General features: G+C 54.0%; 20 protein-coding genes, 2 tRNA genes and 1 pseudogene (2 of these 23 cut by a window edge). 14 read left to right on the top strand and 9 right to left on the bottom strand.

The window, feature by feature from the left end; all coding sequences use genetic code 11:
* The 7 genes and pseudogenes from A5320_RS19575 to A5320_RS19605 all read left to right on the top strand — a co-directional run.
* Nucleotides 1-14,060: the 3' portion of a non-ribosomal peptide synthetase gene (locus A5320_RS19575; protein ID WP_082971925.1), read on the top strand. It extends 7,990 nt beyond the left edge of the window; 14,060 of the gene's 22,050 nt are visible here — the last part of the coding sequence; its start codon lies beyond the left edge, outside the window; the stop codon is at nt 14,058-14,060.
* 1 nt (nt 14,061) lies between these two features.
* Nucleotides 14,062-21,540 carry a non-ribosomal peptide synthetase gene (locus A5320_RS19580; RefSeq protein WP_068069238.1) on the top strand — a complete coding sequence of 2,493 codons (7,479 nt, stop codon included), beginning with the start codon at nt 14,062-14,064 and terminating at the stop codon, nt 21,538-21,540.
* 7 nt (nt 21,541-21,547) lie between these two features.
* Entirely contained in the window at nt 21,548-24,703 is a 3,156-nt protein-coding gene (locus A5320_RS19585) for a non-ribosomal peptide synthetase (protein WP_068069243.1), read from the top strand.
* Nucleotides 24,704-24,759: 56 nt separating this feature from the next.
* Nucleotides 24,760-41,667 carry a non-ribosomal peptide synthetase gene (locus tag A5320_RS19590; protein ID WP_068069246.1) on the top strand — a complete coding sequence of 5,636 codons (16,908 nt, stop codon included), beginning with the start codon at nt 24,760-24,762 and terminating at the stop codon, nt 41,665-41,667.
* 837 nt (nt 41,668-42,504) lie between these two features.
* On the top strand, nt 42,505-42,663 hold the full coding sequence (locus A5320_RS22055) for a hypothetical protein (RefSeq protein WP_157606123.1): 159 nt from the start codon (nt 42,505-42,507) through the stop codon (nt 42,661-42,663).
* A 1,221-nt stretch (nt 42,664-43,884) separates the two neighbouring features.
* Nucleotides 43,885-44,073 (top strand): annotated as a pseudogene (locus tag A5320_RS21820) (IS3 family transposase); the annotation flags it as partial.
* Between the two features lie 273 nt (nt 44,074-44,346).
* Nucleotides 44,347-45,156 (top strand): 4'-phosphopantetheinyl transferase family protein, encoded by an 810-nt coding sequence (locus A5320_RS19605; protein WP_068069254.1) that lies wholly within the window; start codon nt 44,347-44,349, stop codon nt 45,154-45,156.
* Nucleotides 45,157-45,856: 700 nt separating this feature from the next.
* On the opposite strand, the gene A5320_RS19610 is transcribed toward A5320_RS19605, so the two are convergent.
* From A5320_RS19610 to A5320_RS19625, 4 genes are all read right to left on the bottom strand, one after another.
* Nucleotides 45,857-45,933: transfer RNA gene (locus A5320_RS19610), tRNA-Val, on the bottom strand.
* A 66-nt stretch (nt 45,934-45,999) separates the two neighbouring features.
* A tRNA-Val gene (locus A5320_RS19615) sits at nt 46,000-46,076 on the bottom strand.
* Nucleotides 46,077-46,224: 148 nt separating this feature from the next.
* Nucleotides 46,225-47,310, bottom strand: a complete 1,086-nt coding sequence (locus A5320_RS19620) for a DUF3080 family protein (protein ID WP_082971927.1) — start codon at nt 47,308-47,310, stop codon at nt 46,225-46,227.
* On the bottom strand, nt 47,282-48,655 hold the full coding sequence (locus tag A5320_RS19625) for an MATE family efflux transporter (RefSeq protein WP_068069257.1): 1,374 nt from the start codon (nt 48,653-48,655) through the stop codon (nt 47,282-47,284). Before A5320_RS19625 ends, A5320_RS19620 begins: the two co-directional genes overlap by 29 nt.
* A 102-nt stretch (nt 48,656-48,757) precedes the next feature.
* Between A5320_RS19625 and A5320_RS19630 the strand changes: the two genes are divergently transcribed.
* Entirely contained in the window at nt 48,758-49,393 is a 636-nt protein-coding gene (locus A5320_RS19630; protein ID WP_068069260.1) for a riboflavin synthase, read from the top strand.
* 15 nt (nt 49,394-49,408) lie between these two features.
* Here A5320_RS19630 and A5320_RS19635 read toward each other — a convergent pair whose 3' ends face one another.
* From A5320_RS19635 to A5320_RS19650, 4 genes are all read right to left on the bottom strand, one after another.
* On the bottom strand, nt 49,409-49,609 hold the full coding sequence (locus A5320_RS19635; protein WP_068069263.1) for a CPXCG motif-containing cysteine-rich protein: 201 nt from the start codon (nt 49,607-49,609) through the stop codon (nt 49,409-49,411).
* A 63-nt stretch (nt 49,610-49,672) separates the two neighbouring features.
* Nucleotides 49,673-50,476, bottom strand: coding sequence for a pteridine reductase (locus A5320_RS19640; protein ID WP_068069266.1), 804 nt, complete (start codon nt 50,474-50,476; stop codon nt 49,673-49,675).
* Complete coding sequence (hxpB, locus tag A5320_RS19645; RefSeq protein WP_068069267.1) at nt 50,473-51,123, bottom strand: hexitol phosphatase HxpB; 651 nt, start codon at nt 51,121-51,123, stop codon at nt 50,473-50,475. The genes A5320_RS19640 and hxpB overlap by 4 nt, the downstream gene beginning before the upstream one ends.
* 29 nt (nt 51,124-51,152) lie before the next feature.
* Nucleotides 51,153-52,013, bottom strand: coding sequence for a fructosamine kinase family protein (locus A5320_RS19650; protein WP_068069270.1), 861 nt, complete (start codon nt 52,011-52,013; stop codon nt 51,153-51,155).
* 313 nt (nt 52,014-52,326) lie between these two features.
* On the opposite strand from A5320_RS19650, the gene thrS reads away from it, so the two are divergent.
* From thrS to A5320_RS19680, 6 genes are all read left to right on the top strand, one after another.
* Complete coding sequence (thrS, locus tag A5320_RS19655; protein WP_068069273.1) at nt 52,327-54,237, top strand: threonine--tRNA ligase; 1,911 nt, start codon at nt 52,327-52,329, stop codon at nt 54,235-54,237.
* Nucleotides 54,238-54,249: 12 nt separating this feature from the next.
* The gene (infC, locus tag A5320_RS19660; protein ID WP_269454662.1) at nt 54,250-54,807 is read left to right on the top strand and encodes a translation initiation factor IF-3; all 558 of its coding nucleotides are present in this window, start codon (nt 54,250-54,252) and stop codon (nt 54,805-54,807) included.
* A gap of 104 nt (nt 54,808-54,911) precedes the next feature.
* Nucleotides 54,912-55,109, top strand: a complete 198-nt coding sequence (gene rpmI, locus A5320_RS19665) for a 50S ribosomal protein L35 (RefSeq protein ID WP_068069322.1) — start codon at nt 54,912-54,914, stop codon at nt 55,107-55,109.
* 16 nt (nt 55,110-55,125) lie between these two features.
* Complete coding sequence (rplT, locus tag A5320_RS19670) at nt 55,126-55,485, top strand: 50S ribosomal protein L20 (RefSeq protein ID WP_068069276.1); 360 nt, start codon at nt 55,126-55,128, stop codon at nt 55,483-55,485.
* Between the two features lie 230 nt (nt 55,486-55,715).
* Nucleotides 55,716-56,537, top strand: a complete 822-nt coding sequence (locus A5320_RS19675) for a substrate-binding periplasmic protein (protein WP_197490209.1) — start codon at nt 55,716-55,718, stop codon at nt 56,535-56,537.
* A 142-nt stretch (nt 56,538-56,679) separates the two neighbouring features.
* The gene (locus tag A5320_RS19680) at nt 56,680-57,288 is read left to right on the top strand and encodes a LysE family translocator (protein ID WP_068069281.1); all 609 of its coding nucleotides are present in this window, start codon (nt 56,680-56,682) and stop codon (nt 57,286-57,288) included.
* Nucleotides 57,289-57,369: 81 nt separating this feature from the next.
* Here the strand turns inward: A5320_RS19680 and A5320_RS19685 are convergent, their stop codons facing one another.
* On the bottom strand, nt 57,370-57,671 hold the 3' portion of the coding sequence (locus A5320_RS19685) for a YfiR family protein (RefSeq protein ID WP_068069284.1). It continues 211 nt past the right edge of the window; only the last 302 of its 513 coding nucleotides appear in the window; its start codon lies beyond the right edge, outside the window; the stop codon is at nt 57,370-57,372.

Below are 57,671 nucleotides of genomic sequence, written 5' to 3' on the forward strand. Positions count from 1 at the left end.
ATCAGCAGGCAAATCGGCTGGCACAGGCACTGCGTCAACATGGTGTTGGCCTGTTGTCGCCGGTCGGCGTCTATCTGCCGCGCAATGAGCAATTGCCGGTTGCGCTATTGGCGATCTTAAAAGCCGGCGCCTGTTATGTACCGCTGGATATGGCTTTCCCAGAGGAAAGGTTGCGTTATGTCGCGCAAAACTGCGGAATGACGCATGTGATTGTTGCGCCCGGTGGCGACACTTCGCTGGCCATCTTGCCCGACTTGGGCCCTGCGATACGGTCGGTTTCGGTGGATGTTGCGGTCGATATGACCGGTTCAGCCGTAGTGGAAACTCTGCCGCTACCGTCCGAGCTCTGTCCTGCTTACCTGATTTATACTTCGGGCAGCACCGGTTTGCCCAAAGGGGTGGTGGTTTCCCATGCCAATGCAGTCAATCTGGCGTCGGCGTTGGGCAACAAGTTGCAACTGCGTCCTGGACATCGGCTGTTGTCAGCGACATCGCTGACTTTCGACGCTTCTGTTGCCGAGCTTTTTGTGCCGCTGGCCTGCGGCGCTTGTGTAGATTTGGTAGACAGTGCGCTGCTGGCAGATGGCGTCGCTTTAAGTACGCTGCTGCACGAACGTGGCATTAGCCATTTCCAAACCACTCCGGTCAGTTGGAAAGCAATGTTGAAAGCAGGCTGGCAGGGGGATACCGCGTTGACGGCCTTGAGCTGCGGCGAACATTTTTCCAGCAGCCTGCTGCAAGCCTTGACGACCAAAGTGAAGACATTGTGGAATGTGTACGGACCGACCGAAACCACAGTCTATTCGACGGCAGCTTTACTGACGGCTGATGCCGATACCGTGCTGGCGGGCACTCCGCTTGACAACACCAGTTGCTACATACTGGATAGTGCTGGGCAGCTTTGTCCCGTCGGGGTGGCTGGTGAGCTGTACATCGGCGGCGATGGAGTGTCGCAGGGGTATGTCGGCAAAGGCGCTTTGACAGCCGAACGGTTTGTACCTGATCCCTACGGCAGACAAAGTGGCAGACGGCTGTATCGCACCGGCGATCTGGTGCGTTACCGCGCGGATGGCAATATAGAATATCTGAGTCGGCTGGACCATCAGGTGAAAGTGCGGGGCTTTCGTATTGAGCCGGGTGAAATCGAAGCAGTGCTGAATCGCCACCCGCAGGTGCGCGATGCGGTGGTCAAAATCCGGCCGGATCAGCAGGGCGAAGCGCGGCTGGTGGCCTGGGTTGTCGCCAACGGGCTTGACGGCGAAACTCTGCAGCGATTTGCGGCTGAGCTGTTGCCGGAATATATGGTGCCGGCTGCTATCGTTTTGCTGGAGCAATTACCGCTGACAGTCAGCGGCAAGGTCGACAGCAAAGCTTTGCCTGCCGTCGATTTGGCTGCATTGCGGCGTGAATATGTGGCGCCGCAGACTGAGCTTGAGCTGGCATTGGTTGAGATCTGGGCTCTGCTGCTGGCGGTGACGCCTGGGCAGCTGGGTATTAAAGCCAATTTCTTTGAGATGGGCGGGCATTCGCTGCAGAGCGTCCGTCTGGAGGCTCTGGTGCGCGAACGGCTTGGTCTGAACATGTCGGTACGGGATGTGTTCGATTGGCCGGTATTGCAAGATCAAGCCCGCTATCTGGCGCAAACCGGCAATGTGTCACAACGTCAACCGCTGTTGAAGGCGCTGCGCGGCAACACCTTGCTGCCTTTGTCTTTTGCCCAGCAACGACTGTGGTTTATTGACCGCCTGCAAGGGCAAAGTGCCGAGTACCATATGTTGCTGGCGCTGGATATCAGTGGGCCTTTTGCACCGGCAGTGGCGGAGCAGGCATTTGCCGCCGTGATTGAGCGGCATGAAGTGCTGCGTACTGTTTATGTTGAACAGCAGGGCCAGGTGTGGCAACAAGTGCTGGCTGTCGCCGGATTTACGCTGGAACAGCACGATTTGCAGGATTTACGACCGCAACAGGCGGCCCAGACTCTGGCTGATTTATGTCAGGAGTTCAGGCAGCGGCCGTTCCGGCTGGACAGCCAGCTGATGTTGCGGGCTGCCTGTATTCGCCTGCCGGCAATTACCCCGACTGAGCCTCGTCATATCTTGTTGTGCAATCTGCATCATATCGCAGCAGATGGCGGTTCTTTATCGCTGCTTGATCAGGAATTCTTTCATTGTTATCGGGCGCTGTCGGCAGGCGAAGCGCCCAGTTTGGCAGCGCTGGCGTTGCAGTATGCGGACTACGCCTGCTGGCAGCGCGACTGGCTGCAAGGCGACGCTTTGCAGCAACAGCTACAGTACTGGCAGACCAGGCTGGCAGATGCTCCGCTGACGCATCAATTGCGTCTGAAACAGCAACGCCCGGCCCAAAAGCAGCACGAAGGCGGTGCATGGCGTAGTAGGCTGGATGCGGCCTGTCTGCGACAGTTGGATCAGCTGGCACAGCGCAGCCAGCTAACGCCTTTTATGCTGCTGCATAGTATTTTCGCCTTAGTGCTGGCCCGACACCAAGGCACGACGGACGTCCTGATAGGGACTCCGGTGGCCAACCGCCAACAGACTGCCTTGCAGGCGCTGGTCGGGTTGTTTGTCAACACCTTGGTGCTTAGGGTTGAAACCGCTAAGCCTAGTCTTGCCGATTATTTTAGCCATGTGCGGGATGTGCACCTGGGCGCGTTGCAGCATCAGGACTTGCCTTTTGAACGGTTGGTTGATGCGCTGCAGCTAAATCGCAGTAGTGCTTACACGCCGCTGTTTCAAATTCTGTTCAGCGTCGACAGCCAGAGCACTGCTGCAGACCGGGACTACAACAAAGTCGAAGGCCTTGGTATTACAGCCTTTGACGATGGAGCAGTGGCCGCGAAATTCGATTTGCATCTGAATATAGTACGGGATGCTGCTGGCGCCGAGCTGATTTGGATTTACGATTGTGTGCTGTTTGAACGCGATTATCTGCAGCAGTTGGATAGCCACCTGCATCAAATGTTGCAGGCACTGATTGCTGCCGATACGCTGGAGTTGCCGCCCGCTCAGTTGGCGATGCTGACGCCTGCGGAACTGCGATGCCTGCATACCGGCCAGCAGGATTGGCTGGTTGATGCTGAAATTTTGTGCCTTCATCAGCTGTTCGAGCAACAGGCTGCCGCCAATCCGACGGCTCCTGCTCTGGAAGTGGCCGGTCGGCAGTTCAGTTATGCCGAATTGAACCGCAGCGCAAACCAGTTGGCCCGTCAGTTGATTGCTGCCGGCGTTACGACCGATTCATTAGTTGGCATTTGCCTGTCGCGTCATGCCGGTATGATTGTGGCGTTATTGGCCGTACTGAAAGCCGGTGGCGCCTATCTGCCGCTGGACCCGGCTTATCCGCGTGAGCGGCTCGCCTATATGTTGAGCCACAGTGGCGCAGCCGTACTTTTAAGCGAAGCAGCGTTGCAGCAGCATTTTGAACTGCAGGCACCGCATATTATCTGCCTGAATACGTTAGGTGTTCCGACGAAGGGGCAACTGCCGGCGGACGCGACAAATCCGCAGATTGCAGGGCTGACAGCCAATCAGCTGGCCTATTTGATTTATACCTCCGGTTCGACTGGGGTTCCCAAAGGGGTTGCGATAGAACATCGCAATACTGTGGCAATGCTGCGCTGGGCCGCCAGCGTGTTTACCGCCGAAGAACTGCAGAGGGTGCTCGCTTCGACTTCGCTCAGTTTTGATTTATCGGTGTTTGAAATCTTTGTGCCGCTGTCCTTTGGCCATTGCTGCGTATTGGTGCCTGATGTGTTGCAACTGCTAGAGCAGCCTGTGGCCGTGTCGTTGCTGAACACTGTGCCTTCCGCGGCGCTGACTTTATTGGAGCATGGCGCGATTCCGGCCGGGATTCGCACCGTCAATCTGGCTGGCGAGCCGTTGCCGCAGGCGACTGTCAACCTGTTGTTAACCGGGACGGACTGCCGACGGGTCTGCAACCTCTATGGGCCTTCTGAAGATACGACTTATTCCACCTGGGCTGAGTTTACCGAACCGTTGACTGTCGCACCTGATATCGGTGTGCCGCTCGATCAGACTGCTGCCCTGATTGTCGGGCCGGATCTAAGCCTGTTGCCACCGGGGGTGTTGGGAGAGTTGCTGCTGGGCGGACCCGGCGTTGCGCGCGGCTACTACCGCAACGCCGAACTGACTGCCGAGCGCTTTATCGCAAATCCGCACCAATGTGTTGGGCCGCAGCGCTTATACCGCACGGGCGACCTGGTCCGGCAGTTGCCGGACGGCCGTCTGCAGTATGCGGGGCGGATTGACAATCAGGTGAAGATCCGCGGCTTTCGAATTGAACCGGATGAAATTGCTGCGGTATTGCTTAAGCTGCCGGACGTGCTGCAGGTATTGGTGGTGGCGGTCGCGGACTCGTTATCGCAGCAGCAGCTGGTCGCTTATTATAGGGCGCACTCACAGCTGGAGCCGGCTGCATTGAGGCAGTCGGTAGCCGACAAGCTGCCTGCTTACATGCTGCCAGCCGATTTTGTGCAACTGAGTGCTTTCCCATTGACACCGAACGGTAAAATAGACCGTTCGGCACTGCCGCGGCCGGACTTTACCGCTTTGCAGACGGTTTATCAGGCGCCGCAGGGTGAATTGCAATGCTCGCTGGCGGATATCTGGGCGACTTTGTTGCAGCTTCCGGTTGACAGAATTGGCGCCAATGCAAATTTCTACGCCCTTGGCGGCCATTCGCTGCTGTTAGTGCGATTGGCGTCTGCAATACGAAGCCGCTATGGCCGTGGGCCAGAACTGCGGCAACTGTTCGAACAGCCTGTGCTGTCCGGGCAAGCGGCGTTACTCCAGGCTTTTGATGACGCATCGCCAAGCCAACTGCCTGCGATACCGGTGCTATCGCCATCACAGCGGCAACAGCCCTGGCCGTTGTCTTATGCTCAGCAGCGTTTGTGGTTCTTACACCGTTATCTGGGGCCTAATGCGGTTTACAACATTGTGCTGGCGCTGCGCCTGCGCAGCTCTGTGGACGAACAAGCCTTGCTGCTTGCACTGCAAGGGTTGCTGTGGCGTCATGAAGCGTTGCGCACCTGGTTCATCAGTGATGGCGATAGCGCGCTGCAACAGGTTCAGGCTGAAATACCGCCGCTTGCCATTGAAACTATCGATTTTGCCCGGCAATTGACAGCTTGCTATAACGGCGAGCGGTTACATCCGTTTGAGCTGGAGCAGCAGCCGCTTTGCCGGGTCCGTTTGCTGAAAGATCAAGGCAAAGACGGTTATGCGTTATTGTTGAACATCCATCACAGTGTCTGCGATGGTTGGTCTGCCGATGTGTTGTATCAGGACCTGCATCGGCTTTATAGCGCAGCCTGCCGGGGAGACACCGCACAGTTCGCACCTGCACCGCTGCAATACATCGACTATGCACATTGGCAGCGGCAATATCTGCAAGGCGATGTGTTGACGGCGCAATTGCAATTTTGGCGGACAGAACTGGATGGTTTGCCACCGTTACTGGCGTTGCCGCTTGATTATCCAAGGCCGGAGCAGCCCGACTATCAAGGCGCCGTTTATCCGCTACAGTTGCCGGCTGAGTTGGCGGCTGACGTCCAGCACTTTGCTGCCCTTCACCAGGCTACCCCTTATATGGTGTTGCTGGCAGCTTTCAGCGCTGTGCTGGCCAGCTATAGCGATTCGGTCGATATTGCCGTTGGCACACCGGTGGCCAACCGCAGCAGGCAAGAGCTGGAACCTGTTGTCGGGTTTTTCGTCAATATGCTGGTGGTTCGCAGCCAACTGGCCGACAATCCGGATTTTCATACCTTGCTGGCTCGTACCAAAGCCGCGGTGATTCGGGCGCAGGCCCATCAGGATATTCCTTTTGAATTCCTGGTAGACGCTTTGTGCCCTGGCCGCACTCAGGCGCATCATCCGTTGTTTCAAGTGGCATTTTCATTGCAAAGCTACCGCGATACTGCTGATGCAGAGCGCTGGTTGGATGCGTCGCCATGGCAGCCGGCAGAACCAGAATCGGCGGCCGGCGTGGCTCGTTTTGACCTGACGATTAATTTGCTGCAAAACGCTGCAGGGATCAGTGGCGTCATCGAATATGCCACCTCACTGTTCAGTGTCACAACCATCGCCGGTATGGCCGATGCTTTGCTGCAATTGCTCGAAGCCTCGTTACGCCAGCCTGAGATGGCGGTGCTGGGCCACTTTGCAAATCAGTGTCGCCCAGCGGAGGATAAGGTGATTGCGGTGTGGCAGCCGCCGAAGTCCGTGCCTGCGGCTTATCAGAGCCGGTGTGATGCGTTGCTGGCCAGACTGGCTGCGGCGGGGGTTTGTGCTGGTGATGTCGTGGCGCTTTGCTGTGAAGATAGCGAGGACAAACTGGTGGCCTGGCTGGCGTTGCAGCAAGCCGGGGTCAGCTGTGCGCTGGTGGCGAGCGAGTATCCGGCGTTGCGACAGGCGTTTGTGACGGCAGACAGCGGTGCAAAGTTGCTACTGACTGGCAAGGGGCATGGCGAATTTAACTGGACAATTATCGCTGCCGGAGCTTGCCGCCGGTCGCCGCCGACGCCGGTTTGTTTATTGTACCCGGTATCAGGTCCCGTTTTGCTGTTGGAACAATGGCAACTGGCGGTACTGCTGGACAGCGAGCTGGATTTTGCCGCAGCGAAGGAGCTATCGGGGGTTCCGCTGGCATGTGAAGCCTGGTTGTTCAATGCGTTACGTGCTTTGCAACGGGGCCTGACAGTCCTTTTGTCGACCCGGACAGCTAATAGCTATCTACAGGCGACCCAAGTGCAGTCTGCTACAGTCTCTGCAACTGTCGCCACACCGCTTCGCAGTGTGCTGTTGAATCGTTTCGGTCAGGCTGTGCCGGTTGGGGCATATGGTCGGTTGCATTTGAGTGGCGGCCACTTGCCGGTGGCTGTCTGGCGTGATGGAGAGAGTTGCAAACCTGCAGCTGTGATGGTGCAGGGAAAACCTTGGTACGCCACGGCGATACGGGCACGGCTTGGGGCAGATGGTCAGTTGCAGAGTCGGGCTGTCAATGCAGCGGCCACATTCTTACCTGCGCAGTTGACCGCTCGTCTGCAGGACTTGGCAGGGGTTGCCAAAGCCGCGGTATTTGTCCGGCCGGGCGCAGAAGGCGTCAGGTATGAGGCTTATGTCCAGCCGATAGCAGCTACCTCGGTTGGCGACCAGGTGTGGTGCTGGCAGTTGGCCGCAGCACTGCGCAACGTCAGACTGCCGTTGCCGCATCGCATCGTGGCAGTGGCACAGTTGCCGGTGGATGCATTGGGCCGGCTGGATCCGCGTTTGCTGCCGGATCAGGCTGCGGCAACAGATACGACATTGCCGGAAAGTGCAGTTCCGGCTGAGGGGCTTGAAACCCAATTGGCGGCGGTCTGGTGTCGGAAGTTGGAGCTGCGCCGACTGAGCCGTTTTGACAACTATTTTGCGTTGGGAGGCGATTCAATCCGGGCTATAGGCCTGGTCGCCGATGCTGGTGCACAAGGACTGCATTTTACCGCGAAGGACCTGTTTACGTATCCGACCATCGCCCAGTTAGCACAATGGTTGGCGCAGCAACCAAACCTGATCCGGCCATCCTATCAGGTTGCACCTTTTGCGCTGTTGACGGCGCAGGAACAGCAGTATCTGAACCAACACTATGACTTTACCACCCTTGCCGATGCTTACCCGCTATCGATGATGCAGCAGGGGATGGTGTTGCATTCGTTGAAGGATGCTGACCGGCATCTGTATCACAATCTACAGGTTTATCATTACGAAGCAGCTTGGGATCAGTCGCTGTTTCTACAGGCTCTGGCCTTGTTGCTGGAAGTTCATCCGGTGTTGCGCAGCCACTGCTGCTTCTCCAGCGGTCGGCCGTTGCAGGTCGTGCCGATGCAGCACCAGGTGCCTTTTGTGGTGTTTGATACCCGAATTGAGCACGCAGCGGATAGCAAACAGCAGATTGAACTGTGGATGCAACAGGAACTGGCGCTTGGGCTGGATGTGACGCACGGTTGGTGGCGTTGTACTGTGCATCTGTTGCCGGAACAAGGTTTTGTGTTTGGTTTGCTGGTCCATCACGCCATGTGGGACGGTTGGTCGTTGGAGAGCTTTGCAGCCCAGCTGTATCAGGCATATCAGGCCTTGCTTGTTGGACAGTCGCCCCAGCTGCCATCCCAGTTACCTTCTTACAGCAGCTTTATTGCGATGGAGCAGCAGGCGCTGGCTGATGCAGCAGCGGGTCGTTATTGGCTTAGCAGGTTGCAGCTGGGAACTGTTGCACCATGGAGCGGCCAGTATAGCGGTCAGGCAGAAACATTCTGCTGGCTGCCGGGTCAGGCACGCAGTCGTCAGTTGACTGCATTGGCGCGACAACTGCAAGTGCCGGAAAAAAGTGTCTGGTGCGCGGTTTATCTGGCTCTGCTCAGTTACTTAAGCGGCACTGATCAAGTAATTGGTGCAGTGCTGAACCAAGGGCGGCCAGAGATCCCGGCGGGAGATCAGATCATCGGTCTGTTCCTGAATGCGCTGCCGACGACGGTCCCCTTAGGTCTGCAAAGCTGGCATCGTTTTATCGTCGCTGTGAATGCTGAATTGCAGCAGCAACTGACCCACCGGCATTTCCCGGTCGCCCAGATGCAGCACTTGAGCGGCCTGGATTTGTCGGCAGCCCTGTTTAACTACGTCAGCTGGCATCTTTACCTGCAGCCGTCGGCAGCAGAGACGGTACAACGGCTGCCGGTGCGAAAAGTGGCGGCTTATGCACAAACCAATTATCAGTTGATGTTCACGGTGGAAAAAGAGGAACCGGCCTGTCAGTTCAAACTGTATTTGCAGCTGGATCAGTCAGTCGGCGGTACTGCTTGCCAGCCTCGGATCGAAGCCTGTCTAGAGCAGATGCTGACGCAGTTGTTGCAGTACGGCGAACGGCCCGTAGACCGTACCGCATGGCTAGACGCCACACAGCGCACTGTGCTGCTGGAACACTATAATCGCAATGATGCTGAGTACCCGAGGCACAGTTGCGTTCATCAGTTGTTTGAAGCGCAGGCCGCAGCGCAGCCGGATAGGCCGGCTCTGCTGACCGAGCAGACCAGACTCAGCTATGGCGAACTGAACAGTAGAGCCAACCGTCTGGCATGGTGGCTTCGGCAGCAGGGCGTGGGGCCTGAGAGTCGGGTCGGGCTTTATCTGCCGCGCGATATCGAGCTGATTGTCGCCATCTTGGCGGTATTGAAAGCCGGCGGCACTTATCTGGCGGTACCGGTCGATGTGCCTGCTGCGCGTCAGCAGTACCTGTTGCAGGATGCCAAACCTGTGCTGCTGCTCAGTGTGGGCGAATATGTTCCTCAACTGCCGGCCGTGGACTGCCCTTGCCAGGTATTGGACAGCACCGGGTTTATCGCGCAATTGGCCGACCAGCAGTCGACGGATCTGCCGGTCAGCCTCAGCGGTGTACATCCTGACAATGCGGTGTATCTGATCTACACCTCCGGCAGTACAGGCCGGCCCAAAGGTGTATTGGGGCTGCATCGGGCACTGGTAAACCGGCTGCACTGGCTGGCGACGACAGTCGGAGTTAGCCCGGCAGATGTGTTGTGTCAGAAAACCGGAGTCGGTTTTGTCGACCATGCTGCGGAAATTTTTCAGCCGCTATGTTACGGCGCGCCTTTGGTGATCTTGCCTGCCACCACAGTGCAGCAGCCCAGGCTGCTGGCTGAGGCTTTGCAGCGCTTTGGGATCACTCAGTTGACGCTGGTCCCTTCGCTGCTGACTACCTTGTTGCAAAGCAGCCAGATGTATGCACCTGGCCTGCAAGTGCTTTACAGCAGCGGTGAAGCTTTGGTGGCGGACAAGTTGGATGGTTTTGCCCGTTGCTTCCCCAATGCGCGTCTGTTGAATATCTATGGGTCAACCGAGGTAGGCGCCGACGTGACTGCCGCCGAGGTCGACCTGACGCAGGGCATAGCACCGATAGGCAGGTTGATTCATAACCATGCCGCTTACGTGCTGGATGCTACCATGGCGCCGACGCCTGCCGGCGTGGCAGGTGAACTGTATATTGGTGGCGAAGGCCTGGCGCGGGGATATCTGGCTGCTGCTGGTCAGACGGCGGACAGTTTCGTCCCCAATCCTTACGGTGCAGCCGGCAGCCGGCTGTATCGCACCGGCGACTTGGCGCGCTGGCAGCCCAATGGCGAACTGCTCTATCTGGGACGTGTCGACCAGCAAATCAAAATCCGCGGTATGCGAATTGAAACGGCTGAGATTGAAGCGGTGTTGGCGCGTCACGAGCTAGTCAACGATGTTGTGGTGCAGGCTTGGCAGACGCCGGGCGGGCAGACGCAGCTGGCCGCCTGGGTGGTCAGTGAGCCGCAGCACCACCATAAACTGACTGAGCTGCTGAGGCAATTGGCGGCTGAGCAGTTGCCGGGCTACATGGTACCAGCCGCCTTTGTAATGTTGACCGCTTTTGCGCTGAACACCAGCGGCAAAATTGACCGCAGGGCGCTGCCAGCGCCGGAGCTGGCCTCTGTCCGGCCTTATGCGCCAGCGCAGGGGCATACCGAGCAAATGCTGGCGACATTATGGCAACAGCTGTTGGGAACACCGTTCATCGGCCGTTTTGATCACTTCTTTGAACTGGGTGGGCATTCGTTGCTGCTGACCCAACTGCTAACCCGGGTCCATGAATGTTTTGCCGTTGAGGTATCGCTGCAGGCATTGTTTGAGCAGCCACAACTGCACCGGCAAGCGCTGTTGATTGATGCTGCAGCGCAAGCGATGCTGCCTGCACCGATGGTCGAGCCTGCCGGGCCGGCGCCTTTGTCTTTTGCTCAGCAGCGGCTGTGGTTCCTGCAGACGCTGATGGGGCCGAATCATGTCTACAACATGCCGTTGGCGTTGAGTTTTGCGGCACAGACCGATGTCGAGCTACTTAGCCGTAGTCTGCTGCTACTGTTGCATCGCCATCAGGCATTGCGCACTCGTTTTGTTGAAATGGATCGTCAGCTGTGGCAGGTCGTGGACGAAGCGCCGACCGAACTGCCGTTGCAGGTCCTGCCAGATCAGGCAACTCTGATCGCTACCTGGCAACAGGAAGTACGACACTGTTTTGATCTGGCACAGGGGCCGCTATGCCGGCTGCAACTGATCCGCATCCAGGCCGATGGCGGGCTGTATTTGCTGCTTAACCTGCACCATATCATTGCGGATGGTTGGTCTTTTGGCGTGATCGGCAGAGAATTGGTCGGCAGTTATCAAGCGATGCTGCGTCAGGAGTCACCGGCTTTGCCTGAGCTGAGTGTTCAGTATAAAGATTATGCAATTTGGCAACGTCGTTATCTGCAAGGCGCAGTGCTTGAGACTCAGCTGCATTATTGGCGGCAGCAATTGGCGGACCTGCCGCAGCTGCTGCAATTGCCGCTCGACAGGCCAAGGCCGCTGCACCAGAGTTTTAACGGTGGCCGGTTGGATATGACGTTGCCGGCGTCGCTGTTGGCGGAGCTGCTGCAGCTGTCGCAAACCAACAGAGTGACGTTGTTCATGACTTTGCAAGCCGCCTGGGCTTGGTTATTAGGCCGTTATGCCGCTCAAGAGGACGTGGCGGTAGGGACTGTGGTCGCCAATCGTCGGCACAGTGTCAGCGAGCGGTTGATTGGTTTCTTTGCCAACACGCTGGTGCTGCGCAACGATTTGAGTGCAGATCCGGATTTTGTCACTTTGCTGGACCGTACCCGAGAGATGACGCTGCAGGCGTACAATCACCAGGATCTGCCTTTCGAATTGCTGGTTGAAAACATCAATCCGGTGCGCAGTACCGCGCATTCGCCGTTGTTTCAGGTGATGTTCGTGCTGCAAAACACGCCGTTTGCCGGTATCGAAGGCGAGTCTTTGCAAGCGAGGCCGGTTCTGTTTGATAGTGGCGACAGCAGCACGGCGCGGTTTGACCTGACGTTGACGTTACAACAGCACCAGGACGGTTTGAGCGGGCAGTTGGAGTACAACAGCGATCTGTTTGACGCGGCCAGCGCTGAGCGGATACTTAACCATTACCAGCAGTTATTGAGCGCAGTGGTGGCTAATCCTGCAAGGCCACTGTCACAACTAGCGATGCTCAGCGCTGCTGAACAGTCTCAGCAATTGCACTGGTCCGGTAGTGTCTGCACCGACTATCTGGCAGACGGTTCTGTGCTGCAACTACTTGAGCGTCAGACTGTCGCGACACCAGACGCCATTGCCGTTTGCGACGAGCGACAGTCTCTGACTTTTGCCGAGTTAAATACCCAGGCAAACCGGTTGGCCCATATGTTGCTTGCCGCCGGGGTTGGCTTGGATACGGCAGTGGGGCTTTGCCTTGAACGCTCCGTGGCGATGATAGTCGGCTTGTGGGGGATTCTGAAAGCCGGTGGCTGTTATGTGCCGCTGGAGCCGGACTTCCCGGCCGAACGCCTGCAATATATCTGCGACAACAGTGCAATTGCACATATTGTCAGCAGCAGTGTGGTGATGGCAAAGCTGAACCTGTTTCCGCAGCTGAGTTGGTATGCGGTGGACAGCCTGCCAGCTTCGGCGCGGACGGACAACCCGGCGCAAACGCCAACTGTGGCCAATCTGTCGTACATTCTGTATACCTCCGGCAGTACCGGGCGGCCGAAAGGTGTCGCAGTAACACATGGTGCTCTGTTAAACCGGGTGACATGGATGCTGAGCTATTACCAGATCAACAGTCAGGATCGGGTACTGCAGAAAACACCTTTTGTATTTGACGTGGCGGGCTGGGAATTCTACGCCATATTGGCGGGGTGCACCTTAGTGATGGCGAGGCCGCAGGGGCATCTGGACCCTGCCTATCTGGCTGCGACTATCCAAGCGCAGCGCATCACGATGCTGCATTTTGTGCCTTCTATGCTGCAGACCTACCTCGCTCAAGTAGGCTGGCATGGCCATGACACTGTCCGGCAGTTATTCTTAAGCGGCGAAGCGGTCAGTCTGCAGTTGCAGCAACAGTTGTTTGAGCAGTTGGAGCCGCACCAGGTGATTGCGGTTGACAATGCCTATGGCCCGACGGAAGCGACTATCGATGTGTCGCATTGGCGCCTGCAGCATTCGGCAGGCTTGCACACCGTGCCTATTGGCAGACCGATTGACAATGTGCGTTTATATGTCGCAGACGAACAACTACAGTTGTTGCCTGCAGGCTGTATCGGCATGTTGTATATCGGCGGGGCCGCCCTGGCACGCGGTTATATCAACCGTGCTGCGCTGACAGCTGCCAGTTTTATCCCTGATCCATTCAGCGGTATTGCCGGAGCGCGGCTTTATCGCAGCGGCGATTTGGTGCGATATCTGCCCGATGGCACTTTGCAGTACGTAGGTCGTGCCGACCACCAAATCAAGCTGCGGGGCGCCCGCATCGAACCGGCTGAAATCGAACGCTTGTTGCTGCGTCATCCGCAGGTGGAACAGGCTGTTGCGGTCGTCTGGCAGGATACGGCAGCCCAGTCGTTGACGGCTTATGTCGTAGCGAAACTGGCAGGGGGCGCCTTGAGTACAGCAGAGTCGGCGCTGCTGGTGGAGCAGTTATCGCAGAGCGCCTGGCAACAGCTGCCGGCTTATATGGTACCGACTCAGATAGTGGTGCTGGATGCCTTGCCGTTGACGCCAAGCGGTAAGTTGGACCGACAGGCATTGCCGGAGCCGCGGCCGTCAGCAGCTAGGCAGGAACCGCCCCAGGGGGAATTGGAAATGGCATTGGCTCAGTTGTGGCAATCGTTGCTGCAGTGCCAGCAAGTGTCCCGTCATGACAGTTTTTTCCAACTGGGCGGCCATTCGTTGCTGGCGACCCAATTGGTGTCTGCACTGCGTCAACTCTATCGGGTGGAGCTGAGCGTCAGGGACATCTTTGAGCATAATACGCTGGCGACTCTGGCTGCAGTTGTTGCCGCTTTTATCGAGCAGCGTCGGCATGGAGATGATGCTTTGGCGGCTTTCGCTTTGTTGCAACAGCAAATCGCCTGCTCTGCCAAAACGGCGCAAGAAGGGGAAATATAGCATGACCGTAGATGAAGTCCTTGCGCTGGCCATTGCGGGTGGTGTCTATCTGTATGTCGACGGTGACAAGCTCAAATACAAAGTTGCTGCGGGCGGACTGCCGGCTGACCTCGCAGTCCATTTGAAAGCGAACAAGGCGGCCATCATCTGGCGCTTAAACGGGACAGAGTCGGCAGGGCAATGGCCGTTGATGCAACAGGTCAACCGGGCACAGCCGCAACCGCTGTCCTACGCTCAGCAGCGTTTGTGGTTTCTGCATCAGCTGCGTGGTGCCAGCGATGCCTACAATATTATGCTTGCGTTCAGAACGGCCGGAGCTGTTGACGTGACGGCGCTGAGCCAGGCGTTGCAGGCGTTGTTGCAGCGTCATCAGGTGCTGCGGACTCGCTTTGTCTGGGACGGCGCTGAAGTGACGCAGACGATTGATACTGCGCCTTGGATTATCACGCCAGAATGGCTGGCCGATGAGGCGGCTTTGCGGTTACAGTATTTTGCTGAACAAAACTATCAGTTTGATCTTGCCGCTGAGCGGCTGTGCCGTATCCGCTTGCTGCAGCTTAGCGGTCAATCTGGTGCGGTGCTGCTGGCTTGTCTGCATCACAGTATTTTTGATGGCTGGTCTGGTGGTATATTTCTGGCCGAACTGGCGGCGCTATACCAGGCATTCAGTCGCGGCCAGCCTTCGCCTTTGCCTGAGCTGTCGCTGCAGTATGCTGACTATGCCAATTGGCAGCGCCAGTATTTGCAAGGACCTATGCTGGCCAAGCAGATAGCCTTCTGGGCTGGACAACTGGCTGGACTGGCTCCGCTGCAATTGCCGACGGACAGGCCGGGGCGACAGGAACAGGCACAGCCTGGTGATACCTTGGCATTTGCCTTGCCGGCAGCGTTGTCCTCTCAATTGACAGCTTTTTGCCAGCAGCAGCAGGTGACGCTGTTTATGACGCTGATCAGCGCTTTTGCCTGCTTGCTGAGCCGTTACAGCGGTCAGCAGGATGTCGCTTTAGGCACGCCAATCGCCAATCGCCATCAGGCTCAGACCGAAGGGATGCTGGGCTTTTTTGTCAATACGCTGGTGATGCGCTGCGAGCTGTCTGACCAACTGGATTTTATCGGGGTCCTGCACCAGATGCGTGACCGAGCGCTGGCAGCCTATGCACATCAGGATCTGCCGTTTGAAAAACTGGTTGAGGTGTTGAACCCGGAGCGTAGCAATTCAGCTTCACCGTTTTTCCAGGTGATGTTTGCGTTGCAGAACACGCCTCAACAGACGGATGCGTCGGCTGACCTGCAATGGTTGCCGCTACTATTGAAACCACAGCAGGCTGGCGAATACAAAACGGCGCGTTTCGATCTGACGTTGGTGATGCAGGATAGCGCGACCGGGCTGCGCGGTGAATTCGAGTACAATACCGCTCTCTTTGACCGTGAAACTATCGAACGGCTGGCCAGACATTTCCGTCGTTTTATCGAGCTGGTGCTAGCACAGCCGCGCCAGTTGGTCAGTCGTTATGATTTCCTTGATATGCAGGATGTGGCGTTGCTTTGCCCGGCAGCGCCGCCGCCTTTACCGTTGTTGGATGTGTCTCAGCTGCTGCTGGGCACTCAATGGCAGGAAGCGAGGTTGCAACTGACAGCGGCGCTGCAAGCTGCCGGGGTTGCCGCTGCCGAATGGGTTGGTGTGCGACTCGCCGATACGATGGATAAGATAGTCGCTATTGCTGCTATTCAGGCCTGTGACGCCTGCGCCGTGCTGATCCCAACGGAATTTCCTGCGTTACGGCAGCAGGCCATTATAGCTGACAGCTCATTGCGGCTGGTGATCGACGAACATGGGCTGACCAGCGGTCAGTCGCTGCCTGCGACCCGGCAGCAATCGGACTATTTGGCCGACAGGCCGGCCCTGATTCTGTATCCGCTACGCTATGACGGCAGGCTGTGTGCCCAGTCGTTGACGCAGGCACAGCTTGCCGCCGTGCTGGGTGGAGATTGTGCTGATTTAACGGCGCCGGCGGCCATGCTGTACGGCGTCGACTTGCCGGCTGAAGCGACTTTGCTGCATTCGTTGCGCTGCTTGCTGCAACGGATGACACTCGATTGCGAGCCGGCGCCGGCACAGGCCTATTTGAGTGCGTTGGCGCTGCAGGCTGTCACCCAGTCTCAACTGACCGCCGCCGATACTCTGACTATTACTGTGGTTGAACCTAATGGTCAGTTGGCGCCACCTGGGGTCGTTGGCGAGCTTTGTGTCGGTGCTGACCGACAGCGGACGGGCAAATCAGCCAGAAGGGCCAATGACGGCAGTTGGACCTTGGTCGCTGCCAAACCGGTATCGGCGCCGATGCCGGCTCTTGCCATCAAAGAGCGTCTTTGTGCGTTGGATACTGTGCAACAGGCTGCAGTGGTGGCGAGAAATACTGTTGCCGGTTTGCAATATCATGTTTATGTCGTTGCGACGGACTCAATTGCTGCGGTGGCAACTCAGCTGCGCAAAGGGCCGCACGGCCGTCTGCCGGACCAATGGCTGCGCCTGGAGTCTTTACCGTTGAATGGACAGGGAGAGGTATGCCTGCAAGCTTTGCCGGCTATCGGCGATCAGTCTCAACGGCTAGCGCCGGCCAATCAACGTGAAGCGGCGCTTTATCAAATCTGGCAACAGGTGCTTGGTTTTACCGATTTTGGCGTGACCGACAACTTTTTTGTGCTGGGCGGCGATTCTATCCTGTCGATTCAGTTGGTGTCCCGGGCCCGGTCACAAGGGCTGCAACTGTCAGTCAGCCTGTTGTTCGAGTATCCCACTATTCGCGAACTGGCCGCTCATTTGCTGTCTGCATCGCAGCAATTCGAGCAGGCGCCTGCCGTGGGGAGCATGCCTTTATTACCGGTCCAGCACTGGTTTTTTGCTGAACAGACGGCTCAGCCAGGATATTTTCACCAGTCGCAATTGCTAACGGTACCGGCCGACGCTGATCTGGCATTTGTACAGACTTTCGTGCAGGCCGTGGCCAGCCGGCACGATGCGTTACGGCTGATTTTTACGCCGGAACCTTATTTTGTTCCGCTGACGGCCGCTGTGCTTGGCACTATGGTACTGCAGCAGCAGTTACAGGGCTCGGACCGGCAGCAGTATCAGATACAGCTGGAGCAGTATGCCCTGGCGGTCAAACAGAGTTTTACACTGGCGGACGGTCCGTTGTTTAAAGCGGTGCTGTTCGAGGCGACAGACCCCAGCGACCGTTGCTTGCTGCTGGTGTTGCATCATCTGATAGTCGATGGGGTCAGTTGGCGGGTGCTGCTGTCCGACCTGACCACGGTCTATACGCAGTGGCGCCAGCAACAGCAGATAAAGTTGGCAGCAAAGACCACCAGTTATCAGCACTGGGCAATGCGCGTAGCCGACTCTAGCGCCGACGAGCAAAGGGATTTCTGGTTAGCTCAGTACCAGACGATGCAAATCCCTGCCGATCATCCGTTACCACAGGGAGATGCCAGCGACACATTCGGTGCGTCGCAGCAGGTGATGGTAGGCCTGACGGAGCAGGAAACCAAGGATTTGCTAGGCTGTGGCGGTGTTTACCGCACTCAGCTTCAGCACCTGTTGTTATGTGCATTACTACGGGCATTCGAACAATGGAACGGCTGTACCAGTCTGACGTTGCTGCTGGAAGGACACGGCAGGCAGACGGAACTGTTTGCCGGTACCGACCTGACCGAAACTATCGGTTGGTTCACGACGTTGTACCCTTTGACTTTGCAAGGCGGGCAGGCGGAACTGGGCGAGCAGATTAAATCGGTTAAAGAACAGTGTCTGCAGATACCGCACCAAGGCTTTGGTTATGGGGTGCTGCGTTATCTGCAGCAGGTGTTGCCGCCGCTACCGGAAATGGCCGTGGTGTTCAACTACCTCGGCCAGTTCGATCAGCAGTTTGGACCGCAAGCCTTGTTCGCACCGGTCGGAGCCAGCAGCGGCGCTGATTTTGCTGCGGACCGGGTCCGGCATTATCAGTTGGGTTTTAATGGTTCCGTGCTCAATGGCAGGTTGGTGTTTGTCATTGATTATTGCCCGCTGCGCCATCACAAGCAGACGATAGAATGGCTTGGCCAGCGCTTTACCGATGCGTTGCACCAGATTGTCCGGCATTGTGCCGTAGCTGGGCCGGCCCGTTTGACGCCAGGCGATTTTCCGCTGGCGAGGCTGGACCGCCCGACGTTGGATTTGTGGCAGCAGCATTATCCGACGTTGCAGGACATCTACCCGCTGACGGGAATGCAGCTGGGGATGTTGTTTCACAGCCTGCTGGATGATGAGGACCGTTCAGCCTATGTCACGCAGGTGTATGTGGATTTGGTTGGACATCTCGATTGCGCTTTGTTTGAGCAGGTATGGGTGCAACTGGTCAACCGTTATGCGGTATTGCGCAGCGCTTATCCTGACAGGGCCAGGGCCGAGCCTGTACAGCTGGTCTGTGCCGGGGCCGAAGTGACTTGGCAGCAGTTGGACTGGCGGCAGCAAGCGCACACTGAACAGTGTTTCGAACAGTTTCGTTTGGCTGATAAGGCAGAAGGGTTTGACTTTGATCAACCGCCGCTGATGCGGATGGCACTGCTTCGGTTGGCTGATCAGCGTTGGCGCTGGTTATGGACGCACCATCATTCGTTGCTGGACGGCTGGAGTTTTTCGTTGCTGTTCAACGAGATGCTGCAACGCTACCTGGCTCTGCGCCAGGGGTATACATTGGATTTGCCCGCCGCAGTACCGTATCGGGAATATCTGCGTTGGCTGCAAACCAGAGATCAGCAGCAAGCCGAGCGTTACTGGCGCGAGCACTTGAGCGGGGTCACCGCCGCCAGCCGTTTGCCGCTGGAGCCGCCAGCACATGGACAAACAATATCGCCTGGCTCTGCTCAGCTAAAAATGCAACTGAGCAGAGGCCGCAGTTCGGCGCTGGTCAGTGCTGCCAGGCATTACGGGGTCACGCTGAATACGCTGATGCAGGCGGCTTGGGCTAGGTTGCTGGCAAAATATACCGGCACAAGCACAGTGGTGTTTGGTCAGACCATAAGCTGCCGGCCGGCAGAGGTGGCTGGTATTGAACAGATGGTCGGTTTGCTGATTAACACCATCGCGGTACGTTTGGACGTCGCGACTAATCAGCGGCTGGCGGATTGGCTGCAAAATCTGCATCGGGCGCAGATTGAACGGGAAGAATTCGGCTATCTGCCGTTGCATACGGTCAATCGGCTGGCGGGGCTTGGCTATGGTCAAAATCTGTTCAACACCTTGCTGGTGTTTGAAAATTATCCGCAGCTGGCCACTGTGGCGAACCATGATGACTATGGGTTCACTATCGAAACGCTGGACACCAGCGAAGGGGCGGACTACGACCTGACGATGCGCATTGGCGCCGGTGCCGAACTGGTGCTGCATCTGGACTATCAGCCGTCTTTGTTTGCTGCAGGCGCTGTCGCTGAGTTGCTGGGGCACTTTGTGACTTTATTGCAGTCTGTGGCAGATGTGCAGCAGACCAAGGTAAGGGCGCTGGAATGTCTGAGCAGCCAGCAGCAACGGCAACAACTGCACGACTGGCAACCGCCGGCGGCAGCTTTTGCCGGGGATGTTCATCTGGCTTGGTTGTTTGAACAGCAAGTGGCAGATACGCCGGAAGCTGTGGCATTAGTTGCCGGCGGTTTGTCGCTGAGTTATCGCGAACTGAACGGCAGGGCGAATCGTGTCGCCCGCTATCTGCAGACTAAAGGCGTCGGGCCGGAGGTGGTGGTCGGATTGTGTGCCGAGCGCTCACTGGAATTGGCGATTGGGCTGCTGGCTATTGTCAAGGCAGGCGGCTGCTACTTGCCGCTCGATCCGCAATATCCGCAGCAGCGGCTTGCTGCGATGCTTGCACACAGTGGCTGCCGCTTGATTCTCAGCGAAAGCCATTTGCTTGAACAACTGGAATTGTTGCATCACCATCAGACGTTTGCGCTGGACCATCCGGTCTGCCAGCAATTGCTGCGAGCCTATTCGACAGACAATGTGCAGTCAGGTCTGCATGCCGACAATCTGGCTTACCTGATTTACACTTCGGGCAGCACAGGGCAGCCGAAAGGGATTGCGGTCAGCCATCGCAACGTTCATCGGTTGGTGCGTGGCGGTTTTGTCCACCTGGATGGCAATAGCGTTGTGCTGTGTGCGGCATCGCCGTCATTTGACGCCTTTACCTTTGAATTTTGGTCTACGCTGCTCGCTGGTGGTACCGCTGTACTGGCAGACTTAAACGAATGCGGTTTTACCGGCCTCGCGGTGCTGATTGGCCAATATCAGATTGACACGGCATGGCTGACGGCGGCTTTGTTCAACCGGGTGATTGACGATGCGCCGCAAACGCTGAGCGGCTTGCGCCAGTTACTGATCGGCGGCGAAGCCCTGTCCGTTGCCCATCTACAAAAAGCCAGCGAGCTGTTGCCGGCTACGATGTTAATCAACGGCTATGGTCCGACCGAAAATACCACCTTCAGCTGCACATGGCCTGTCGATCAGAACAATTTGCAGCATTGCAGCAGCGCGCCTATCGGCAAAGCGCTGATGCACAGTGCGGCTTATGTACTGGATGAAGATTTGCAGTTGCTGCCGGTTGGCGCTGTGGGCCGTCTGTATCTGGCTGGCTCTGGGTTGGCACGAGGTTATCTGGGGCAAAGCGGTCTGACGGCTTCGCGTTTTGTGCCTAATCCTTTTGCCAAAACGCCAGGTGAGCGGCTCTATCACAGCGGCGATTTGGCCCGTTACATGCCGGGTGGCAATATCGCTTTTGTTGGCAGGGAAGACCAGCAGGTCAAGCTGCGTGGCTTCAGGATTGAGCTTGCGGAAATCACCGCTGTGCTCAGGCAGCACCCAAGCGTCTGCGACTGCACTGTGCAATTGCAGACCGATGTGCTCGGACAACCCAGGCTGGTTGCTTTTGTCGTGCTGGATCCGAGCGCTGTACTACCGCAGTATCAGTCCCTATTAGCCGGGCATCTTGCGCAGAGTTTGCCTGACTACATGCTGCCGTCGGCCTGGCAACTGCTCGAACAACTACCGCTCAATGCTAATGGCAAGTTGGATCTGGCCGCTCTGCCGGTTATGGATTGGCAACACGGGGCTGAACAACATTATGTTGCGCCGACCAGTGAACTGGAGGCTGCTTTAGCCGAGCTGTGGCAACACAATCTGCAGCTGAACAGCATCGGTATCAACGACAATTATTTTGTCTTGGGCGGTGATTCTATCCGCTCCATTGCGTTGGTGGCGGCGGCCCAGCAGCAGAATATCTGGTTTTCGGTCAAGAACTTGTTTGACGCACCGACCATCGCCGCCTTGGCGCAGGTCATCATGGCTGGCCAGGCAGACCGGCTGGAAGCAACGCCACAAATAGCCGCCTTTTCTTTGCTCAGTGATGATGAAATGCAGTCACTGATGGGGCAGTTCAACATTGAGGTCTGAGCAGTATATGAACCACCAGAAATCACCAGCGGCAATTGAAGATTGCTACCCTTTGTCATTGTTGCAGCAGGGCATGATTTTTCACGGCCTGCAGCACCCGCACTTAAGCCTGTATCATGATGTGCTGTTGTACCGGCTGAACTTGAGCTGGCATGAAACTGCGTTTCGCGCTGTGCTGGACCATCTGATGGCCAGGCATGCCATGTTGCGTACTTTGTTCAATCTGCAGCAGCAGCGGCCGTTGCAGCTTGTGTTGAAACTAGCAGAGGCGCCGCTCAGTGTGCAGGACCTCAGCACGCTGTCGGAGGAGCAAGCGACACAGCGTCTGGACGAATGGGTACAACAGCAGAAAACGGCCGGTTTTGATTTCGCCGCTTTGCCCTGGCGTATGTGCGTGCACTTGCTCGGCGCCGACAAGCTGGTATTGGGACTGAGCTTTCATCATGCCTTGTGGGATGGTTGGAGTCTGGCCAATCTGGTCAATGAACTACTGACTTTATATGGTCAGTATTGCCGCACAGGTCAGCTCGGCAGCATGCCGCCGCCGCCGCAGTACAAGCACTTTATCTTGTGCGAGCAAAAAGCGCTGACCGACAGTGTGCAACAGGCACATTGGCAGCGCTTTGCCGATGCGGCGCTGCCCTGGTGGTCCGGAAAGCGCGAGCGCAGCAGCGCGCAGCACCTGTTGCAGATAAGTCAGGGACAAAGTGAGCAACTGGTCGCTTTGGCGGCAGCGCTGAGGGTTCAGGAAAAGAGCTTATGGCATGCGGTGTATCTATTGCTGTTGTCGCAGCTGTGCGGCACTGACGATGTGGTCGGTTCTGTGGTGGTGCATGGCCGGCCGGAGATAGTGGACAGTGATAAGACCATCGGTTTGTTTCTGAATACGTTGCCTGTCCGGATGCAACTGTCTGGTTTGACTTTTGCTCAACTGTTGCAATCTTGTGAGCGTCAGCTTGGAGAGCTTCAATGGCTTAAGCATTTTCCACTGGCGGCAGTGCAACAGCAAACCGGACTGGATTTTTCCGCTTCCATGTTCAATTACACCCATTTTCATGTGTATGGCGAACATGGCAGCGATGCGGTGATGGCCGGCGGCAGCACTTTTGAAGAAACCAATTACCAGTTGGCATTTCAGCTGGCCAGAGCGCATCACAGCGGCAGTTATCAGTTGCATTTGTGTCTGGACCCAGCGGTATTTGACCACGGAATGGGTCAGCGGTTGCTTGGTTGTGTGACGCAGATCCTGACGGCCATGCTGGCCGACGCAAACCAGCGGCTGGATCGAGTGGTGTTGGTTGAACAGGTGCAATTGCAGCAACTGGCTGCATTCAATCAAACCGCCGTTAACGTCGAACGTCCTGCGCTGGCGCAGTGGTTTGAACAGCAGGTGAGGCAGACACCGACGGCTATTGCATTGGTGTCGGCAGCACAAAGACTGGATTATGCTGAGCTGAATCGCCGGGCGAACCGGCTCGCGCATCGACTGATAGCTGTCGGGGTGGGGCCTGATGTTCCGGTAGGTTTATGTCTTGAGCGGTCGGTGGAAATGTCGGTGGCGGTGTGGGCCATTCTTAAAGCTGGCGGTTATTACGTGCCATTGGAGCCGTCCTATCCGGTTGAGCGTTTGCATCAGTTGATTCGCAGCAGCAATATCGCTGTGGTGGTGGCGGCTGCTGGCGCCTGTGATATTGTTACAATGCCGTTGTCGGTTCAGTTGCTCGACGTGCAGGCAGCAGGCGGAACGGACGAAAATCCGGTGGTGCCGCTGAGCGGCGATAATCTGGCTTATCTGCTGTATACCTCAGGCAGCACCGGGCAACCGAAAGGAGTGGCTATCTCGCAGACGGCGTTGCTGAATCGGCTGGATTGGATGCAGCGGCAATATCAGCTGACGGCAGCAGACGCAGTGTTGCAGAAAACACCGTTCAGTTTTGATGTCTCGGTTTGGGAACTGCTGTGGCCGCACCTCTGCGGAGCCCGGTTGGTGATGGCCCGGCCGCAGGGCCACCTGGATCCCGACTATATGGCGGCAACCATCCGTGCTGAACAGATTAGCCTGTTGCATTTTGTCCCATCGATGCTGCAGGCATTTTTGCAACATAATGGCTGGCAACATTGCGACAGCGTCAGACAGGTGATTTGCAGCGGGGAAGCTTTGAACCGGGCTCTGGTCAGCGACTTTTATGCCAAAGGCGGTCGTCGGCTGGACAATCTTTATGGGCCGACCGAAGCTGCCATCGATGTGACGGCACAACATTGCGCCGCCGCGGAACAGGGGGCTGTCGCGATAGGCAAAGCGATCCAGAACGTGGCGCTATACATTGTCGATGAGCATTTGCGGCCATGTCCGCTGGGCTGCAGCGGCGAATTGCTGATTGCCGGTCTTAGTCTGGCCCGCGGTTATGTTGGTCAAGGTGCCAGAACTGCTGAGTGTTTTATACCGAACCCTTACGGCGAGCCTGGTAGCCGGTTGTATCGCACCGGTGATTTGGCTTGTTATCTACCGGATGGTAGCATTCGGTTTATGGGGCGGCTTGACCAGCAGATAAAATTGCGTGGGATGCGGATTGAACCGGCAGAGATTGAAGTTGTGCTTTGCAGCATGCCTGCGGTGACGGCTGCCGTTGTGCTGGTCAGTAAAGACGCCGATGCAGAGCTCAAACTGATAGCTTATGTGGTTAGCCAGCTCACGGAATCGCAATTGCGAAGCGCATTGGCGGTACAACTGCCAGCGTATATGGTGCCGGCCGCTATTGTTCGACTGGACGCTATGCCGCTGAATGCCAATGGCAAACTGGACCGCAAAGCTCTGCCGGCGCCGGTATGGTCACCGCAGGTTTATCAGGCGCCGCAAAGCGATATTGAGCAACGGCTGGCGCAGGCTTGGGCTGCTTTACTGCAATTACCGCAGGTCAGCAGGCTAGGGCATTTTTTTGAACTGGGTGGTCATTCTTTGCTGAGCATTCAGCTGTTATCGCGGATCCGCCTGCTGTTCAAGGTGGAACTGTCCATCGACATCCTTTTTAGTAAACCCAGACTTTATCAGCAGGCGCAGGCCATTGAACGGTTGCTGCTGCTGGACGGCCTGGACGATCAATTGTTGGAAACGATGTCCGAAGCTCAAGCTGCGGCATTGCTAGAACAGTTGCAGGCAGACTGAATAAAGCCGGCTGACCGGATTGATCTCAACAAGAATGGAATAACAAAAGGTTGATAATGACATCTGCTAAAGAAAAACTGCTGGCAATGCTGAAAGCGCGCCAGGCCGGACTGAACGCAAAACAGATCAAACCGACGGTTGCAGACACCGAATCACAGGTGCTTTCCTTTGGCCAGCAAAGATTCTGGTTTTTTAATCAGTATGTGGGTGCCAATGCCGTCTACAACATGGTTTCAGCTTGTCAGTTGCCAGCAGCGACCAAACCTGCGGTGCTGGCGCAGGCGATTGCAGCGCTGACCAGTCGCCACGATGTTTTACGCAGCCGTTATGTTGAGGTGGCGGGCCAGCCTGTTGTGCAACTGGCCGCGACCGGACCATCGCTGCAATATGATCAGGTCGCGGATGAAGGGGCTCTGATTGCATTGTGCCGGGCTGAGCAATTACATGTAGTTGATTTAAAAGGTGATCCTTTATGTAGGTTCAGGCTGATCAGCCTAAACTATACGCCGGGCTATGCTTTGCTTATCAACTTGCATCACAGTATTGCCGACGGTCAGTCCCAGCGGATTTTACTGCACGAGTTGAGTGTGCTGTATCAGGCCTGTGCGCAGGGCCTGCCGTCGCCATTGCCACCCTTGGCAATCCAGTATGGCGATTACGCTGCCTGGCAGCGTGATTACCTGCAGGGGGATAGGCTAACGCAACTTTTGTCATACTGGCAAACCCAGCTGGCCGGCCTGCAGCCGCTGATCCGTTTACCGACAGACCATGCCAGGCCGCGTCGGCAGAGTTTTAACGGCGCAGTGTTGCCGGTCAGCTTTGACCATGATTTGTCGCTGCGTCTAAGCAATTTCGCCAGCAGTCAGGGCACCACTTTATACTTGGTGTTGCTGACCGCCTATGCAATCTTACTGGGGCGTTACGCCGGACAGGATGATATTGCCATTGGCACTTCGGTCGCCAACCGGAATAGCCAGGAGATTGAAGGGCTTATCGGCTTTTTTGTCAATTTGCTGGTGATGCGGATTGATCTGAAAGGCCATCCTGACTTTTTGACTTTGCTGGAGCGCAACAGGCGCTTATCTGCCAATAACTTTGCCCATGCCGAGCTGCCGTTCGAGAAGCTAGTCGAAGAAGTCAATCCTGGCCGTGACAATGGCAGCCATTCGCCGCTGTTTCAGGTGATGTTTGTGTTGCAGGAAACTGCGCCGGCGCAAGAGGCAACAACTGACCTGCTGGGCATCGCACCTTTGCAGCTAAGCGTGGACCCCGGGGAGATCACTGGGTTGACGGCTCGTTTTGATCTGACGTTGAATCTGCAGCAGAGTGCAGTAGGGATAGTCGGTGTGGTCGAATTTAACAGTGATTTGTTCGAGCGGGCGACTGTGGCAACTATGCTGGAACATTACACCAAGTTGTTGGAAGCTATACTGGCGCAGCCGCGCCGAGCTATCTGTCAGTACAGTTTTATTACAGAGCGTGAAAGGGTTAGGCTGCTTGAGCAGTTTGTGCCCGCAGCGAGTGCTTATCCGTCCGGCCAATGCGTGCATCAGATTTTTGCGCAGCAGGTTGCCCTTTATCCTGATGCTGTTGCGCTGATTGCCGGCGAGGAGCAGCTTAGCTATCTCGAGTTGGATCAACAGGCCAACCGGCTGGCTCACTATCTGATAGCACAGGGCTTGCAGCCGGAAACCAGAGTGGCCGTCTATCTGGAGCGGTCGCTGGAAATGATTGTCGCATTGCTGGCGATCCTGAAGGCTGGCGGCGCTTATGTGCCATTGGATCTGGCAACGCCTGCAGCACGGTTGCACTATATTTTGCAAGACAGTGCGGCCGGACTGGTGCTGAGCCGTCGCCAGTTCAGCCGGGATTTGCCGGCCGGCACGGCTAGGCTGGTGCTGCTAGATGACGAACATAGTCAGCGCGTTATTGCCGACCAGCCGGCAACGAGCCCGCTGACTGCGGTTGGTGCCGCTAATCTTTGTTATATCATTTATACCTCTGGCTCGACCGGCAATCCGAAAGGCGTCATGGTCAGTCACGATAATCTTGCCGATTTCCTGCACCATTCGGTCGCGGAGTTTCTGCCGCCGCATATCAGCGGGGCTGTGGTCAGCACACCGCTAGTATTTGATGCCACAGTAGGTTCGTTATGGGTTCCGCTGATGGCGGGGCGTTTTGCCGAGCTGTTGCCAGAAGGCGCACTGGCGCTGGATCAATTGGGTGATTATCTGACAGATGAGGATTGCCACTATCTGTTTAAGGTGACGCCATCTCATCTGGAAGCTGTATCAGCCAAAGGATTTGTCCGCTGCAGCCCGGCGGCCAGACATGTGATAGTCGTTGCAGGTGAACCGTTGTCGCCGGAAACGCTGCGGATCTGGTCCGAGGATGTTCTGCCTAATGCCCTGCTGATCAACGAATATGGCCCGACTGAAACCACGGTTGGTGCCACCATATACCCAGTATCGGAACAGCGCAAAGTCAGCCGGCAACCGCCCGGACAGGGCAGTGTCCCCATCGGCCGGGCTCTGGGGAAGACAGAGCTGTATGTGTTGAATGACGCGATGTCGCTGCAAAGCCTCGGTGCTGTGGGCGAATTGTATATCGGTGGCTTAGGGGTGGCTCGTGGTTATACGGCAGCTAGGCTGACCGCGGAGCGTTTTGTACCTCATCCTTTTGCCAAGACTGCCGGTGAGCGTTTGTACCGGACTGGCGATTTGGTGCGCTTTCAGGACGATGGCAATTTGCAGTTTTTAGGCCGTGTTGACCATCAGGTCAAAATTCGCGGCTACCGGATTGAACTGGCGGAAATTGAAGCTGTGTTAAATGCGCATCCGGCAGTGAACGCTGCTGTGGTGATGACGAAAGCAGACCTGGCTGGCAGCCAGCAGTTGATTGCTTATGTCGCTACAGAACGGGCGGCTGTCAGCACCGATACATTACGTGCTTTTGTCGCTGAACAGTTGCCGCAGTATATGGTGCCGGCGCTGTTTATGCTGCTTGATGCCTTTACCTTGAACGTGAACGGCAAAATCGACCGGCATGCACTGCCTGCGCCGGAGTTTGGCAATGACAGCTACAGCGCAGTCGAAACGGCAACAGAGCAATTGCTGGCCGGTATTTGGTGCCAATTATTGGGCTGTGAACGTGCCGGGCGTACCGACCACTTTTTTAAGCTGGGCGGGCATTCGCTGCTGACCACCCGGCTGGTATCCGCTATCCGCCAGGTGTTCGGTGTCGAGCTGACTATCAGGATGCTCTTTGATCATCCGCTGCTATGCGCACAGGCTGAGTTGATAGAACAGCAACTGGCTGCGGATTTGCCGGAACAGGGGGCACCGGTTTGTCTCAGTGCTGCAGAGCGTAGCGGTCCATTACCGCTGTCATTTGCCCAGCAACGGATGTGGTTTCTGAATCAGTACATGGGTGCAAATGCGGTTTATAACATTCCGCTGGCGCTGCGGCTGACCGGGACGGTGGACGCCACGGCGTTGATACAGGCGCTGGGCGAGCTCGAGCGTCGGCATCAGTCGTTGCGTACCCGTTTTGTCGTTTCATCTCATGAAGCGATGCAACTGATTGATGCAGAGCCGTGCGCCGTTGAGGAGGAGCTGCTGGATTTTGCCAGCGAGCTGCTGGTCGTCGTACAGCAGGAGCGTGGTTACTGCTTTGATTTGAGCCAACACAAACCCTACCGGGTGCGGCTGTTGCGTGACCGCTGCGACGAACAGGCGCTGGCGTTGTTACTGACGATGCATCACAGCATTTCGGATGGTTGGTCGGTAGAAATTTTGCTGCGTGAGTTGACCGTGCTGTATCAGGCTTTCTGCGCAGGCGAACCTTCGCCGCTGGCGCCGCTGCCGCTGCAATATGCCGACTATGCGGTTTGGCAGCGCGGTATGCAGCAAGGGCCGCGTCTGGCGCATCAGCTCAGCTATTGGCGCTCTGCGTTGGATGGGCTGCCGGCGCTGCTGCAACTGCCTTACGACAAGCCTCGGCCGGCGTTACCAGGTTATGCGGGTAACACGTTGCGGTTTGATTTACCGCCAGCGCTGGTGCAGCAGTTGCAGCTGTTCAGCCGCCAGCATGATGTGACGGAATTCATGACGTTGCTGGCAGCATTTTCTGTGCTGCTTGGACGATACAGCGGTATGGATGATATCGCTGTTGGTATTCCTACAGCGAACCGCAGCCACGGTGAGGTTGAAGGTTTAATCGGCTTTTTTGTCAATACTTTGGTCCTGCGGACCCAATTGCAGGACAAGCCGGATTTTGCTGCGTTAGTCGCCAGAACCCGCCATCAGGTGTTGCAGGCTTTGTCGATGCAGGATGTGCCTTTTGAGTTGCTGGTGGACGAACTGGTGCCAGAGCGCACGCCTTCGCACAGCCCGTTGTTCCAGGTGGCTTTTTCGCTGCAGAGCCAGGCTGTTGCTGCTATGCCGACAGTGACGCCCGTTTTTGCGGATCTGGCGGCGACTTTACCGCACAGTGCGACCGCAGCAGTGGCACGCTTTGATTTGGCGGTGAATCTGTACCAGGCCGGAGTAACCATCAAAGGCGGTATTGAATACAGCACCGACTTATTTGAACACGATACTATCAGGCAGTTGTCGCAGCATTATCTGCAGCTGCTGCAACTGTTGCTGGATGCGCCGCAACTGGCAGTACAAAGCCATCAATTGCCAGGAACGGACTGCGACGCTGCGGTCACAAAGCTAAGCAATACGCCGCTGCAGAGGCTGTTGTCGCCGAAAGCTCTGCAATTGGCAGCTGTGCTGGCTGAGCAGGGAGTTGGTTTTGGGTCTGTGGTGGCTGTATCCGTGCAAGACCAGACACAGCGCTCAGCGGCATTGTGCGCCGTTGTGCTGGTCGGCGCCTGTGCCGTTTTCGTGGATCCGCAAGCCCCGCGGCTCAGACAGGATTTTGTGCTGGCCGACAGCGAAGCGCGCTACATCGTTAGCGACGCGGCTTGGCCGGCTCCGGCGCTTGTGGTCATTCGGTTTGACCAACTGCCGGCGGCAGATGTTGCTGCCGGTCGTACTGTCGATGATGCGCAATGGTGTTGCCAACTGAGCGGCGACAGACTGGCTTGCCTGGTTTATCCGCTCTTGCCGGGCCTTGATCCGGTTGCGCTGAATGTTGAGCAGCTCAATGCGCTGTTTGGCGCCGAGACTGTGGCGGACAGCCTGTTTTGCGGGGTCTGGAGCGAGCCGCTATTCAATGGCGGACAGCCGCCATTGCAGCTGCTGCGGCAGTTGAAGACGGACGGTGTGGTCGTAGCGCAGCCCGCTATTGCCAGTGCCAGAGTCTATTGTGCAGAGCTGCAGCCGGTTCCGGACGGAGTCTATGGTCGTTTGTATGTGGGCGGCGAGCTGGTCAGTCATAGTGTCTGGCGTCAAGGCGCCGTAGTATCAAAACCGCGCCATCAACTGCTGGCCGACAGCGCTCTGCTGGGGCGGTTGCGGGCGGACGGCAACTGGCAGTTGAAATTGCCGTCGCCGGCCGGCTTGTCCGGCAGAGCCTTGCTTGGTTGCACAGAAAGGCTACGGCAGTTGCCTGCGGTCACGGCCGCTGCTGTTGTCCGACGGGTTGTCGGTACGCAAAGCCAGCTAGCGGCTTATGTCGTCAGCGAGCAGTCAGCGCATGCGCTACAACTGGCGTTGACTCGACAGCCGCTGGCTTGGCTGCCTGATTCGGTAACAGCTGTGCCGCAACTGCCATTGGATGCGACCGGGCGCTTTGCCGCTGAGTTGTTGCCGGCGCAAGCAGTATCGGCCAGTCAGCATGTAGCGCCAAGGAACGAGACTGAGCGGAAACTGCTGCTGATTTGGCAGCAAAAGCTGGACGTCGACCCACTGAGCATTGATGACAATTACTTCAGTCTGGGCGGCGATTCCATCCGCTCCATCGCGCTGGTTGCGGAGGCGAAAGCGCAGGGGCTGGCCTGTTCTGTCAAGGACTTGTTTGCATACCCCACCGTGGCTCTGTTGGCTGCAAGGATCGAACAACAGCAAACGGCAGCTACGTTAGACTGGGACATTGCTCCTTTTGCACTGCTGGACGCGGCGGAGCTGGACTTGCTGGAAAGCCACTATGGACTGGCGGCGCTGCAGGATGCCTACCCGTTGTCGCAACTGCAACAAGGGATGGTGCTGCATGCGATGCAGGCAGCGTCGTTGGGTCTGTATCAGAATCTGCAGCTGTATTATTTTGCCGACCAGTGGGACCCGGTTTTGTTCGCCGAGGCATTTGAGTTTGTGCTGCACAAGCATCCGGTGTTGAAAAGTAAATGTCTGCTGCTTGGCAAACGTCCGTTGCAAGTCGTGCCGGTGCAGGCCGCAGTACCGCTGCAGGTGATGGATTGGACGGCCCAGAGCGAAGCACAAAGCCGTCTGGCCATTGAACAGTGGATGGCTGCCGAGCAATCTCAAGGTCTTGATATCAGCACAGGCTGGTGGCGCACCACCATCCATTTGTTACCGGACGGCGGTTTTGTCTTTGGTATTTTTGTGCACCACGCAATGTGGGACGGCTGGAGCCTTGAGAGCTTCGCCACCGAAATGTATGCCAGGTATCAGCAGCGGCGGCAAGGCGTGCTATTGCAACAGTCGCAGCCGTTACCGGGTTACAGCCGCTTTATTGCTTTGGAGCAGGCCGCGCTTTGCAGCGAAGCGCAACAGCAATATTGGCAGCACAGTACCGCGACCGGAGTAGTTCCCTGGTGGGCTGGCCGGCCAAAAGCCGGGCGCCGCTTGGTGCAGTGCGATATCACGACAGCTCAGAGTGCAGACCTTAGCCGCGCAGCCCGCCAGTTCGGCATTGCAGAAAAGAGCCTGTGGAGCAGTATCTATTTGGTACTGTTGAATCTGTTGAACGGCGCGGACGCAACTCTGGGTTGTGTGTTGAATCAGGGGCGGCCGGAAATTCCGGATGGCGACCAGATTATCGGCTTGTTTCTGAATGCCTTACCGATAGCGGTACCGATGGCGGGGCGGAGCTGGCGCCAGTATGCTCAGGCGGTGGACCAACAGCTGACGGAACAACTGGACTATCGGCATTATCCGCTGGCTGCCATCCAGCAGCAGAGCGGGTTGGATCTGTCCGCAGCTGTGTTCAACTATACCCATTGGCATGTTTATCAGACCGGTATCGATGGCGAGCGACCGCAGCAGCAACCACAGAAAGTCGCCGGCTTTGCCGAGACCAATTACCTGTTGATGTTCTCGGTAGAAAAAGTGGAGCCGCAAACTGGGTTTAAAGCATATGTCAGCCTGGATAGCGCGGCTTTTGACGAGGCCCAGGCTGAGCGGGTCAATGGTTACGTTCAACAGATTATCCGGCAGTTCTGTCATGCACCCGCTAACCGGACTAGCACCGCAGCTTTGCTAAGTGCGCAGGAGTTTCAATTGGTGCGTTCAGGGCTATGCGGTCCGAAGCGGCAATACCCGCATCAGCTTTGTCTGCATCAGTTGTTCGAAGCGCAGGCTGAGCAGCGCGGAGAAGCGGTTGCGCTACGTTGTGACGAGCGTAGCATCAGTTATCGTGAACTGAATCGCACGGCAAACCAATTGGCCCACTGGCTGATAGCCCAGGGGGTGACACCGGAGGTCAGGGTGGCGCTGGTGATGCCGCGTTCCATCGAATTGATCTGTGCCATGTTGGCTGTGTTGAAAGCTGGCGGCGTTTATCTGGCCATTCCGCTTGAGGCGCCAGCGGCGCGGCAGCAGTATATGCTTGCTGACGCCGACATTCAGCTGGTGTTGCAGCAGCTTCCGGCTGTACAGGATCAATCTGTCGACAACCCTGCTGTCGACGTGCATCCCGTTCATCCGGCCTACCTGATTTACACCTCTGGCTCCACTGGAAAACCCAAAGGCGTACTCGGACTGCACCGTTCGGTGGTGAACCGGCTGTATTGGCTGGCCGGCGATATCGGGGTTGGTCCGACGGACGTATTGTGCCAGAAGACCAGTGTTGGGTTTGTCGACCATGCGGCAGAGATATTTCAGGCGCTATGCTTCGGTGCCGAGTTGGTGATAGTCGACAGCGACATGCTGCGCCAACCTGAGCAGTTCAATGCGCTGCTGAACCGTTATGCGGTCACGCAGCTTACCTTGGTGCCTTCGCTGCTGACGATGTTGCTGTTGTCCGCTCAGATGCAGGTGCCGACGCTTCGGGCTTTGTTCTGCAGCGGAGAAGCGATGCTGGCGGATAAGCTGAGCGGCTTTGCCAGCAGTTTTCCGCAGGCAACGCTTTATAACATCTATGGTTCGACCGAGGTTGGCGCTGATGTCAGCTGTGCCAAAGTCGATATTTACAGTGGTCAGGTTCCGATAGGCCGTATCATCGACAACAATGACGCCATGGTGCTCAATGCAGATGGCGAGCCGGTACCGGCGGGAGTGCCGGGCCAACTGTATATAGGTGGCGATGGTCTGGCGCGGGGGTATCTGGCGCGACCGGCGCAGACTGCTGCGGCATTTGTGCCAAATCCATTCGGTCCGGCAGGTTCCCGCTGGTATGGCACTGGTGATCTGGTCCTGTTCAGGCAGGATGGCCAATTGGAATATCTGGGGCGTCTCGATCAGCAGGTGAAGTTGCGGGGCATCCGCATCGAGCCGGCAGAAGTCGAAGCTCAGTTGCTACAACATCCTGCAGTAACCGATGCTGTGGTTCAGCTTCGGAACAGCCCGGCCGGTGAGCCACAGTTGGTGGCATGGGTGGTCAGTCAGCAGCAGGATAAGGTGCAGCTGTGCGACGAGCTGAAGCTGGCGGCCAGAGCGGCCTTGCCGGACTATATGGTGCCAACTGCGTTCGCCGTGCTTACCGCCTTACCGCTTAACACCAGTGGAAAGGTCGACCGGGTAGCGTTGCCGGTTGATCAGTTTTTGTCGCGCCTTTATGTGGCCCCGCAGGGCCAGTCTGAAACAGCACTGGCGGCGCTTTGGGCTGACTTACTTGGCGTGGCGACGGTGGGGCGGCAGGACAACTTTTTTGAACTGGGCGGGCATTCGCTGCTGCTGACTCAATTGATGACGAGGATCCGTGAGCAGTTCGTCGTAAAGGTTGGTTTGGCGCAATTGTTTGCCAGTCAGCGGTTGGACCAGCAGGCGTTGCTGCTGGAAAGCGAACGGCCTTCTGTCGACATCATGCGGTTGACACCTATGCCGGCCGATGCGCCTGCGCTGCTGTCTTATGCTCAACTGCGGCTGTTTTTCCTGCACGAACTGCTGGGCCCCAATGCTATCTACAACATGCCGCTGGCTTTGCGGCTCGCAGCCGACACGGATCTCGAGGCGTTGCAGCGATCGCTGCTGGCGCTGCAGCAGCGGCACGAGTCGCTGCGAACCCGTTTTATCGAGCAAAACGCTCAGGTGATTCAGGTCATTGAGGCGGTGCCTGCAGCTATCCCGTTGGAGCAGTTGGCGACTGTTGCTGAACTTAAGGCCGCCTGGCAGGCTGAACGTCGCTACTGTTTCGATTTGCGTAGCGACGTGCTATGTCGCATTCGCCTGCTGCAGGTTCAATCGAAGGACTATGCGCTGCTGCTGACATTGCATCACAGCGTATCGGACGGCTGGTCAGTCAGTCTGCTGTTAAAAGAGCTGGCGTTGTTATACCAGGCTTTTGCCGCCGGGCAGACTGCGGCATTACCGCCTTTATCACTACAATATCGCGACTTTGCCTATTGGCAGCGCCAATATCTGCAGCAAGGCGTCCTGGCTACTCAACTGGACTACTGGCGCCAGCAGCTGGCAGCACTGCCGCCTTCGCTGGATCTGCCGACGGATTGGCCAAGGCCTGCGCAGCAGACCTATCGCGGCGCGACGGCACCGCTGTCGTTGTCTGCCGCTTTAGTTGAAAGCCTGCAGCTGTTGGCGCTGAACCATGATGCAACGCTGTTTATGGTTTTGCAGGCCGCCTGGGCTGTGTTGTTGGGGCGTTATGCCGGTCAGCAGGACGTGGTTGTGGGCACTCCGGTGGCGGGGCGCAATCATCAGGCGACTGAGCAGTTGGTCGGCTTTTTTGCCAACACGCTGGTGCTGCGCAATGACCTGTCCGGTCCGTTGAACTTTGTCGCTTTGCTGGCACGTACCCGCGATATGATGCGCCAAGCATATGCCCACCAGGATGTGCCATTTGAACGGCTGGTCGATGCTATTGCGCCTGAACGCGACCTCAGCCGTTCGCCGCTATTTCAGGTCATGCTGGTTTTGCAGAATGTGCCTATGCCTGATGAGGAACTGTCGAAGCTTGCGACACCGCTGAGTTTTGCTGACGAAGGGCAAGGTATAGCCCGGTTTGAGTTGACGCTGACGATGCAGCCGGGGCAGGACGGTTTGACAGGTCAGTTGGAGTATAACTGCGACCTGTTCAGCGCCGGACGCATCGATAAGATGCTGATTCATTTTGTCCGTCTGCTGACTGCCGTGGTACAGACTCCGATGCAGCTGTTGAGCCAATTGACGCTGCTTGATGACATGGAGCAGGCGCAGCAAACAGAACAGTGGAATGCGACGTCCGTCGATTTCCCGACCGAACTGACTTTGAATCTTTGGTTTGAACAACAAACTGCGCAGACACCGGATGCTATCGCGCTGATCGATGGCGACAGACGCTGGAGCTTCCGTCAGTTGGACCAACGCAGCAACCAGGTGGCTCATGCGCTGCTGGCTCGGGGTGTGGGCGCCGACACTGCTGTTGGTTTGTGGTTGGAGCGCTCGGCGGAGATGGTGATTGGCCTTTGGGGGATTTTAAAAGCCGGTGGCTGTTATGTGCCACTGGAACCTGCATACCCGGTCGGCCGGCTGCGTTATATGCTGTCGAACAGCGGCGCCCGCATCGTGCTGAGTGCAGCATTGGGCGCCAGCGAACGGCCGCAGCTGCCCTCTGGCGTCCAGCTGCAATACATGGAAGATATCGGTGACGAATGGCCGCAAACCAGGCTGCAGCCGGCCAACACTGCAGGTAACCTCGCTTACATTCTGTATACTTCCGGCAGTACCGGCCAGCCCAAAGGGGTTGCGGTATCCCATCAGGCGGTCGTCAACCGGATACACTGGATGAAAACCCGACTGGCGATGGGCCCGGCTGATCGGGTGCTGCAGAAAACACCGTTCAGCTTTGATGTGGCAGGTGTGGAATTTTTCTCCAGCCTGGCCGGCAGCACATTGGTGATAGCCAAGCCAGGCGGCCATCAGGATGCCAGTTATCTGGCAGCGCTGATAGAAATGGAAGCTATTAGCCTGGTCCACTTTGTGCCTTCAATGCTCAATGCTTTTTTGAATGCCGAAGGTTGGCAGCAATGCCGTTCAGTTCGGGCGGTGCTATGCAGCGGCGAAGCGTTGCTGCCAGCATTGCAACAACAGTTTTTTGGAATGGCCGGTACAGCTGAGCTGCTCAATTTGTATGGTCCGACCGAAACCACCATTGATGTGACCTGTTGGTCTTGTCTGCGCGACAACGACTCGGTCGCGATTGGCAAACCGATAGATAATATCCGCTGTTATGTCACCGACGAACAGCTGCAACTGCTGCCGGTGGGAGCCGTCGGCGAGTTGTTGATAGGGGGCGTGGGTTTGGCCCGCGGCTACATCAATCAGGCCGCGCTGACGGCAGCACGTTTTATTCCTGATCCATTCGCTGTCGCGCCGGGCGGGCGTCTGTACCGGACCGGTGACCTGGTCAGGCTGCGCGCTGATGGCAATATCGACTATCTGGGACGTGCAGATCATCAAGTGAAGATCCGCGGTTTAAGAATTGAGCTGGCGGAGATTGAAACCTTGTTGTGCAGCCATCCGTTGGTGAAAGAGGCTGTTGTGCTGGCGCTGCAACAACGTCTGATAGCCTACCTGTGCCCTGTGCAGGCGGTGCCGGATTTGCTGGCCAGCGTTGGCAGCCTGCTACAGGCGCAGTTACCTGGCTATATGATACCGCAGCAGTTTGTGTTGCTTGAGGTCATGCCCCTGACTAGCAGCGGAAAAATTGACCGGAAGGGATTGCCGCAGCCGGCCGCAGAGCTGCAGTCAGACAGCTATCGGGCAGCGCAGAACGAACTGCAAGCCGCATTGGTACAGTTATGGCAGCAGGTCCTGGCAGTGCAGCCGGTCGGCATAGACGACAATTTCTTTGCCAAAGGTGGCGATTCGATTCTATCTATCGAACTGGTATCCAAAGCGAGAAGGCAGGGGCTATATCTGAATGTACAGCAGATCTTCCAGTATCCGACGATAGCGCAACTGGCTGCGCAAGCAGGTTTACAGCATCAGCAGATTGAGCAGGACGAGAGTCAGGGTGTCATGCCGTTGTTGCCGATCCATCATTGGTTTGGCGAGCAGCAGACGAGCAGACCCGGGCAGTTCCATCAATCGAGGCTGTTGCAAACTCCGCCTGATGTTGATGTCAGCTTTATCAGACAGTGGGTGACTATGCTGTATCAGCGCCATGATGCGCTGCGGCTCAGTTATCAGCAGACTGCTGCCGGCTGGCAGGGACATTTTGTGCCTTTTGCCGCGCAATTGTTGGATGAAACGGTCAGCGAGCATAGGTTTGATACAGATTTTGCCTGCCAACTGATGCAGCTGGGCAGCCAGCTAAAAGCAGCGGTGGCGCTCAGCGACGGGCCGTTGCTCAGAGCGGCCTATTGTTATGACACAGCGCACAGTAATGGTTATTTGCTGCTGATCTTTCACCATCTGATTATCGATGGTGTCAGCTGGCGGGTGCTGCTGGCAGATCTGCAGACGGCTTATCAGCAGCATCGACAAGGGAAAATGCTAACGCCAGCACCGAAAACGACCAGCTATCAGCATTGGGCGCAGACATTGCTTGCTTATGCGCAAAGTACGAAGCTGCAGCAGCAACGCGATTTCTGGCTGCGACAGCTGGCACAGCCGCAAAGCTTGTTTACCGGCAGAGTTGGCAGGGCCTGCCACGCTCAGGCTGAACATCTGCTACTGAGTCTGGATGCCGAACTCAGCAGGCAACTGCTGACGGATTGCAGTATCAGTTACCGCACCCAGGTGCAGGATCTGCTGCTAACCGCATTGCTAAGGGCTGTGGCGCGTCTTACCGGTGAACGGTCGCTACGGGTTGATCTTGAGAGTCATGGCCGTGAAACTGCACAGTTTGCCGCGCTGGATTTGACTGAAACCGTCGGCTGGTTTACCAGCCTATATCCGCTGTATTTACAGTTGGACACTGCCGATTTGGGCAGCCAGATCAAGTCGCTCAAAGAGCAGCTGCGAGCCGTTCCTGACCGTGGATTGGGTTATGGCGTTCTGCGTTATCTGGCTGCAGATCCACAGTTGCAGCAATTGGCAGCACAGAGGCCGGCGGCAGTGCTTTTTAATTACCTGGGCCAGTTTGAAGGACAGGGCGGCCAGCCTGACACTTTTGCCACAGCGGCACTGGCGCATGGCCCCGATGTGGATCCGGACCGGGAGCGTTCGCATCCGCTGAGCTTTAATGGCCTGGTTACTGGTGGCCAACTGCAGTTTGTACTGGGTTTTAATGCCAGCCAGCTACCTCGCGACGACATCACCCAACTGGGGCAATGGTTTATTTCGGAATTGGAGCAGATAGTACTGCATTGCCGGGACCGGCAAGTTCGGGGCTATACGCCGAGCGACTTCCCGTTGGCGAGGCTTGAGCAGCAACAGCTGGACCTTTGGCAACAGCAATTGCCAGCATTGGAAGATGTCTACCCGGCAACCGGCATGCAGCAGGGGATGATCTTCCACAGTCGGATCGATGCCAGCAAAGAAGCCTACGGCACGCAAATCCATCTGGATTTTGGCGGAACCTTCGATGCTGTAGCCTTCAAAGCCGTCTGGCAGCTCATCGTGCAGCGGCACAGCTTGTTTCGCACTGCTTTTGCGGAGACGGCCGACGGGCAGATGTTGCAGTTGGTGTATGCCAATGTTGAATTGTCTTGGTGCGAGCAGGATTGGCGTCAGCTCTCTGCGGCTGAACAAGAAACTCGTTTTTATCAGCATCGCAAAGCGGTGAAGGCGCAGGGCTTTGATTTTATCAGCGCTCCGCTGATGCGGATGAGCCTTATTCGATTGGCAGATCAGCATTATCGGTGGTTATGGACCCATCATCATAGTTTGTTGGATGGCTGGAGCTTGCCGCTGGTATTTGACGACATGTTGCGCGGTTACCACGCGCAATCTTTGCAGAGAAGCGCGGATTTGGCACCGGTGATGCCCTATCGGCATTACGTCGCATGGCTGGTTGAGCAAGATAGCGCAGCAGCACAAGCCTACTGGCGCCAGTACCTGGCCGGGCTGGCAGGGCCATTCCAGCTCAGTATCGCCAACTCCGATAGCGGCAGCATTGAGCAGGGACAGCGGGAAAAACGCCTGGTGCTGCCGAATACCAGCAGTCAGGGGCTGCAAAGGCAGGCTAGGCGTCATGGCGTCACTATCAATGCGATGTTGCAGGCCGGCTGGGCATATCTGTTGCATCGTTACAGTGGCGAAACTGACGTTTTGTACGGCCAAACCGTTTCGGGGCGCAGTAGTGATGTTGCTGGCATTGGTCAGATGGTTGGGCTTTTTATCAATACATTGCCAGCCCGTGTCCGGTTTGATAGGCAATTGACTGTTGCTACTTTGCTGCAGCGTATTCATCAGGCGCAGGTTGAGCGCGAGCAATACGGCTATCTGCCGTTGATCGACATCCAGGCAGCTGCCGCGCTGCCACCAGGCCAGCAACTGTTCGACTCCCTGCTGGTCTTTGAAAATTACCCTATTTCCGAAGCGGTGCGGCAAGCGGCTGAGCACAAAGCAGATGACAGTCAATTGCAGGTGATCGGCATGGGCAATACCCAAGGGACCGAGTATGGCCTGCATCTGATTATTCAACCAGGCGAGACCTTGACGATTGATTTGGTGTATTTGACGGCTGCATACAGTGACAGTATTGCCGCACAGTTGCTGGAACATTTTGCCGTGATTTTGCAGGCGCTGAGTCTCGGTGAAGTGCAGTCGGTAGCTGCCTTGCCTTATTTGTTGCCGGTCGAATTGCAGCCTGTGGTTAATCAGACAAGCTACGCTTACCCGCAGACTTCGTGTTTGCACCAGCTGTTTGAAGCACAGGCCCGCGAGACGCCTGAGGCGGTTGCTGTGGTTTATCAGCAGGAAAGTCTCAGCTATCGGCAGCTCAACGACAGAGCCAATCAGCTTGCCCATTATTTGCGGACGCTCGGTGTCGGGCCTGAAGTGGCTGTGGGGATCTGCATCGAACGCTGCAGCGCACTACTGGTTGGTTTGCTGGCTGTTTTGAAGGCTGGTGGCTGTTATGTCCCGCTTGACCCCAGCTATCCGGAAGATCGGTTGGCTGGTCTGATGGCGCAAAGCGATTGTCGGCTGGTGCTGAGTGACAGTGGGCTGATCAGCGAGCTGACGGTGCTTGGGACGGTCAGAGTCGTGCCGCTGGATGAGCAGATGCTGGCGCGGTTGGTTGCGCAGTGTCCGGTGCAGGATCTGACTGTTGATGAAACCAGCCTTTGTGTTGATCACACCGCTTATGTGATCTTTACGTCCGGTTCAACGGGTCAACCCAAAGGGGTGCAGGTACCTCACCGGGCTCTGGTCAATTATCTGTACAACAGTGCAGCACCTTTACTGTCGGCCACGGCAGGTGCTGTCGTCAGCACTTCATTGAATTTCGATGCGACTGTGACCAGTTTATTTGCACCTCTGCTGCGTGGTGCTTGCGTCCGGCTATTGCCACAGGGGCATGCGGAGCTGACTGCCCTGCAACACTTACTGCTGCATAGCGAGCAGGACTGGTTGTTCAAACTGACGCCTGTGCATCTGGAGCTGATGGTGCAGATGGCATCGCCGCAATGCAATGCCAGCAACAATCATGTGTTGGTTATTGGTGGCGATCAGTTCAATGCCGAATTGTTGCGGCGCTGGCAACTGCGGTTACCGAACGCAACTTTCATCAATGAATATGGCCCGACTGAAACAGTGGTCGGTTGCAGTGCTTTTCGGGTGGACAGGGCACATCCCTGGCATGGCAGACGCAGTACGGTGCCTATCGGCACTCCGCTGGCGAATACCAGGTTCTATGTGGTGGACAAGGATTTGAATCTGTTGCCGACAGGTGCCGTTGGTGAGTTGTTGATCGGCGGGGATTGTGTTGCCAGAGGCTATTTGAAACGAGGGGCGGCAACGGCTGAGCACTTTGTGCCGGACTGTTTTGGTGGGACAGGCGGACGCTTGTATCGCAGCGGAGACTTGGTGCAATGGCTGCCTGATGGCCAACTGGTCTATCAAGGCCGGGCAGATCAGCAACTGAAGATCCGCGGAGTCCGCATTGAACCGGCTGAGATAGAAACGGCACTGCGGGCACATCCTCAGGTGCGAGATGTCGTCGTGGTGGCCAGGCAACTGGCGTCGGCCGGTACTCAACTGGTCGCCTATGTGGTGCTATGGCAACAGCAACCCGCTGGCGAGACTGCTATCGCCGAAACTGATTTTGCGTTAGTGCATGCATTGCGCAGTCACTGTCTGCAGCAATTGCCGGGCCACCTGCGGCCTGGCATCTTTGTACCATTGCCGCAGCTGCCGGTGACGCATAACGGCAAAATTGATAAAGCGGCGTTACCGATGCCGTTGTTGGCTATGCAGCAGACCGAGTATGTGGCACCACAAAACGACGAAGAGGTACGGCTACAGCAATTCTGGCAACAATTGCTGCAGGTGCAGCAGATTGGTATTCATGACAGCTTCTGGGCACTGGGAGGGCAGTCGCTGCTGGCGCTTCGGCTGATAAACCTAATCCGCGATAGTTTTGCCGTAGAATTGCCGTTGAAAGATATTTTCGATTACCAGACTATTGCAGCGCAGGCCCGGCATATCGCCGAGTTGCACACTGCAGCTATGCTAGCGGGTACGGCGGCGCAGTTTGCCGATGATGAAAACATCGAACAGGGTAGTTTATGAGATAAAGATGTGGGTATGGCGCGCTGTCCGGCCCAGCATTGTCGTGACAGGAGATAACCCCTGGCATCAGAGAAGCTGAGGCCAGAGTGTAGCTGTGGTTGAGCAGTTTAAAGGGTTTGAAGAGGCATGGTCTTGATTTATGTAAGCAAGCGGACGTTGCTTGGCGTTTGGCGCCTTGCTGTGCTGGCTACAATTTTGCAGATACTGGCGGCTTGTCTGCAGGCCCTCTCACAGTGGCAGCAGGACACACCGCAATTGCCGGTAGCAGATGCACAGACGCTTGCCAACTGGCGGAGCGGGAGTGGCCTGCAGATTGCCAACTTTCAACAGCGCTGCTGCGACAATAACATGGACTCCCCCTCACTAGCCGGCATCAAAGTGCCACACTGATGGTGTTGAAACAAACAGTCACAAGTGAGGGGAAGTCGCATGTAACAATCTATACGGTGTGGGATCGATATTGCAAAGATCGTGTTTCAAATTCATGGCGTAAATGCTAATTCCGGTGAAACAGTAATGGTTGAAAAACTGGCCAAACATGAAATGTTGCGTTTTTTGCCAATAACCCCCCATGTTGATTGGCATTGAAGCCTGCGGTGGAGCGTACTATTGAGCGCGGGAGCTTAGTAAGCTCGGCCACCTCGTCAAACTGATGACTCCGCAATACGTCGCACCCTACCGGCGTGGCGGTAAAAATGACGCCAATGATGCAGAGGCCATTTGTGAAGGAGTGGCGAGACCTAATATACGCTTTGTCTCAGTAAAATCTGAATCACAATAAGCGGTTCTGGTGATGCATCGCATGCGGGGCAATGGGCCCGTAAACGCACCTCATTGATGAACCAAATCCGCAATTATCTGCATGAGTTCGATATTGTTATCATGCAAAGTCGTGCTGTATTAACCCAGATATTTCCTGAGGTGGCCGAAGATGCAGCCTTACTTTTGCTGTTTCGGCAAAGTATTGCTGAGCTTGCCGATACTCTGCTGGATTAAGAAAAACGGATTAATGCTCGAAACAAATGTATCGATAGTAGGAGCAAACAGAATAATACCTCTCAGGCGCTATTAACACTTTGCGGGGTTGGCAGTATCACCGCTAGAGCGGCCATCAGCTGCCAATGGCGCCAAACGTGCTGGAGCAAGACTTCAGCAGCGATGCGCCTAACCAGAAATGGGTGGGTGATATCACGTATTGTGTACTCGGAGTTCAGCACTAGCAAGGAATGCTTAAATGAACCACGAGTCTATTTGAAATCTGTAAATGAAATGGCAGGCGCCAGCTGATTTACACCACTACTTGGCTACGCACGTAGCAGAGCCTGAGCAGCGGTGACTTATTGTATGCTAATAAGGTGAAGTAACCTGCTGACAACGGGAAGTGAGGCAAATTCGTTAAGCCAAGATGCTTCTCTAGGCTGAATGTTGGACGAATGAAGAACATGAACCGATTAACCCGCATCTATGGGCTGAAATGTCGCCACTGCCTACACGAATTAACAGGCAGTATGATGTCGAGAAAGTACTACAGGTATGAGTACAGTCTCCGATTTAATGAATGATAAGTAAGCATTTATTAAAGGACAAACGCAATATCATAATTCTGCGATTGAGCATCATCACCTTACAGCAGGCTAAGGTTAAAGACTGCGATCGGCATCCACCCCAACATGTTTGAGTTCAAATTGATGAACCGAGGAAGGCTTGATGTGCATGCTAAGGGAGCTGACCTCGATGGCCATCAGGTTGGTGGAGCGTTCATAGTAGTCTGAGATGGAGAAAGCCCATTACATGGCGAAGGGGCGCAGTTTAATGAATTTGCACAAGCAAATTATCTGACCGTAACAGGGTGAAGACCTTTGATAATCAGTGAAATGCAACGCAAATTAGCAACATGGGCATTGACGGATAAAACACGCCGGGTGGATCGGCTGTTACGACTTATCAGTCATCCGATATGGTTGCAGCATGCAGCCAATTTCACACTTTCTTCATCGGGTTTGAATACAGCTGGCATTGATGGAATAACCAAAACGTACTTGCAAGACAATCTGGAAGGTTACCTCCAGGACATTAGATTAATGCTACTGTCGGATGAATATCAACCAATGCCTGCGAGACGCGTTTTCATTCCAAAAGCTAATGGTAAGCAACATTTTACCCGATAATGGTATCAGATCTGTCCGTACTAACATGATAGCTTGACATGGGAGCGTCAATGTAGAAGTGGAAAGCTTCTTCCATTCATTAAAGGTTGATGCACTGCAAGACTAGCCGGTAATGGATCGGGCAACAATGCGCCAACACGTTTTTGAATACATTGAGGTTGATTACAACAAAACCAGACGGCATAGTACTGTCGGCTATCTCAGCATGGAAAACTATGAGTTAAAGAAAATAGCTTAGTAGCGTGTCCAGGGTTGGTGGATTAGATCACTTAGCGTGGTGTCCAAAAGTATTGGATCAGATCACATCGGTGTAAATCATCCCAAGCACCAAGGAGCAGAGGCTGGAAATATTCCAGTTGAGTCGATTGAAAGTTGGGCGCTACGTATTGTTCAATCACTGGACAATTGAGTTGTATAGAATCAACTGTAACCAAAGTAGCTTTTTAATTGCAAATTTAAAACATTTATGCCGATATATATAAATAAAGTTTAACTTAAATGTCTGAGTAAAATGGTTATATCTGATCCGCCTTTTCCGTTTTTATCTGCGTTGCCATCGGCAATCAGTAAAGTCGCTAGTCTTTCACAGATACAGTTATTTTCCGATACATCGGAAAAGCTGATTTTGGCTCAAGGAAATTTTTCATTAGAAGCTTATCAACAGACAGATTTTGCGGATTTAGAGCTTGATTGTCCCGCGCCGATTAAAGGTGCGGTAGCGAAAAGGCAAGCAGAATACTTCGCTGGGCGCTATCTCGCTCGACTCGCAATGCAGCAAAGCGGGTTATTCAATCCTGCTCCACCACAGCTAGGGATCGGCCGTCTGCGCGCACCGACTTGGCCGAAAACAGTGACGGGTTCTATTACACATCATCAACAAAAAGCATGCGCAGTTGTGCTTACCCAACCGCTATCTGCCAAGAATTTTGTCGGTGTCGATACGGAACTTTGGCTCACTGCACAGCAATCTATTGAGATTGCAGAATTTATCCATAATTCAGAGGAACGTCAAATACTGGTAAGTGCCGGTTTCACCGACGCACAGGCAACTAGTTTGTTGTTTTCTGCCAAAGAAGCGCTGTTTAAAGCCATATGTCCATTTGTGGGCGAATATTTTGGTTTTGAATCAGCTGAACTAAAAGAGTGCTCCGGGCCTGCTGATACAACACAGCCATACCGGGGAGGTTGGCTGAAACTGCGACTATTGACTGATTGGGTGATAGCTAATGCACCGCAGCAAGACTATTACTGCTGGTTCAGTTGTAGCGAGTTCGACGTCTTGACATTAGTTTGTAGTGACGGATGGTCCATTGGGGGTTGAATATTTTACGGCACGACAAGATCCGCACACTTAGCATCTACCGCAAAATGCGGACTCGGATGAAAGCTGAGGGTCACTTAGCTACGGTGTTAGAAACATGCGGTAATCTTCCTTCAAATTAGCTGACGTTAAAAATAGAGTATTTCTAATACATTGATAGCCGCTTAATCTCTATTTTTAACTGCAGTTAAAAATGGAGGGATTTTCTTTGTAAAAATACCATATGTCAGTCTAAGCCGCACCAGTAAACGTAAATTAAAGTCAACCAGGGCGAGTAGGAATTTGCCTTTAGATTTGTTTTGGCCGAAAGAGGAGCTTCAGTTACTAACGTTTACATCAGTAAATAAAAACCATTTAATGTTGTTGTAGATTGGTGATAATCGGTGCCCAGTATGGGCACCAGCATTTTGTAAGATTTTAATAAGCTAGTTCGACGTTTTAAAATGATGACTGAAATCGTCATTGGGTGCCTGTTAAGGTGGTGGTTAATTTTGATTGTGGATTATTGATGAATGAGGTGTCGTTGGGCACTGTTTGGGCACCAAACCTAAAAATCTCGCGATTTAACATATCCGACCAGGTCAAAAGATAGACTGCCGAAGAGGTCAAAACAAGTATTATAGAGTCTGCTAATGCATCTAAATTACTGATATAGCGCAACAATATTAATTTTCAAAGGGAATTGTACCAAGAAAAATATTGGTGCGTCCTAGTGGACTCGAACCACCGACCCCCACCATGTCAAGGTGGTGCTCTAACCAACTGAGCTAAGGACGCATTGTAGAATGTGTAGTGTAACGCTGCCGTTTAAAGCAGCCATTTCAAAACAGGCGTTTTGAAATTTGGTGCGTCCTAGTGGACTCGAACCACCGACCCCCACCATGTCAAGGTGGTGCTCTAACCAACTGAGCTAAGGACGCATTTTGTAATCTTGTTGCCAATCTTGCCACGGGAGCGATTTTCACAACGAGCGCTATAGTATTTTCGCTGCCAGGCTATTGCAAGCGATTTTTCCGCGCAGTCATTCAAGCGCTGCAATTTTGTGCTAAATCAGCAATTTTCCGCCTGTCAGGTCTTTTGTGCTTGAGGTATCAGCAGGCATTGTTGCTGCAATTGCTGATACCAGCTGACATGTTGTTTCATTAAATCACGTAGCGCCTGCGCCGGTTTGACGGCTCGTTCATTCACGCTGTCCGCAAGCTTGGTACCTTGATATAGCAGGGTGAGCTCTGGCACCAGTTGATGACTAATGCCATCCAGTTCCGCCAGATAACTTTGCACTCTGGTGATAAAAATCTGCGTCAGGATCGTATTCATTATCTCAACTTTCGCCTGCTTTTTACAAAGACTGGCTGCTGGCAGGGATGATAATTGCCGATTCAACAGCGTCAGCCAGGCGTTACTCCGGCGCAAACTATATTGCCAGTCGGCGATAAAACTGCCGTGATGCAGTACAGCAAGCTGCTGATTAATAAAAGAAGCTGTCAGTGTGGGATAGATAGTTTCGTTTTGCGCCAGCAGATGCTGCTTGAGTAAATTGAGATTTTTAAGTGCGGTCAAAGGTTCTGCCACAGCGTTGCTGGCGCCTGGCGCGAGCAACCGCGGTTGACCGGTTAGTTGTTTGCGCAAGGTCAAATCAGTGGTCAGAAAATTCTGTAACACCAGCGGTAGTTGCTGTTGTTTTTGCATATAAATTTGCTGCAAATCAGCTTTCAGGGAATCGGATAATTCCGGATGCACCAGGCAAGGTATGAGTCCATTCAGCAGTTGTAACTCATACCCCAGCAGATTGGCGCTGCTCATCACTTTGCCAAGGCTGTTATTGCGCTCAGCGACCAATCCTTGCAGGTTGCAATGCCGCAAGGCAACTAAATCCAGTAAATTCAACCGACTGGCGGAAATAGGGTGCATCAGATCGCGGATCGCTGGCAGCGGAGGTAGCGCCGTTAGTTGTACTTCTGCTGGCGGTAAATTCAGCACTCTGCTCAGGCGTTGCTGATAGTCGCTGAACAAAGTGTCAGCATCAATCCGGCTGCAGCCAGTTATTACCGCAGTTATCGTCAACAACGCCAGCAATGGCAGTAGGTTTGGGCCAACGCGGTGCAATGCCTGTGGCCACGGCTCTCTAAATGGCGGTTGCTTGTTGTTGACCATGTTCAATTTTGCGCAGCTGTTTTCGAAGAAGCCATGCCAACAATACGGCAGCAACAGTTAAACCGATGATAATACCAATCCAAAAACCATGCGCGCCCATTTTGGGCGTGATCCAGTCGGTCAGGCCGAGGATAGTGCCAAGGCCAAATCCAATCGGCCAATAAGCAATAAAAGTGATAAAAAATATTGGCTTGGTGTATTTCAAACCCCGAAGCGCGCAGTTACAGACCACCTGAATTGCGTCTGATATTTGATAAAAACAGGCCAACACTAAAATTGAACTTGCCATCGTCAGAACCAGTTGGTCCTTGGTATACAAAGACGCAACCCAGTCACGTGTAACATAAGTAAAACCGGCAATAGCAAACGCCATCACGACGGACAGAATCACCGCGGTACTGATAGCCGTCCGAAGTTCACGCACATCCATAGCGCCCGCCAGATGACCAACCCGAATGGTGGTTGCCATCCCCATACTGAGTGGCAACATAAAAATTAAAGCGCTGTAATTATTAGCAATTTGATGTGCCGCAACGACCATAGGCCCCAAATGTACAATCATCAGTGGAATACAGACAAATAAAGTGACTTCAAAAAACATCGAAAAAGCGATTGGGGTACCAAGCGCGACGATTTGCCAAATTTCCGCGAACTTCGGACCGTAATTGGGCAGCGCCACACGAAACGGCGCAGTTCTCCGACTGGTTAGGGCATAAATACAAATCGCAATAAATTGTGCCAAAAACACCAGTGACGTTGCTACACCACAGCCAGCGCCGCCGAGTGCGGGCATACCCAGTTTACCGTAGATAAACACATAGTTCGCCGGGATATTCACCAAAATACCGACAAAACTAATCCACATTGCCGCCTTGGTGTAGCCAATGCCTTCAAACAGGTTTCTGAGCACCATATAACCGGCCGCCGGAAACACACCCCAGGCGATATAGCCCATGTAATCGAGGGCTTTTTCGCGCAGCAGTGGGTCCATTTCCATCATGCCAAAAGGGATGGCAATAAACTGCATCAGCAAAAAGATTAAAATTGATAGCGCAAACGCCAGATATGCGCCCTGTAGTGTCACCGCGGTAATGGGTTGTTTGTGGCCGGCGCCAAAATGCTGGGCAATCATTGGCGTCAACGCCAGCAATAACCCTTGAAAAGTGAGAATAATCGGCAGCCACAGCGCAGAAGCAACGGCAATACCAGCCATATCAACCGGGCTGACCCGACCGGCCATCAGCGTATCGATGACGTACATCATGGTTTGTGTCAGTTGTGCCAGCACAATAGGGCCGGACAGTTTCAGGATGGTTTTGGCTTCAAAGCGGGAAAAAGGTAACATAGCAACTCGCAGGCTTAGGATGCAACACGTTTCCGGCATGACAATCCAATGTCTGCGTGGATGCGTAAAACTCACTGCAATTTAGCACAAAAAGGGGCACAGATGTTTACCGGAATAGTTCAGAGCACTGCCATTGTCGACCAGATCGAAGATCGACCTGGTTTTCGAAAACTCAGATTGCAGGTTGCCAGTCGGTTTTTGCAAAGATTAGAGCAGGGCGCCAGTATATCGATTAACGGCACTTGTCTGACGGTCACGGCTTTTGATGCGCTAACCGAGCCTGGTTGGGTGCAGTTTGATTTAATTGATGAAACGTTGCGCTTAACCAATCTGGGGCAGTTAACCATTGGCAGCGCGGTAAACTTCGAAAGGTCGTTAACGCTGGGCAGTGAGCTCGGTGGTCATATTTTGTCTGGCCATGTTCAGACCCAAGCTGAAGTATTACAAATTGTCGAAACCGAGCACAATTGGGCTATGGAGTTGCAGCTGGCAACAGAGTGGCATCCTTACGTCTTTAGCAAAGGTTTTATTGCGATTGACGGTATTAGCCTGACCGTCGGTGCGGTTGAGAATGGCCGTTTCTGGCTACACATTATTCCGGAAACTTTGGCAGTGACCACGCTTGGGCGCAGACAAAGTGGTGATAAGGTCAACATTGAAATTGACCAGCAAAGTTACACCATAGTACAAACCGTCGAACGTTTGCTGCAGGCTCGAGGTTTGATTACAGCACAATAAAATCGTCAGTGGTTTTTAATAAATCTGCTCATCTTCGGCATCCACAAACACCTGCACGCTTTTGTGCAGGTCATCTTTGTGCGTGACGATATGAATAGGATTACAGCAGTTGCTGCAATCTTCTATATCGTCTTGATCTTCACCGCTGACATCCAAAGTTACGTGTGTTGGGTGGCCGCAAAATGGGCAGAGAATGGTTTTGTGAATTAAGTCCATCATCGCCTCCAGCGCGCAGTGCGGTTGTTCTGATTTATAAGCACATGTCGCAGACCTTTGCAGCTAGGCCTTCGTGGTGCCACCTAAACTACGACCGCCATCCACCGCCAGAATTTGGCCAGTGATGTAAGGTGCAGTCGCCAGAAACAATACCGTTTGCGCTATATCTGTGGGTTGACCTAAATGACCAAGCGGGATTTGTGCCAGAATACCGGCTTTATCCTGTTCGGTCAGCGTGGGCATTACTGCTGTTGTTTGCTCGCTTGGCCATAAAATAGCGCCAGGCGCAATGCCGTTCACTCTTATTGTAGGCGCTAAATCACGTGCCAGTGATCTGGTCATCATCGCTAGCGCGGCCTTTGCCATACAATAAACGGAATGTTGCGCCAGTGGTTTTTCCGCATGTATGTCTACCAGATTGATTACACAACCCTTTTGTTTGTAAAGTTCCGGTGCCAGTGCCTGAGTCAAAAAAAATGGTGCTTTCACATTACTGCCAAATAAATCATCCCACTGGGTTAAAGTGGCAGTACCAACCGGGGTTGGGTAGAAACTTGAAGCGTTGTTGACGAGTAAATCGAGCTGTCCAAATTGACCTGGCACCGCTGCCGCAAACTCGCCGAGTGCCTGCGCATTGTTTAAATCAGCACGCAGCCAACAGGCCGAATCTGGTCTGATTATATTCAGTTGCTGACAGAGCTGCTGAGCCTCAACAGTTGATTGCCGACAATGTACGATGACCCGAAAACCTGCCTGATGTAGCCTAAGGATGATTTCCCGGCCAAGTCGTTTTGCGCTGCCTGTGACCAGGGCAACTTTTGTAGGTGGTGCTGACAATGTGCCGTAATGCACTGGAATTTCGCTCATCGGATTAATTCCGCAGCCGTAAGCTGCAATAAAGAAGGTAACTTCAGATCGGCAATGCCGTAGCGGACATCATGAAAGTTAGCGTGTTCGGGCACCGCTATACAACGCATCCGTGCCGCTTTAGCCGCAATCACCCCGGTCACACTGTCTTCGAGTGCCACACATTGTTGCGGCTCCACACCAAGTGCCGCTGCAGCATTTAAGTAAACCTGGGGATGTGGTTTAGCCAAAGGTAAAAATTCGGCGGAACAAGTGGCCTGAAAATAGTGCAGCAAATCAAAATGTTTTAAAGTTGCGAGCATCATCCGATGGTTTGATGAAGTTGCCAACGCGGTCGGCAAACCTAAATCTTGGCTTAATCGCAAAGCCTCACGCGCGCCTGGCATCAATTTACCGTGCTGAATAATCAACTGAATCACGTTATCAATAATGGCGTCACCCACTTCAGCCGGAGTCGGGCCTTGCCAGGCAAATTTGGAATACCAATATTGCACCACGTAGTCGCAGCGCCAGCCGAGCGTTTGCGCGGTATCTTCAGGTTTAAGCGGTACACCTAAAGACGAAAACATTTCAAATTCAGCGTGTTGCCAGAAATCTTCTGAATCCAGTAACAAACCATCCATATCAAAAATTACTGCAGCTGACATACATCTCCGAAACGGGCGGTTGGTCTGAATTAACGAAGCAGTTGCTGAATATATTCTTTGGCCTGCCAGCTATAACGACCACCGCGCAAATAAGCGTGGTGTAAAAGATGGTACAGATTATAAAGATCTTTGCGTTCAGGGTAACCCTCCGGCAACGGATTTACCTGGTTATAAGCGGTAAAAAAACTGGCTGGCAACGGGTTGAACATATCGGCGTAAGCTATATCGGTTTCCCGATCACCAAAATAACAGGCCGGGTCAAATAACAGCGGAATTTCGCCTAAAAAACCAATATTGCTGCGGATAAGTTCGCCATGCAGCAAGCTCGGCGTTGGCTGGTGCCCGTGCAAACGCTGCCTTACTCGTTCGACGATGGTGTCAATGTCGCCGAAATGCTGCTGTTGCTCGGCCAGAAGTTGTAGCAACCAACCAATTCTTTGCTCGGAGAAAAAGCTCGACCAGTTGGCTTGCCACTGATTTGGCTGCATGGTTGCAGACAGATAATTATCCCAGTCAAAACCATACATGGCTTGATCATCTGCCTGATGCAAAAACGCCAGTTGGTGGCCCAGCGCTTGCCAGCCATACGGATGTTCGCTGCTCAGCGGCAAATATTCCAGCACCAGAAAAGATTTATCCAGGGTTTGGCCGGCGCAAATCACTTTTGGAGTGCGCAGGCAATGGCGCTGGGCGATATAGTTCAGACTTAAAGCTTCGGTTTCGAAACTATCGCGCACTTCACGTTGATTCAGTTTGACGAAAAACTGTTGTTCCTGGCCCTGGATTTGATAAAGCAAATTGCCGGAGTGGGTTGGTAACTGCTGTTTATGCTCAATCTGAAAATCGAATTGTAATTCTGCGCTGATTTGCTCAGCAAGCGCTTGCCACATATCCTTGCTCCATGATTGCAGCCGACCAGAACGGCGCGATAAATCAAGTATGGAACAAAATCCGCTTTTGTGAACAAGACGCATCGATTTGCAACCAGATCTGCAACTCAGCTCCACAACCCAGACCTGCAACAAGGGTTGCCTGCAAAGCGCACAAACGGGTAAGATAACGCCGCTTTTTGGTTGACCGGCATAGGCTACGCGCCGTGTGGGTTGGTTTAACCGTTCGTATGGTTGAACGCTAAAAAACATTCACCTTCATTATTGTTCACAAGTGACCCTTGGTATGGGTCACCACTGTAAGGAAATTGACATGCCAGTTATTACTCTGCCTGACGGAAGTCAGCGCGTTTTTGATGCCCCATTATCTGTATTAGATGTTGCCAAAGATATCGGTCCTGGCCTTGCCAAAGCGACCATCGCCGGCAAAATCGACGGTGTACTGGTTGATGCCTGCGAAATTATCGACCGTGACGTGAAACTGGCCATTGTGACCAGTAAAGACGAAGCAGGCCTGGAAATTCTGCGCCACTCTTGTGCGCATTTGTTAGGTCATGCCATCAAACAATTATGGCCGAACGTCAAAATGGCGATTGGTCCGGTGATAGACAACGGTTTTTATTACGACGTTGATTTAGACCGCCCAATCAGCACCGAAGATTTAGCTGCGCTGGAAGAGCGTATGCTGCAACTGGCTAAAACCGAATATGACGTGGTGAAGAAAAAAGTCAGCTGGCAACAAGCCTATGACACCTTCGCGGCGCGTGGCGAAAGCTACAAAATGGAAATTCTTGAGCAGAATGTCGCCAAAGACGACCAGCCGGGTTTATACCATCACGAAGAATACGTCGACATGTGCCGTGGTCCACACGTGCCAAATATGCGTTTTTGCCAACACTTCAAAATTATGAAAGTGGCCGGTGCCTACTGGCGTGGCGATTCCAAAAACAAAATGCTGCAGCGGATTTATGGCACAGCATGGGCAGATAAAAAGCAGTTAGGTGCTTATTTAACCCGGTTAGAAGAAGCCGAAAAACGTGACCACCGCAAAATCGGTAAAGCGCTGGATTTATTCCACTGGCAAGAAGAAGCGCCAGGTATGGTGTTCTGGCATAACGATGGCTGGACTATCTACACCGAACTTGAAAAGTATGTCCGTGAAAAACTGCGTTCATTTGATTATGACGAAGTAAAAGGTCCTTTAATGATGGACCGGTCTTTGTGGGAAAAATCAGGCCACTGGGATAAGTTTGCTGGCGGCATGTTTACCACTGAATCGGAAAAACGTGAATACGCCATTAAGCCGATGAACTGCCCGGGTCATATTCAGATTTTTAATCAGGGTCTGAAGTCTTACCGTGATTTACCACTGCGGATGGCTGAATTTGGTTGTTGTCACCGCAATGAGCCGTCAGGTTCTTTACACGGTTTAATGCGGGTGCGTGGTTTTACCCAGGATGATGCGCATATCTTCTGTACTGAAGAGCAAATTGAAGCCGAAGTCGGTGGTTGTATCGACATGGTGTACGAGACTTATAAAACCTTTGGTTTTGATAAAATCGTCGTTAAGCTGTCAACTCGCCCGGAAAAACGCGTTGGTTCTGATGAAATTTGGGACAAAGCCGAAAAAGCTTTGGCCGATGTTTTGACCAGCAAAGGCATCGAATTTGAGTATTTACACGGTGAAGGTGCCTTCTACGGCCCGAAAATCGAATTTACTTTACACGATTGTCTGGACAGAGCGTGGCAATGTGGTACTGTGCAGCTCGATTTTTCAATGCCAGCACGTTTAGGCGCCTCTTATGTGGCTGAAAACGGCGAGAAGCAAGTTCCGGTGATGATTCACCGTGCTATTTTAGGCTCGCTGGAACGTTTTATCGGTATTTTGATTGAAGAATATGCGGGTTTAATGCCGGCATGGTTGGCGCCAACTCAGGTTGTGGTAATGAACATTACCGATAATCAGGCCGATTATGTCAAAGAATTAGTAAAAACTTTCAAATCTCACGGAATTAGAGCAACTTCTGACTTGAGAAATGAGAAGATTGGCTTTAAAATCCGCGAGCACACGCTGGCACGTGTTCCTTATTTGGTTGTCGTCGGTGACAAAGAAGTTGAAGCCGGTGATTTAGCCTTAAGAACACGCAAAGGCGAAGACTTAGGTAAGATGTCTGTCCAAGCGTTAGTTGAAAAACTGACCACAGAAATCAAAGACCGGGTCTGATGATATTAATCCTTGGAGGAACATACCATTAAAGTAGGAAAGAAACCGTTACCAACGAACAGACCGAATCGTATTAACGAAGAAATCAACGTCCGCGAAGTGCGTTTGATTGGTCTGGAAGGTGAACAATTAGGTGTAGTAGGTACCGCTGATGCCATTAAATTGGCCGAGGAAGGTGGTTGTGATCTGGTAGAAATCAGTCCAACAGCTGAGCCGCCTGTTTGTAAGTTAATGGACTATGGTAAGTTCCTCTTCGAAAAGGGTAAAGCTGCGAAAGAGCAGAAGAAGAAGCAAAAGCAGATCCAGATCAAGGAAATTAAATTCCGGCCTGGAACTGATGAAGGCGATTACCAGGTAAAACTACGCAACCTGCGTCGCTTCATTGAAGAGGGTGACAAAGCTAAAGTAACACTGCGTTATCGTGGTCGTGAAATGGCGCATCTTGACATCGGTATTGACGTATTAAACCGGATCAAAGACGACATGGCAGATATCGCTATCTGTGAATCGTTCCCAAGTCGGGTTGAAGGCCGTCAGATGATTATGATGCTGGCCCCAAATAAGAAGTAATAAGTGCATACAAGTAAAAGTCGTGTTCCGCTGCGGTAACGCAGTGGAGTGTGGCTTTTCGCCTTATTATTCGTTGTAATCAAAACAATGCGAGTTTTTTAACTATGCCTAAGATGAAAACCAACAAAGGTGCTGCAAAGCGCTTTAAAAAGACCGCTTCTGGTGGTTTTAAACGTAAGCAATCACATCTTCGCCACATCCTGACGAAGAAGTCTTCTAAGCGTAAGCGTCAGTTAGGTCCAAAAACGTTAGTTGCAAAAGTTGACGTCGCTGGTATCGCTCGCTGCTTGCCATACGCATAATATTAGGAGATTTTAAATGCCAAGAGTAAAACGTGGTGTGACCGCACGTGCGCGTCACAAGAAGGTATTAAACCAGGCTAAAGGTTACTACGGTGCCCGTAGCCGTGTTTATCGTGTAGCTTTCCAAGCAGTTATCAAAGCCGGCCAATACGCTTACCGTGACCGTCGTCAACGTAAACGTCAATTCCGTCAACTGTGGATCGCGCGTATTAACGCTGCTTCACGTCAAAACGGTTTATCTTACAGCCGTTTCATCGATGGTCTGAAAAGAGCATCTGTTGAAATCGACCGTAAAATTCTGGCTGACATCGCTGTATATGACAAAGGTGCATTCGCTGCCCTGGTGTCTAAAGCGAAACAAGCTTTAACTGCTTAATTTTAAGTAGTTTAAAAAGGCAGCTCCGGCTGCCTTTTTTGTTTTTTAAACCTCAATCAAAATTTTCAGTGTTTGTCCGCTAGCCACTCATTCGTCGCCGTTGCGCCTTGTCCCGTCGAAACTCACGTTGTGATAGTCCGGTAATTTGCTACACTTTCTTTACCCAAAATAGAGAAGGATCTGTGATGAGGCGATGTCTGGCCTTACTCTTGACATGGATGGTTGGCTTTATGCTGTTACCACTCTTTGCACAACCGCTCATCATTAAATATCCGGCAGTCGCCACCATGAGCGACTTTCGTTCCGAATATCCTATTGCATTATTGCAGCTTGCTTTTGATAAAGCGGGTGTCGACGCAGAACTGCAATCTTCGGCTGAACCTATGTCAAAAAGCCGCGCTCTGCATTTGCTGAACTCAAATGGTGGTATCGATGTGGTGTGGACCATGACTTCGACAGAGCGTGAACTGCAGTATTTACCTGTTCGAATTCCAATCTATCGTGGCCTTGGCAGCTATCGTTTATTGCTGATTAACGCCGCTGATCAGCATAAATTCAGCCAGTTAAAAGACAAAAAGGCTTTGCAACAACTTAGATTTGCACAGGTGCATGATTGGGTCGATACCGAGATTTTACGTGCCAGTCGTTTTTCGATCCTGGCAGTGTCAAAGTACGAAAATTTGTTTCAGATGTTATTAAAAGGACGTGTTGAAGCTATTCCTCGCGGCGTACTGGAAATTGAAGCCGAAAGGCAAACCTGGCAGCAACAAGGGTTGGTGATTGAAACCGACTGGCTCATTCATTACCCTGGCGCGGTATATTTTTTTGTTAAACAAGACAATTTGGCTTTGGCAGCAACGATTGAACTTGGCCTGCGCAAAGCACTGGCCGATGGTAGTTTTTTGGCTCTGTTTCAACAGTTTTTTCAAAAACATTTAGCCCAGATGGCACTTGAACGGCGCACGTTGATTGAACTGCCAAATCCATTTTTACCACCCTTGACACCGATTGACGATACCAGCCTCTGGCATCGGCTTGAAACTCAACAGTGACCGAAATTTTGGTCTGGGCCTGTACAGCCGGCATTGCCTCAACGATCGACATAAGCTTAAAGTGAAGGCTGTCGTGCTCTGATGTGCAAGGCTTTGATTTTCATCCAAACCATTCAACCAAACCATCAAACCGAGGCTGACTGTGGACGTATTTTTTGCCGTATTGTTTTTTGCTTTTTCCAGTACTATCACGCTTGCCCCGAACAATATTATGATCATGTCGTCCGGCGTGAATTACGGCATTAAAGCCAGCGTGCCGCATTTGCTCGGCATTTGCCTGGGATTTCCAACCATGGTGCTGCTGGTTGGTATTGGCTTTGGGGTGGTATTTCAGCAATACCCCTGGCTGCATTTGATCATTAAAATTCTGGGCATCATTTATCTGATTTGGTTAGCGTGGCGAATTGCCAGCAGTGCACCCGGCAGCGTAGATGGGGTAAAACGGCCACCGCTCACATTCTGGCAGGCTGCGTTGTTTCAGTGGGTGAATGGGAAAGCCTGGGTAATGGCATCAGGTGCTATTGCTGCATTTACGTCGCTGGCGGGGACCTTTTATTACGATGTATTGCAAATTACTGCGGCATTTTTACTGCTGAGTTTCCCTTGTGTAGGTACCTGGCTGGTATTTGGTGCCATTCTGCGGCCGTTATTGGCCAAGCCGCTGCCGCAGCGGATTTTTAATATCAGTATGGGCTTATTGCTGATTGCTTCGGTCATACCTGTCATCTACGAGATGTGGCCGTGGCACTGAGGTAAACCTACAGCCTGGAGTGTAAGCCATTTTAGCGAGGGCTGATCTTTCAGCGTGTTTTTGTCCGGAACAGGCTCGTTGTTAGATGACCTCCCTGGCCAGCTTCAACAATTGCGAGCTCAGTTTGAGGCCCCGCTGTTGTGCCAAACTATAATTGATGCGAAAACTGATGCCATCTGGTTCGGTGATTAAACCGATGACGGCCAGGCTATGAAAGGCTTCGCTATTATCGGTAATCACCAATACTGGCGTTCGCATCAACTGCTGTTGCCAGCGGCTGAGCTCAGCGTGTTGATCCAGGCTCAGAATTAAAAGTTGGCAGGTTAACGCTTGTATCGGTTGCTCGATGGGTTCAATCTGCAGCGGCTCGCCTTGTGAGCTAT

It is taken from the genome of Rheinheimera sp. SA_1, assembly GCF_001669775.1.
Lineage (GTDB): Bacteria > Pseudomonadota > Gammaproteobacteria > Enterobacterales > Alteromonadaceae > Pararheinheimera.

Coding starts and splice junctions, on each gene's coding strand:
- A5320_RS19580 (WP_068069238.1), top strand. CDS start 14,062: ATGACCGTAGATGAAGTCCTTGCGCTGGCCATTGCGGGTGGTGTCTAT.
- A5320_RS19585 (WP_068069243.1), top strand. CDS start 21,548: ATGAACCACCAGAAATCACCAGCGGCAATTGAAGATTGCTACCCTTTG.
- A5320_RS19590 (WP_068069246.1), top strand. CDS start 24,760: ATGACATCTGCTAAAGAAAAACTGCTGGCAATGCTGAAAGCGCGCCAG.
- A5320_RS22055 (WP_157606123.1), top strand. CDS start 42,505: ATGAACCAAATCCGCAATTATCTGCATGAGTTCGATATTGTTATCATG.
- A5320_RS19605 (WP_068069254.1), top strand. CDS start 44,347: ATGGTTATATCTGATCCGCCTTTTCCGTTTTTATCTGCGTTGCCATCG.
- A5320_RS19620 (WP_082971927.1), bottom strand. CDS start 47,310: ATGGTCAACAACAAGCAACCGCCATTTAGAGAGCCGTGGCCACAGGCA.
- A5320_RS19625 (WP_068069257.1), bottom strand. CDS start 48,655: ATGTTACCTTTTTCCCGCTTTGAAGCCAAAACCATCCTGAAACTGTCC.
- A5320_RS19630 (WP_068069260.1), top strand. CDS start 48,758: ATGTTTACCGGAATAGTTCAGAGCACTGCCATTGTCGACCAGATCGAA.
- A5320_RS19635 (WP_068069263.1), bottom strand. CDS start 49,609: ATGGACTTAATTCACAAAACCATTCTCTGCCCATTTTGCGGCCACCCA.
- A5320_RS19640 (WP_068069266.1), bottom strand. CDS start 50,476: ATGAGCGAAATTCCAGTGCATTACGGCACATTGTCAGCACCACCTACA.
- hxpB (WP_068069267.1), bottom strand. CDS start 51,123: ATGTCAGCTGCAGTAATTTTTGATATGGATGGTTTGTTACTGGATTCA.
- A5320_RS19650 (WP_068069270.1), bottom strand. CDS start 52,013: ATGTGGCAAGCGCTTGCTGAGCAAATCAGCGCAGAATTACAATTCGAT.
- thrS (WP_068069273.1), top strand. CDS start 52,327: ATGCCAGTTATTACTCTGCCTGACGGAAGTCAGCGCGTTTTTGATGCC.
- rpmI (WP_068069322.1), top strand. CDS start 54,912: ATGCCTAAGATGAAAACCAACAAAGGTGCTGCAAAGCGCTTTAAAAAG.
- rplT (WP_068069276.1), top strand. CDS start 55,126: ATGCCAAGAGTAAAACGTGGTGTGACCGCACGTGCGCGTCACAAGAAG.
- A5320_RS19675 (WP_197490209.1), top strand. CDS start 55,716: ATGCTGTTACCACTCTTTGCACAACCGCTCATCATTAAATATCCGGCA.